We start from the raw sequence: 57,671 nt of genomic DNA, 5'->3' as shown, positions 1-57,671 counted from the left end.
TCATAAATGACAATTCCATTACTAAGCCAATTCGTACATTCATCCTCCCAATACCAACCTACTGTACCAATTAAATTCCCATCAACTTCTATAACCAATATATTTCTCGGTTGAACAGTCCTTACTTTTATTAAATCATTCTTATGGTCTTCCACAAACTGTTTAAGTGTCTTTTTTGGTCTAGTGTAATAAGGACCGTTCCACTTTAAATGTTCTCTATCTTCGGCTTCATAATTATAATAATATATCATTTGAACATCTTTTTCTGCTAAATCCCTTAGAATAACTTTTTGACCTATTATGTTAATCATATTAGCTTGCATAGTTTCCTCATTCCTAGTAATCATTCTACATGACGTTAATTTTTCTTCTCACGTTCAATAATTAAATCCTGTTTACCACGAATTTTATAACGCTCTGGCGTATGAATATTTTTACCAAAAGTAAACTGGTTTGACCAAAAGAACAATGGATTCGTATCATATAATACTTCTTCAAACTCTATACCCGAAATTTGGCTAATCATACTTAGTGGTACTTGATAATTTTCGATGGTTTTAAACAACTTACCATATTCATTAAACCAAAAATCATCTTGTTTAACCACAAAAGCTAAGGAACGTATTTCCTTTTTTTTATTAACATAAAACATAACCTTCCAAAAACCAGCAGGTATTTGAATACCACAACCTAACTTTTTATCTTCCCCACAATACTCCCTATCATGATCTGTAAAAATGGGACCTGTAAAAATCGAAAGTTTTTTCAAGTAATTATCATCATTCTCTAAGATCCAATTTTCAATTTGATTCCACACCCCTTGATTAATTTCACCGTGTTGTAAAACGATATTTCCCCAGCAAAAAGAATCAAAATTCGCTTGTTTTGCTTCTTCTAGACTTCCCCAGCAAACGTCTTTTCTTCGAACCATATGTCCTCGATCCCAGGGGTTACTTCTATAAAACTCGTTTCCAATCTGATTCTCCACACCCATCCGATTGCAAAAATGCCAATCATCTTTTCGCCTAACGTTTTTCATCGTATTTTTGTCTATATTATTAGCACCATAAATTAGAAATCTGCGCCTTTTATTCATCACTAAAGAAAAGTGTGTATAGTGAAACAGTTCACCACAATTTAATGCATCTAATTTTGTTTGATCAATTAACCTTGGTACTGGGATACTGTAATCATTTCCTAAGAAGTTGGGATCGAAACCTTTTTTATTCATACGTTGTCCCTCCTTATTTTAGTATACTGTGTTTTTAAATATTATGACATATTATATGGAAGTTGTTGTTATTTAGTATAGAAAGAATTTATAATGGAAAAGGAATTGATTACTTTTATCGAATATATATATATTAGGTTTAAATTAAAATAGAATGGGTGGATGGTATGGAAGTGAAAAACAATATTAAATTTGAAAAAATGGAATACGTAAGACCAGATGTAGAAAATATTGAACAACAATTTCACGTTTTATTAGAAGACTTTAATTCAGCTGAAAATGCTGAGCAACAAGTTCAATCCATGAAAAAGATAAATGAAATCCGCAATTCATTTGATTCTATGAGTCAACTAGTTTACATAAGACATACTGTGAATACTAACGATGAATTTTATAAAAAAGAACAAGACTTCATGGATGAAAAAACACCGATTATGCAAAACATTACTAGTAAATTCTACAATGCACTTGTTCATTCAAAATTTCGAGAAAAGTTAGAGGAAAAATGGGGAAAACAACTCTTTGATTTAGCAGAACTAAGTTTAAAAACTTTTTCACCTGACATCATAGAGGACTTACAAAAAGAAAATAAATTATCTAGTGAATACGTAAAGTTAATTGCATCTGCAAAAATTAATTTTGAAGGGGAAGAACTTAACTTAACACAATTAAATGCGTATACCCAGTCCCCAGACCGTATATTACGAAAAAAAGCCGAAAATACAAGAACTGACTTTTTTGTTGAAAATGAAGAACAGATTGATAACATTTATGACCAGTTAGTGAAAGTCCGCACCAAAATTGCAAAAACTTTAGGTTATGATACTTTTACACAGTTAGGTTATAACAGAATGTCGAGAACAGATTATGATGCTAAAATGGTCTCCAACTTTAGAAAACAAGTTAGGGAAACTATAGTACCTATAGCAAATGAACTTCGTCAAAGACAACAAGAACGTATAGAAGCACCTACTCTATACAACTATGATGAGAATTTCAACTTTAAATCTGGGAATGCTGCTCCTAAAGGAGATGCAGAATGGATTATAAATCATGGTAAAACAATGTATAAAGAACTATCCCATGAAACAAATGAATTCTTTCAGTTCATGTCCAACAATGAGTTAATGGACTTAGTAAGTAAAAAAGGGAAAGCAGGTGGCGGATACTGTACTTATATTAGTGAGTTTAAATCTCCTTTTATTTTTTCAAACTTTAATGGTACTTCAGATGACATTGATGTATTAACACATGAAGCAGGTCATGCCTTTCAAGTTTATACAAGCCGTTCTTTGGATATACCAGAATATAACTGGCCTACGGCTGAAGCTTGTGAAATTCATTCTATGAGCATGGAGTTTTTAACATGGCCATGGATGGAATTGTTTTTTGAAGAAAACACAGAAAAATACAAATTCGCTCATTTAAGTGGAGCTATCTTGTTTATACCTTACGGTGTAGCTGTTGATGAATTCCAACATTTTGTATACGATTATCCAGAAGCCACACCACAGCAAAGAAAAGAAAAGTGGAGAGAACTTGAAAAACTATATTTACCACACCGTAAATATGATGATAATCATTATTTAGAAAACGGTGGTTTTTGGCAAAAACAATCTCATATATTCAATATTCCTTTTTATTACATTGATTATACTTTGGCACAAATTTGCGCCTTACAATTTTGGAAAAGAGCACAAGAAACCCCTTCTGAAGCCTGGAAAGATTATTTGCACTTGTGTAAATTGGGTGGCTGTAAATCTTTTATTAAACTTGTGAAAGAAGCAAATTTAATTTCACCATTTGAAGACGGTTGTGTTCAGTCTGTAGTGGGTGATATTGAAACATGGTTAAATCAAGTGGATGATAAAAAACTTTAATATACACAAAAAGTAATGAGCACTAGTGTGAGTTCATAAAAAAGACGATTTGCCCTCTTAACATAAGGGAAATCGTCTTTTTATCTGAAATAAATGAATATGGATTAGAGGTTATCTAGTACTAAAACTAATACCTGTATCATCCATATTACTTACTTTTGTAGCACCTGATATATTCATTTGTCCAGTTGCAAGACTTATACCTAAACTACCAATCCCTACCTCTGTATGTGCGTAATGACCAAAGACATTTCCAGTTGTAAAATTGTTGTTAGCTAAAGTCGTATTGAAATACATATATCCCCTATTATTACGTACTTGGTATATTGAGTCGGTAGCAAATAAATCGTATTCAAAAGCGATTCCGGCAGTTGACTTTTGTGTTGCGGAATTACTAGTAACATTTTTAGTATCTTGGTAATTCCCAAATACAGAATAACGATCATAAGTATATTTAAAAAATTCAGAATTTTGATTATAAGTAAAAGCATCTGAATAAGAGATTCCAACTACGTCTCTCAAAGCGAAATATGGGGTTGTTAGCCATTCGAAATCATGTTTAAAACGGTATTGTCCAGTATAATCTCCGCTTGAGTCTACATACTTGGTAACATATGTTGTAACTGACATCCAGGATGTTTGCTCTGAATCAGATATAGTATCATTTAAAGTTGAAAATTCTATATTTTGCAATTCCTTTTCTTCTTTCCATTTTTTTATGTTATCTTTTGCAATTTTTTCACTAACTTCTTTAACCTTATTATTTTTTGCATCTACTTCAAACCATTTTTTTTGTTTTCCTATTACTTCACCATATAATCCCTCTTGCAATTTATACTCTTCAATGTTCATTTGATCTATATCTTCTAATGTAAAGCCTAGTCCTTGTAAACGTTTAATTTCTTTGCCTGATAGTTTCGATACATCTTTTACTAATAAATTATCATCAAATGCATTCAAGTTAGTAGATGCATTTGAAACAGCTCCTTGACCAATTAATAATGAGATTACTAACATAATAGATAATATTTTTTTCATTTTACATTCTCCTCTAATAATTATTTTATTATATCTGAATTCATGAGGTAACTTTCATAAAATTAAAGATACAAAGAGGTTTTAGTATAAAAGTGAAAAAATCATTCTAAAGATGGACCTCATATTGAACCTGTTCTCGATTAGTATGTAATTCCATGGTGTGCCGATCAATATCTTAATTTTTTAAATTGATTAAAATTTTCTTTCATTCATTAGTTTGAAAAGCTTTTCATATTTATTTTGCTAGAAAAATTCGTTAATAACAGTTAGTGATCAATAATTAGATTTGTTTTGATAGGGAATAGCTAGTTTCATCTTTTCTATATAATATCTTTTTCTCCAATTCTCCTTTCCTTTTTTAATTACTATTTCTTTATCTTTAATAAACACACCCCTTTCTTGCAGATTCATGATTAATTCTTTTTAACCACCAAAAATTAGATAGTTATCTCTAACAATTATAATTATATAATAATATGAAAAAATATACAATAATAGATTAATATGTTTATATGCTAATAATTAGATTTAAATCCCAAAATATAGTTTCATATGCCCACCGAACTTATCATAAAATGGGGGAGTTCTTCAAATTATATCTATACCAAAAGCCCTTTTTTTAGAAAAAGGGCTTTCGTACAAACCAAACTATTTCTCCAATGCATAAATTAAATAAAAGTGAAAGTGAAATGGAATTAAATTCTGTATAACTGTAATTTTGAAATTCACATAATGTGATTAATACCTATAGGCAATATATTTTTTGAATCTCCTATTTAATGAAGAGGTGAAAAGGTGGACAGATGTAAATGTTTTTTAGGTTTATGCTTAGGTGCTTTCATTGCATTAGCAGGGATTGCGATTGACTTAGGGATCGCTGCCAGTGGTCTTGTCATAGCAGTTTCAAGAAACCCGAGTCTTACTGATCAACTCTTACAATTCACTATCTTTATAGCAGTCATACCTAGTATCATTATTTTTCTAATTTCCTGAGACCAGCCTACGCCTCTGTTGCACTAAATTCATACATTCTATCCATTCCTTAAAAACATAAAATCCATCTAATGATGGATTTCTGCAAATTAACCTTCTGTTTTATTCCACTCTTCCATTAAACTATCAAATTTTTCCATAACTTTTTTATGTTCTTCGTTAAATTCTTCTAAACTTATTACACCTTGGTCAGCTAATATTTTTGTTAACGCAATGATTTTTGCATCTGTATTTATACTTTGTTCTATCAAACCCTTTATTGATAGTTTGTCCATCATTTTATCCATTAAATAACATCCTTTCTGAACCAAATACTATTACAGCTATAATAACATGAAAAGTTTATCATTATAAATTTTTAAATATCTTACTAGATAAATCTTGCCAAAATGGTGGCGTTAGATTCGTTACTAACACCCCTCCCATATCAAAAATCAATTGTGGTTTTGTATTCATCTCTATATGCCCCTATTCCAGTTTCTGTTAATTAGTTTAAGTTTTTTCAATGACATCTTTCAAAGTCTTTAACTGTCCACTATCTGCTTTTCTAATGGCGATGTTTATCAAAGGCGCAATGATTTTAACCATACCTGATGCCTCGCATTTTGCTACAAGTGAAACTTTTGTTGTGTTATCTGATTGTTTTGTTAAAGAGTATGTGTAATCTGCTCGAAACTTGCCTTGAATAGAGGTAAATGTAAAGCTCTTAAAAGGATTAAATTGTGTAATCGTTGATGTTCGCTCCTTATCTCTTGCTTTGAAAGTAAAGTTTGTCCCATTTTTGACTTGTCCTGCTGTATTTTTTTTCATATAAGGTATATTTGGCATCCATTTAGGAGCATTTTCCTCCATAGCAATTATAAACTGCCACACGTTCTCTATATTTTCTTTCACTACTGTACTTTCAGAAAAAACTTCGCTCACTTTTTTGACCTCCTAGAATCATTTTTCATTTACGATATTATCTTATATCTTCCCCTGAAAAATATATTGTAAATTCTTTACCTGTTCAGAGGCACAAATTTGACATCCTCCCCTTTTTGTAATTGCTCTCCATAAATTTCCTTTCTTGAAGAGATATATTCAGTAGGAGACATTCCAGTAAAAGCAAGAAAATCTTTATTAAAATGAGCCTGATCATAATAATGGTTTGTTAAAGCAATTTCTAACCATGAAACATCCTTAGATGGATCAATTGTGTTTAATACTTGATGAAAACGCAGTACACGCATAAGTTTATTTGGAGTTAATCCGATGTTTTCGTTGAATTTTTGAATTAAATGTTTTTGACTTACTCCGATTTCTTTACTTATGGATTGAATAGTTGTATCTATCTGCATTTTATTTATTTTATACAGGGCAGGAACTATGATTTTAAAACGATCTTCATTATCTTTTAATTTCTTCAATAATAGCTCTTCTAAAATGATAAACTGTTTATTTATATCTTCCTCTTCGTACACTCTCTCCCTAGCTTCCTTTACAAAGGAACTCCAGATAAGTGACATGTCAATGATCTTCGATTCTAACTCCTTCATAGAGAAATTAAAAAATGCACTCCCACCTCCAGGTTTGAATCGAATTCCGATCATGTTACTATCCCCTAGAGATTCTACTAACAAATGCTGTGTATGTAAACCAACAATCCAAGCTTCTTTATTGATTTGAAAGTTCATAGGCTTTGAGGGCTCAACCATTGCTTTATGAAAACCTCCAAAGTTTATAATTAACTCCATATGTTCAGTTGGAAGTATTTTTTCTTTTCCTGTGGCAGTTTGTCCTTTTACTCGCCATAAACAATCAATATAGAGAGATATAGGATATTTTGGAGTATATGAAATGAACATTAGTTTTCCTTCTTTATTTATTAGTATGGTTAAATAGAATTTTATCATATATAAGTTTTTATCTTTATTGTAGTCATATTACAAATTAAAAAATACGGCTACCAGGTCAATTTTCTATATTTATTTCAAATATTAGATGAAAATAAGAAAAAAGACACCGCCTTAATAGCAGTGCCCTTGAATTTTTCTCTATTATCCTAATCTAAATATAATACCATGTCCGCCTTTTGGATATTCCCATTTGATGTTTTCATGTGGACAACCAATACGGCAGCTTCCACATTCATGACAGCCTTCATATCCTACATGCATCCGAATGTCTTCCCACTTGTACACTTCTGCTGGGCAAAAAATTGTACAAAGTTTATCTGGACATTTTTCTATACAAACATCATGACTCAAGACGTGTAAATGTGATTCTGTATCTGCCTTAAATCGGATCAGGTATTGTTTTTCCTCAATCGTTTGAGCATTTTTGTTCTCTTCCATATTTATTTCATCACCTTCCATGCACGATACATGTCTTTAACAACTGTAAATGTGCCTTTATCTTTGGTAAATGTTTTTAGAGCTTCCTTCTGTTTGTCTCTTTTAGAAGTGCCGTCAACGGTTAAAAAGCTGCTGGCAGCACGATTGATCATCGGAATGTAATCTTTAAAATATTGTGGTTGTTCCTCAAAGGTATGATTCGCATCTTTATACTTTTTCAAATCCTTACCTATAAAGCTGTCAAGGATAGCAGTTTTATAACTGGATAAAGTATCTTCTGAAAAGTCCCCTTTTTCTTTTGCTGCAATGATCGTTTCTGCTGCAAGAGTTCCAGAAGCCATAGCCATATTAGAACCTTCACGATGAATACCATTCACCATCTGTGCTGCATCTCCAACTAGTAACACACCATTGCCGTACAACTTAGGAATGGAATAATATCCACCTTCAGGAATTAAATGAGCTAAATATTCCGCAGACTCTGCTCCTTTAATAAGTGGACTCACCATCGGATGGTTTTTTACGTATTCTATCAATTCATATGGTTTCATTTTGGCTTTAATCATACTTGAAAGTGTTGTTCCTACTCCTAAATTCAAGCTGTCTTTATTTGTATATATAAAGGCAGTTCCTAGATTTCCTTTTGTTGCATCACCAAATAATTCTATCGTAACCCCCTGATTATCCTTAACATTAAAACGATCATTAATGACCTCTTTCGGAAGGTTCAAAACTTCCATGACCGTGAGTGCAACTTCATCTGGTTTTAGTTCGTTGTGATAACCTAATTTTTTCGCTAAAAGTGAGTTTACACCATCTGCAAGCACAACCACATCTGCATAAACGTCCCCATCTGGACGATCCGTTCTTACCCCCACTACTTTTCCATCTTCCACAATACATTCCAACACTACGGTTTCATTAATAAGTAGAGATCCCACTTCGACTGCTTTATTCGCGAACCACTGATCAAACTTAGCTCTTAGAATTGTATAATTATTACAAGGCTCTTGTTCCCAATCGTTATTTTTCACACTTGTGGTGACCATTGAATTTCCATCCAACAGCCAAGCTCTTTGTTCCACAATGGCTCTTTCTACTGGTGCATCCTTCCAAAACTCGGGAATGACGGCTTCCATTTGTTTACGATAAAGCACGCCCCCCATCACATTTTTAGAACCAGGGTATTCACCACGTTCAATCTGTAAAACTTTTAATCCTGCTTGTGCACATTTATAAGCACAGGAAGTACCGGAAGGTCCAGCTCCTACAACAATCACATCAAATTTTTCAGGCATGTTTCAACTCACCATCCTCTTGTTTTAAAGCTGTTTTGAATTCTTCGATTAATATCGGTAAAATCTCAAGTGCATCTCCAACTACAGAATAAGTAGAAGCATCAAATATAGGAGCATTTGGATCTTTATTGATCGCTATAATAAGTTCTGAATTTTTCATCCCAACAACATGCTGCACGGCTCCAGATATCCCGATGGCAAAATAGATTTTTGGTGTAACTGTAATTCCCGTCTGTCCAATTTGATGATCGTGTCCAACCCAACCCGCTTCAACTACATCCCGGCTCGCGCCAACACTACCTCCTAAAACTTCTGCTAATTCATGAATTAACGTAAAACCTTTTTCATCCCCAAGTCCTTTTCCGCCTGCAACGATGATGTCCGCTTCGTCAAGTTTCAACTTTTTCTTTGTATCTTTCACGATTTCCAATACTTTTGTGCGTAAACTATCTTCATTAACATCCAAAGATTCCTCGATGATCTCCCCTTTGCGTCCCATCTCAGGTTGCAGTGCTTTCATTACCTTTGGTCTGACGGTCGCCATTTGTGGTCTGTGTTTTTTACATAAAATCGTAGCCATAATATTTCCACCAAACGCAGGACGACTCGCTTCTAGTAATCTCGTTTCCACTTCTACATCTAACATCGTTGTATCTGCTGTTAATCCCGTACACAAATCCGTCGCAACGGCACTTGCTAAATCTTTACCGTTTGGTGTAGCTCCAAACAGGAAAATTTCAGGCTGATATTTTTCCGCAAAGTCATTGACACCCTTCATAAAAGATTCTGTACGATAGTTCTTTAAGATAGGATCATCCATCACATAAACTTGATCTGCTCCATATTCAAATACGGTTGGGCATAGATGTTTGACTTTATCTCCTAAAAGAACACCGGATAGAGGAACATCCAGTTTATCTGCAAGCTTGCGGCCTGCCCCTAATAACTCCAATGAAACGTTTACAATCCGTCCTTCCTTTTGTTCCATGTATACCCATACACCTCTGTTGTTTTCCATCAGGCTCTCCCCCTCTTTTTCTCAAAAAGCTCAGGTTTTTCAAGCAGTAAGGATACTATTTGTTCCGATTGCTGTTCAGCGTTTCCTTCTATTTTCTTCCCACCTTCAAGTTTTGGAGGGGCAAACATTTTCGATACAATTGTTGGTGATCCTTTTAAACCTAGCTGTTTTTTATCTACATCGTTTAAATCATCCACTTTCCATATCGTTGGTTCGTAACGCGCTGCTTTAATCATATTTGGTAGTGGTGAATAAGATACTGGATTAATATCTTTTTCCACTGTTAATAAACAAGGTAAACTGGATTCGATCATCTCATATCCATCTTCTAATTTACGTTTTACTACCACTTTTCTTTTCTTTTGATCCACTTCTTTAATTTCAATTACATTCGTAATCGGGGGAATATCTAATCTTCTAGCAATCCCTGGTCCCACTTGACCCGTATCCCCGTCGATTGTTTGTTTTCCACATATAATGATATCTACTGGTTTTTCTTCTAGCATTTTTTCAAACGCTTTATAAAGTGCATAACTTGTTGCTAATGTATCTGCTCCAGCAAAAAAACGATCTGAGATCAGATACCCATCGTCTGCACCGATTTCAACACATTTTCTAATCATCTTTACAGCATTAGGAGGTCCCATAGATAATACGGATACGGTACCACCAACTTTTTCTTTTAATCGAACACCTGCTTCAACGGCATGAGAGTCAAAAGGATTAAGTATAGCTGGTATTCCCCTTCTGTCTAACGTATTTGTTTTTGGATTAACTTTAATGATTCGAGTGTCAGGTACTTGTTTTACGCAAACCACGATGTGCATGTCTAAAATCTTCCCCCTTGTAAAATGAAATATATATCAATCACAAATATGTGATTGTATTCACATAGTTAAACCTAAGATGACCTCCACCTTTACTGGTTATCACTAGAATCGGTTAGATGGGTTATGTGGAATGAGATTTATTTAATTCATTAATAATAAATTGTAAGTGCTTACACAAAGTGCAGATTCATTCATATATGGTTAAGTAAGTTAAATAAATAATGAGTTAGGTTGAATTTTCAAGTGTAGTTAGATTAAAATCCCTGTAATTGTAGGTCATTTTATAATATTTATGTGGAATCCATTGTGAGTAAGATTGTTTTCATTAAAGTTCATAACTAGATTTATCATCTGTGTATCATGAGGTAAGATTAAATTACGTTGATTGTGAAAGTACTTTTTTTCACATATTATTATATCACAACATTTACACATTTTGATTAAAAATTTAGATTTTTCAAAACATTTGAGAATAACGCCTAACATAAGAGGTTTTACCGAATTCGAAATATGAAAAAAAGTGTATCTCATCAGCTACTGAAATACACTTTATGCATAAAGTCTATAAATACAGAATGATTGCCAAACAATAGAATTTAAAGTTTAACCGGACATTTTCCCACCGCTTGTTCTTCCCCTACTAATACTTTAGCTAATGCCTCAATCATCATCGGTCTGTTTTCATAACACGCTAAAAATGTTTTAACTTCAGGATAAGCTTGTATATCATAAGGAGTTCTAATGGCTACAGTTATAAGTCTAGTTTTCATCTTTTCACAGCGTTCTACCAACATTTTAACCAATTCCATTTGTTTAGGAGAGGACTTAGCATTATATGTTACCACTACGATTTGTTTAAAGATTGAACTTCTTTCTAACAGCTGATGGATTTCTTCTTTGCAAGGGTCTGAATGAATTTTATACTCGACTAAACTGAGAATACTATTTTTTAATATCTCTCCTAAACTTGCCTCCTGTTTTCCCACATCATCCACTGGACTCGTAAGTCTTTCTTCAGGCCAAATCACTAACGTTTTCAGACTAGTATCCAAGGGTAGTTGATGAGTGTCATCTTTAACAAGAGTAACACACTTCTGAGTCATTTCTTGTGCTATTTTTTGATGTGAATCTATCCCTATCTTCGATTTAACCGATTCAAAATTCTTTTCAATTTGTCCAATATACCGTTTCTCTTTTAATTTTAAAATTCTTTCTACTGATTCATTAATTCTTTCTTCAGAAATTCTTCCTTCTTGAACTGCTTTTAAAACGGCATCATATGCCATGACTTGCCTTTCAAATAAGTGACTAACTAAAATAACATCTGCACCAGCATCAATCGCTAATACAGCACCTTTGTCAATCCCAAACTCTTCTGAAATAGCATTCATCTCTAAGCAGTCCGTAACAACAACACCATCAAAGTTCAGTTCTTCCCTTAATAAACCTGTGATGATTTTATTGGAAAGCGTTGAAGGTTTACGGTCTGGTTCTACAGAAGGGAACATAATATGAGCCGTCATGACAGCATCAACCCCATGTTCAATTGCTTGTTTAAAAGGAACTAATTCAATTTCTTTCAATCGATTTAAACTATGTGTAATTTCAGGTAAAGACAAATGTGAATCAACTTGTGTGTCTCCATGTCCAGGAAAATGTTTAATAACAGCAGAAACATTTGCAGCTTGATATCCGTCAACCATCGCAGTACCCATATTTCCAACAAATTTTGCTTCATCACCAAAGGATCGAACACCTATGACTGGATTATCAGGGTTGTTATTAATATCAAGACAAGGAGCCAAATTCATATTGATCCCCAATACACGTAATTCTGACCCTGAAATATATGCGGCTTGATAGGCTATATCTGGGTTACCTGTCGCTCCTAATGCCATATTCCCTGGAAAGAAAGTAACACCCTGGTCGATACGGTTCACCATTCCGCCTTCTTGATCTAAACTAATGAACAAAGGAACATTACTATTTTTTTTAGCTAATTGTTGTAATGAACCAGATAATCGATGAACTTGATCAACAGAAGATATATTCCTACGAAAATAAATTATTCCACCAATATGGTATTTAGTTATTAATGTTTCAATTTCCTTTGTTGGCTGCAAACCGTCAAAACCACAAATAAACATCTGACCGATTTTTTGTTCCAAACTCATGTTTTGAACTTCCATTCATTCCCCTCCTATACCATCCTTGTAAAAAATAAACTAAGAAAGAAGGATTCGATTATTCCTAAAATTTATCCTCACTCAGTGATTTTGTTAAACATGGTTCTATATTCTGAAGGAGATATTCCCTCATTTTTTTGAAATACTTTTGTAAAATATCTTCGTTCAGAATATCCAATCATTTTACCGATCTTAGTGATGCTATTGTCCGTCATTATTAATAAAGATTTTGCTAAATCCAATCTTTGTTTGGTAACATACTCCACGAAAGTCATTTGAAAATGTTGTTTAAATAAAAGGCTAAAATAACTCGGACTGATTTTTAGATAATCCGATAATTCATCAATGCTTAAATCCGACGATATATGATGTTGAATATAATCACCTGCTGAAATCATCATTACATCACTACTTTTCTTGCTACAAATTTTATCCAAACAAAAGGTATTCAGCTCATTCATGGCTTTTAACAGATCATTTACAGAGCTACTATGCTGAAGCATCACCCAATATTTTTGTTCTTCTTGTGAAGTGATAATTTCTAACTCATTCATTTCTCTTATTAAATGTAAAAACATAAAATGTAAAACTTGTTGAGCCGTTTGATATGAATTTTCTGTTATGACTTTGATCTCTTTAACTATTTGTTTTAAACTAACGTCCACTTTGCCTCGATCTGATTGTTTCAAACCTGTTATCAATTCTTTTAAAGTATTCCACAACGAAAAATCTGAAACAGAATCAAATTGGTTCTCTTTATCTGAATAGTGTTTATTTGATTTTAAAACTAAAACCGATTGCAATTTTTTGTACGTTTCTGACAGTGATCGCATGGAGACCGTTTTGTCCCATACAACCATATTGATTTTTAATTTCAAATATTTATTCACCATATTTTGCAGATCCTCAGTTAATTCAAGCATTTCTTCTCTCTGAAAAAGTTTTTCAGAGTCCCTCTCTAATATGACACACCATTCTCCATCACGAGTTTGTAATACTATCGGTTTCTCAACAAATTCAATCAAAGTTTCATGTAATACATTCTTAACTGCAAAGTTCCATAGTTTCTTTTCATTCTGACTCCATTCCATTGATTTTTTAAAATAATCCTCGATATCTATTAGAAAAAAATTAAACTGTTTTGATTGTAAAACGTTTATTTCCTCATTAAAACTTAATGAATGCGAAGAATAATTCATGATCACATCATAAAATACTTTTTCATAAGCTAAATCTGTAATATTATCAAACTTTTGTTGGGTCATATTTTGCTGTTTTCGATGTTTTATATTTTTTGTTATCCTATAAATCGTATCTTCCAGTTTGATATAATCTATAGGTTTCAATATATATTCTCTCACTCGATATTGAATAGCCTTTTGAGCATACTGAAATTCTTGAAATCCTGTTAATAGAATGACTTCACAGTCTTTATTTTGTTCCCGGAGATGTTTAATAAAGGTTAGTCCATCCATAACTGGCATTTTAATATCACATAAAATAAGATCCAATTTTCCATGTTTATTTTCAATATCTATTGCCTCTTGTCCATTTACTGCTGTTTTTACAGTATTGTACCCCATTTCTTTCCAAGGAAGAACAACTTGTAGATTTTTCACAATATGAATTTCATCATCTATAATCAGCGCTTTTAGTTTCATTCCATCACATCCTTATCCAGGTATAACACACTTGATGATTGTTCCATTATCGTCACTACAAATGTAAATTCCGTACTGATTTCCATAGTGAATACGAATACGCTCAGCAACATTTTTAATACCTAAACCATGAGTTGCTTTCGAATGCTGATCTAGTTTTATTTCCTCCCCATATTTGAACTCCTGTAGTATTTGATTCGGTATACCTCTTCCATCATCCTCAATATAAATAGCAATATGATTCTTCTCTAGTTTTCCAATTATACGTATCGTTCCTTTTTGTTCTGCTCGATCAAAACCATGCTGGATACTATTTTCTACAAATGGTTGCAGTGTTAATTTCAAAATATTAGCATTTAAAATCTCTTCAGGCATATCGAATTCATATTCAAAAAGATCAATAAATCGAAATTTTTGAATTTCTAAATAACTTCTCACATGTTCAATTTCCTGTTTCATTTGAATCTCTTCATTTTCTTGGAAGCTGATACGTAAAATATTACCCAATCTCTGTACAATTTTACTTACTTTCTGACCTTCATTCTGAACAGCTAATACATTGATAGATTCTAAAGTATTAAACAAAAAATGAGGTCTTATTTGTGCTTGCATCAGCATCAATTCTGCTCTATTTTTTCTGTTTTGCTCATATTTAACTTCTTCTATTAATAACCGAACTTTTTGGATTAAATGATTAAATCCTCTGGCTAAAACCGTTCTTTCGTCATTCCCTTTCTCTTCAACGATCACATTCAATTGCCCTTTTTCTACTTTACGCATTGCTTTTACAAACCGAATGAACGATTGAACAATCCCTCGAACAAATAACAGATTAAATAACAAAGCGCTAATAATACAAAGAGAAGTGATGACCGCAATCCATATCAGAATAGTATTTGTTTCTTCAGTTAATAACGCCCATGAAGTGACAGATACAAGGTACCAATTTCCTCCAACCATATCTTCGATCCTAATCTTATAACTTGAAATGATACTTTCTTCTCCATTAAAATCACTTTTACTGCTGACAAATTTCTGATTGAAAGATAGATCTTTCGGAAGAAAATTAAAAATATTTTCACCCTTATATAAATTTTTCTGATCGAAAAAAATGGTCCCCTGATCATTCACAATCAAAAAGTGCTGCCCAGGAATTTGCCCATTTTGTTCATATGATTTAAATATGTTTATTAATTCACGTAGCTCAAGCTGCATGACGATAAAACCTAGATCTTCAAGTGTATAAAAATCTTTCACAACTCGTACATGCCTAAATAATTTTTCAGAAACTGTAGAATCAGGAATCTCAAATGGTGTTACCCAAATCGGTCTTCCTGTATATTCAAACATTTTTTCATAAACTTCAGATTCAACAATTTTTTCAAAGGATACCGACTGCAAATTTTCATTTTTAGCTGATGAAACAATTTCCTCTTCTAAATTATATAAAGTAACTTCTTGTATATAGGGATGCGTTAGTAAACTCTGTAATATCGTTTTTTCGGCTTTTATTTTACTAAGTTCATTTATAATTGGATTTTTAAACAATGATTGTATATCGTTACTTACTATCCAAGAATCAGAAAAATTATTAATATCTTGTACAATATATTGAATGTTTTGCGAAACCGCATGTAAATTTAATTTCGTTTGTTCACTATATTTCTCTTCTATAAATTGCAATGCAATAAAATAACCCGTTAAACCTACTAGGAATAATGGAATAATGATGAACCCAAAAAAAGCAATTAATACTTTATGACTTAATTTCAAATTCATCCTATCCTTTCACGCTACCAGCAGTTACCCCTTCAATAATTTTTTCCTGCAAAATACTGTATATGATAAGTACGGGTAAAACACTAAACACAATGCCTGCAGATAACTGAGCGTAATTTGTATTAAAAGCATCCCTAAATCCGACCATACCAACGGGTAACGTTCTTAAATGCTCACTCGATAAATAAAAGTTAGCCATTACAAATTCATTCCAATTCCCAAGGAAATTTAAAATAAATACCGTAACTAGCGGGGGAATGGAAATCGGTAATATGATTCTAGTAAACAACCCAAACGCACCTAGCCCATCCATCATTGCTGCTTCTTCTAATTCACTTGGGATTGTACGCATAAAAGCACAAATAATATAAATAGAAACAGGTAACGCAAACGTTGCATATGGGAGTATTAAAGCCCAATGTGTATTGTATAAATTAAAATCCGTGATTAACTTATAAAGGGGTACCAATAAAGAACCTGTTGGAATAACAAGACCTAATAAAATAAATGTATATATAAATCTACTTGCTTTCATAAATTTCATTCTAGTAAGAGCATAAGATGTTGCAGCTCCAAACAATAAAGTAACAACGGATGAAACGGTAGAGATATAAAAGCTATTAAAAAAATATGTGCCAATCTTAGCATTTTTCCATGCCAATATATAGTTATCAAAATTAAAAGTTGAGGGGAGACCCCAAGGATTTGTTACGATTTCAATATTATTCTCTTTAAAGGAAGAAAACAATACAAAAACAAAAGGGGTTAATATAATAAGTATATACGATAGTAATACAATATGAGAGAAGATTTTTTTCATTTAATATTCAATCCTCTCATTATTTTTTGTGATCCATTGAAATAATCCTGTGATTACAAGAGTGAAAATAAATATTAACACCGAGATTGCATTCCCATAACCATATTGATACTCACGGAACGCTTCTTTAATCATATAAGTAGCCATCACATCTGTTGTACCAAATGGACCCCCTTCTGTCATTACCCATACAATATCTAACGCTTTCATTGCTCCAGCAATAGACAATAACATTACAACAATAATAATAGGGCGAATTAACGGAATGATGATTTTAGTTGATTTTTGCCAGTTTGTTGCTCCATCAATCTCCGCTTGTTCTAACAAATCTTTTGGTATTCCTAAAATAGCAGCTAACATTAAAACGACATAAAAACCAGTCCATTGCCAGGCGTTTGTAATTAAAATAGAAATCATAGCTGTGCTTTTATCCGATAACCAATAAATTTTTTCAATTCCAAAAATAGCTAAAAATTGATTTAATAAACCTGAATCCGGCTCATAAATAAAACCCCATAATATACCAATAACAGCTGTAGATAATATAGAAGGGACAAAAACTGCCGTTTTATAAAAGCCTTTCAATCTTTTTACATTACTAATTAATAAAGCAAGAACCAAAATGATTGGTAGTTGTACTACAACCGAAAATAAAATAAAGTACACATTATTTAAAACAGATAACCAAAAATCTGAATCACCAAATGCTTCTTTAAAGTTCTCTATTCCATTAAACACGGGTGGATTTAGTCCATCCCAATCTGTAAAACCATAATAAAAGGCTTGAAAAACCGGCACACCCATAAAAATAAAATAAAACAGTATGGTTGGTAATAAAAACAAAATATAAACTAGAGGGTTTTTAAATGTTTTGTTCATAAGCATCCGCTCCAATTTTTTTAATATTAAGAAAAAATAAAATCATCTTTCTATGAACTTTCGTTAAAAAGAAAGCCACCTCCTAAATCAAAATTATGAAGGTGGCATTTAATATTTCAATAATGACTTACTTCTCTTATCCCTCTTGATTTACTTTCTCTTGCACTTCCTGCACTTCTTCTAACATTTCTTTAACGTCTACATCATTACCAAGGATTCTTTGTATTCCTTCACCTAATACTGTATTTACTTCTGCTTGAACCACCCCATCAATCGTAGGGAATGCTCCTCCAGCTAAATTCATTACATCAATAATTTCTGACATTAATGGATCTACTCCAGATAAATCTTCAATTTTCATAGATGGAAGTAATTTATCTTCAATAAGACCACGTTTTTGCATCTCATCGTTATACAGACTTTGAATAAACTGTTTGACTGCTGCTAATTTTCCTTCATCGTCAGCAATCGTTGATGAAAATCCATATCCGTTAGAGAATCCAGCATTCACAGCCGATTGATCTCCAACTCCATTTGGAACACCTGGCATTGCAAAGTAACCTACATCACCCAACATATCACCAGCTTGCTCAGGATCTGTAAATACAGAACTAGTCCAGCTACCATCAAACATCATTGCTGCTTCCCCCGTGATCAACTGATTACGCTGCTCCCCATAATCCAAACCTAATGAACCTTGTTTTAAGTATTCTTTTTCTACGAAACCTTCTAAGTATTCAAATGCCGCAACCACCTCTGGATCGGTCCATTTAGTCGTTCCTTCAACTAATCCTTGAATAGAATCAGGTCCAGCTGAATGTCCAACAAGTGTATTCATCGTCATCATCGGTACCCATGCACCTTTTGCAGCCATAGCAAATGGAACATAACCGGCTTCCTTTGCTTTCACTGCGATATCTTCAAGTTCAGCCCAAGTAGTAGGAGGCTCTACACCTAGCTCTTCAAATATAGGTTTACTATAAAAATAACCTTCAGTGAACCCCCCAATTGGAAGACCGTAAATCTCACCATCAATAGTAAATTCACCTAATTCTATAAATTGATCCGTCAATCCAAGTTCATCTAAAATTTCGCTCAATGGAAGTAATCTCTCCGCTTTTGCATATCTTATTGTATCCGCACCGCCAAACAAATCAAAAATATCTGGTTGATTTCCCGCTGCCATTTCTGCTGGTAACTTATCGAAACGATTCACTTCACCATCAACTGCTTCAAACTCATATGTTGCATTTTTCATCTTACTTTCTGCATCCGCTACAGCATCTTCCAAAAGGTTGAGACGATTTTCTTTTCCTTCACCAATTTGAGTATGACGTAAAGTAATTGTAACAGGCTCCATTTCATCTGTTTCTTTAACTACTTCTGTTCCATCCTCGTTTCCTTCTTCTGTTCCATTTTCCGTTCCACATGCTGCTAAAACAATAGAGCTCAGGAATAACACCATCATAAGTGATAGTAAAATTTTTTTCATACATTGACCCTCCCCAAAAGATTGTTAATAGTATTTGTTTCTTGTATTCATTATAGGTACAAACATAAATAAGAGAGAGGTCTAAATAAAGATAAAAGGGGGTAAAATTCTCTAATATTAAATCAATTTTTTTTGATTTATCATTGACAAAAATAGGATACAAAGATAATATGATTTATATCAAAATATTTTGATTAATTAATTAGCTTTAACTAAATCGTAATTTATTCTAATGGATTGGAGGGATTAAAATGAGTAATGATTTTGAAAAAGTTGTAAATGAACCTGTTTCTGATGAATGTTGTGGTGGACCTGCAACTACAAATGTTGATGCTTGTTGTGTTGCTGACGAAGAAGCAAAATCTGCTGGAAAAGACGGATGCGGCTGTTGAATAAATCAATTTTTTTTGATTATATAATTAAATTTTTTTAAAATATAAATGGAGGTTATGATAATGAACAACAATTTACCTGTTGCAATTATTGGTGGTGGTCCTGTCGGCTTAGCCGCCGCTGCACATTTAGTACAACAAAATGAATCGTTCATTTTGTTTGAATTAGGAAATAAAGTGGGTACCAACTTTTTAGATTATCATCACGTTCGTTTATTTTCACCTTGGAAGTACAACATAGATAAAGCAGCAAAAGATTTATTATTAAAAAACAAACTCCCCCTTCCTTCAGAAAATGAATTACCTTTAGGTGGTGAAATTGTCTCACAGTATTTAGAACCATTATCCAACTTACCTGAGTTTAAACCTCATATTCATTTAAATAGTAAGGTGATTTCTATTGGTCGAAAAGGTTTAGATAAAATGAAATCATTCGGTCGTGACGAAATTCCATTTGTGATTCATGTTCAAAAAGATAATGAGTTTAAAATGTATGAAGCTAAGGCAGTGATTGATGCTACAGGAACATGGCAAAACCCAAATCCAATCGGTTCTGGAGGCATTCATGCAAATGGAGAGCAAAAGGTACAAAATCAAATCTATTATGGCATCCCTGATGTGTTGGGTAAGGATCGAAAGCGATACGAAGGGAAAACAACCCTAGTTGTAGGAGGGGGTCATTCGGCAATTAATGCGCTTTTAGAACTTGCTGACCTTCAAAAACAAAACGAAAATACAAAACTAGTTTGGGCACTTAGAAAGAAAACAGTTAGTGAGGCTTATGGAGGAAAAGAAAATGATGCACTACCTGCACGTGGTGAACTAGGAACAAAAATTCATGAGTTAGTACAAAATGGCAAAGTCATTGTTCATACGCCAATGTTTATTCACTCCGTTCAAAAGGACGCAAATCATAAACTAAGTGTTTTAGGTGTAAAAAATGACCTAAATCATACGATTAATGAGATTGATGAAATTATTTCAAATACAGGTTCAAGGCCAAACTTTAATATGCTAAGGGAAATTAGACATGTTAGTGATCCATCCATAGAGTCTGTACCTGAATTAGCTGAACTGATCGACCCTAATATTCATAGCTGCGGAACTGTGAGACCTCATGGGGAAAAAGAGTTAAGACAACCTGAAGAACACTTTTATATTATAGGAGCTAAAAGTTATGGTAGAGCCCCTACTTTCTTATTAGCAACTGGATATGAACAAGCTCGATCTGTTGTGGCTTATATAACAGGAAATTTTGAAAGTGCAAAACAAGTTCAATTAGAATTACCTGAAACAGGAGTATGCAGTATCTCAAATGTAGTTAAACAAGAATCTGCTGTGGGGTGTTGTGGATAAATAAATTCACCAATAAACCGATCCACTTAACCTAGTCAATATTTTAAGTATGATGATGATAATTAAGAAGAGACAGAGGCAAATGAAAAGTACATCCCCATTTGTACTTTGTCTCATGTCTGGTTGAACATTTTTCCTATGATAAATCTTTGTAAATGCATATAATAGCAACCCACCGCCTGTAGTTGAAATGATCCAACTTATAAAACTTACATCATTAACAATCAATTGAAATGAACTAAATAAAACATAAATTATATATAAAGCTAAAATAAGAACATAAACAACACGAAAATTCATATAAATCCCCCCATAGAATAGTGTGATTTTTTATTAAGACAACACTATACTAGTCTTCATAAAAATATATTTATATTTTTATGAAATATGAGGACAAAATGTGAAACAATTAGAATTAATTTACAAAGACCTCTCTTACTTTCTTAGATCTTAAGAAATAGATAATCCAAAATCCACTTATCAAAACACTAAGTAAAAATTCTATTAAATTTAGTAATTCAAATCTAGAATTCAACCATTCATATAATACATATAAGATTAAAATTGATTCATAAAGTATAATGATTGTAGGTGTATACCTCTTTAATCTAATAATGGATATGACTATAACCACTACTAGAAAAATAAAGATTAGATCAACAATAAATTCCAAGACATTAACATTTTGCAAAATTTGAAATTGAAAAAATAAATATCTAACAGAAGTATATAAAATAAAACTTGTAAATAATAAGTACACAAATATAAAACCTTTAATTTTAGGATAAGCTTTCACAGCTACTACTACCCCTAAAAAGATCATAATCATCGTAATTGTAAGAGGAAAACTTTGATCCATTTCATTCATTTGTATCTTCTCCAAACTATATTGTTCTTTTCATAATAAACTAGAATAATTGTTGCAAATATATGAATTCATCCATATTTCACTTCTTTAAGTGCTTTTTTCCTACTAAGGAAAGCTTATGAGTAATTCAAATCTAGTTGAGTATATCATAATAACAAAAAGTTGTATCATAAACAAAAAAGCTGTTCACCTAAGAAAAAGGCAAACAGCTTTTTATTCGTAAATCTAATCTATAGTTAAATCTGATGTAACTACTTCTTTTTCTATTTTCACATCGTCTACTCCCGCTTCAACAAGGCTTCCACTACTTGCATCTGCTGCTTCAAATTGGAGTTGAATTGTTTGACCTGCATAGGAAGACAAATCAACGGATTGGAAAGACCAGTTTGCATCTTGATCAACCCCTGCCCCTAGGTCTTCAAATATTGTATCCACAGATCCACCTTGTATTACACTTAATCTGAAATAATCTGCACTGGAGGCATTTGAATAATGGCTAAAATAGTAAGAGAACGATACGGATAAATTTCCATCTGTAGGTAATGTGATGACAGGTGAAACAATAGTAGTATCACCACTATCGATATCATTCGCACCTACAGAACTTCCTGCACTTCCTCCAGTTACAAGATCATAACTTCCACTTGTTGTTGTTCCTTGCTGTTTTGTTCCGCTATAACTTGTGGTTTCAGGATTTGCTCTTTCCCACATACCTGTTGTGGCTGTATCTGTTCCATTTGGATCTGAAGTCCAACCTTTATCCGTTTCAAAATCATCTTCAAATACGATTTCTGTCTCTCCTCCACCGTCTCCTCCACAATATTGTGCAGCTTTACCAATAACATCATATGGACAATCCGCTTTATCAGTTAAGTATAGTATAGGATCACGGTTTCGTTCAGTTTCTCTTTGAATAATTTCATCTGGAGGATAAAATCCTGGATTGGAAGATGTAGGATACATTTCATACGTAAATGACATGATTTTGTGTTCTCCATAGGTCCAATCTGTCATATCACCATCCGTAATATATAAATCACTAGATTGTTGAGGAGTATAGCCATTCATATTCGCCATCTGATTGGCTAACGTTACCATAACATCATGATCGTCCTGTGTCATATCACTCGGTACATCCGTATAAGTGTAACCATATGGATATAAAATTAATTCTCCATACGTATGGAAACTTACTGCTGTTGTAATTTGCATTTTACCATCAATCATTCTACTATCAACAAAGTTTCTCAATGCATTTGTTTCTGGAGCTGAAAAAGGACTACTTCCACGGTATGTATCACTACTAGTACTACCGCTTGATCCTCCACAACATCCCCAATTGTATCCATAATTTCGATTCAAATCTGTACCTACATAACTAGAACCACTATTAACTTGGCGATTTTTGCGCCAAAAGTCATAGCTTCCATTTCTTACATCATATTCTCCACCATCTGGATTTAAGTTAAATACAAGGAAAATCTCTCTATTATCTACTAAGTTAGTAATCTCTGAATTCGTACCATACTCGTCAGTGAATAGATTCATTAAATACAATGTCATTTCAACGGTTAAGTGTTCACGGGCATGATGAAGACCAGTATATAAAACTTCTGCTTCATCTTCATCTGCAGATGGATTATCACTAATTTTGACAGCCCATATATCCCTGCCTTCATATGATTGACCAATACTAAATTTCTCAAGAATATTTGGGTGATCTATTGTAGCTTGATCAATTTCATCTACCATCTCTTGATAATTGTGATAGCCACTATCTGAATTAGGGAAATCCAAAGCTTGCAATTGATCATTAGTCATTTGTTCAGTTACTGAGAAATTTAATTTCTTTAAATCTTTAACTTCTGTAGGGTGTGCGATAACAATGACATAATTTTCACCAATTTCTTCAATCACAACACCAGTTCTAGCAATTTCAGTTCGTTGTTCTTTTGTAGATACATTATCAATTCTGAACATAAGTGGGCCTTCTGTTTCCTTCTTTTGCACCTCTGAATTTGCTTCAACAATTGAAGATACTGGTGTAATAAGCGGTGTTGCAACTAAACAAAACATTAAAATCACTGAAAAACATAAACGATAACCTTTAATTGACTTCATTGTAATCCTCCTTCTATTAAATTCTCAACTATCATTTTCATCATAACATCATATTCATCATAAAAAATGATTATGAAAATATATGGAAGAGAAGCTAGATTTTTAGGAAATTCGTCTAAACTTTTACATAAAGTGAAAAAACCCCCACTTACCAAACTAGTGTTTGGTAAGTGGGGGTTATCTTTTCACTATCCCTATGGTCTAACTGTAACTGTTACTTGACCAGGTTTTACCTCTAATTCACTTACTACTAAATCTATAATAGAGACGGCTTCACTTTTTTCTATCTTACTTGTTTGTATTTCTACTTTCCATTGATTATCCTTCTCAGTCACCATTGCTTCCGGATAAGTTTGCATTAATTGCTCTTCTATATAATCAACCTTTGTCCCTTTGTCCTCCATGGTTTGGATATCATCATAAGCTTTTGTATAGGTTTCAGTATTTTCAGAGGTAGCAACTACCGCCAATAAGGTTTCCATTTCTTTTCCCATCTCTTCCAACCTTTGCATTTTAGCAGCAGTATAGTAATCTTCTCCTAATCCTTCTGTCTGAATTTGTTGTAGAACCTCTTCATCTGTTTTTACAACGGTTTCCTCGTTAATCCACTCTTCTGACGCTACTTCGTCTAACCATTCTAGTGAATCAACGTCAACATTTTCTGTAACATTTGTTGAATCCATCCCAATTTCAGATTCACCCTCATTGATGTCATTAATTACGGACTCATTTAACGTATCCACTTCATTTACATCTTCTGAAAATAAATAATAACCTGATAACACCACCATAATACTTAACATAGAAACAAGCCATATTGTTTGTCTTCTTGATCTCATTGTTAGACCTCCTAATTTTATTTAAAATTTATTCATATCTCTTCTATATAAAACCCCGTATTTTAGCTTCTTCACTTTTTGGGGTGTTTTTAATTTTTTTTGGCTATGGGGTCCCCGGAAAGTATTAGGATAACGCTCCATTCGCACTTCTTCACTTTTTGGGGTTCTTTTACCCTGACTGTTTTCTAGGATTAATTTGGATACGGTGACCCGGTACTTCCAATCCCTTTCGAACGGAATCAAATATCATTTCCTTCACCGTTAAATTCTCAGCACCATTTGCTACTATAATCACTCCTCGAATCTCTGGTTTGATTTTCTTTACATAGATAGGTGTTTGATTACCTTCAATCTCAAAGAGTACAATTTCACCACTTCTAGATACATCCGAAATATGTCTTGTAGCGCCATTTGTATCTTTTTCAGTCGTAACTTGTTGTGAATCTTTTCTATTTTCAAACACGATATTTTCTTCTGTTGATTCAATAGTGATCATCACATCCACATTTCCAACACCAACGATTTTTTCGAGAATTTCTTTTAATCGCATTTCATACTGTTCTTCATACTCATCAAATGGTAATTTTGATTTTTCTTCTCCCAAAACGGGTAAACTAGCACTCTCAGGAGAGGCACGATCACTTTGAGAACTATCTATACTATCTACGTTAATAAATGAGTTCATTATCATTAACATCACACCAATTAAACCAATGATGAGCAGCCATCTAAAGGTTTGTATTCGTTTCTTCCCCCCTTTTTCACCTCCTACCCATTTTTCGATGATTCCTAGCAATTTTCCCAAAGTTAAATCCACCTCCTTTAAATTTCATCCATTGTTGGTTCATATTTTACATTTATTTGATCTGAAGAAATGTCCCACTTACTAATTAAAAAGGTTGTAATTTCATTTTCGGTTTGTTTCATTTCTTCAGTTATTTCCTTTTGCTCTTCATCTGCATCGACTTCAATTGCATCATCTGCTTCTAAATGAATATCAATCACTACAGGTTCTACTTGTTCTATGGGTTGTACTTCTGTTACTTCCATTGTTTGATCTGGTTTCATTTGTGATTGTAAAACGATAACCATTTCATCCACCTTCGGTTCATTACTCTCTTCAAACGAAACCTTCACAGATACACTTTGAACAGCTACCGACATTTGCTCTTCTAATTGCTTGTAGATCATATCCTCCATTTTTGTTTGAATTAACTTTGCGGTTTCATGTTCATTTTGATCCTTTAATTTCTCCCCATCTTGTAAAATTTCTGACATTGATCCATAGTCGTTTGTACTTACCTCGTCAAGTTGAAACTGGTTGTTCAATTGATCAAAATCCCATTCCACCTTCAATAATGAAACGATAGGAGAAAGAATCGTCATGAGAATGAAAAGGCTAATCACCACTTTTACATATCGCTGCATTTTATTACTCGGTAAAATCAAATCTACAAAACTTGCAAGAAGTATAACGAGTATAATTTCTCTTAACCAACTACTCAACCATTGCAGCAATCTACTTCCCTTCCTTCGTTACCTCATCATGACTGAAACATTTCCAGCAGTTATAATGATCGTAATAGCTAAGAAAAACATCAAACCTACAGCTGCAAGAGCAGCAAATACATAAATCATACTTTTACCGATGGTGAAAAGACATTTGACAATTGGGCTATCTCCCAACGGCTGCATGATCGCTGCGGATAAGTTATATATTAAAGCCAATGTTAAAATCTTAATGGCTGGAAACACACATAAAAAAATGAGTATGACAACCCCAAATAAACCAATTGCATTTTTCACAAGTAACGAAGCTCCAATGACTGTATCAGACGCATCTGAAAACATTCTTCCAATGACAGGAACAAAATTACTTGTGACATATTTAGCTGTGCGAATCGTTACCCCGTCACTTACTGCACTCGTTGCTCCTTGCACGGAAATTACACCTAAAAAGACTGTTACTAATGCTCCAAAAATCCCAATACTGATATTTCGTAGTAAATCTGCTAATTGACTCACACTGTATTTATCTGATATTGAGCTCACAATATGCAGTACCGCGGAAAAGAACAATAAAGGAAATACGACGGTATAAATCAATGTGCCTGTTGTTTGAATCATAAAAATGATCAATGGGTGCATAATTGAAGCTGTTGCAAAGCTCCCCATCGAAACTAACAACGTTAATAATAGTGGAATCATGGCAATCATAAAGTGAATCATATTTTCTATCGCCATTTTTGCATAACCAATTGCCACACTAAAGCTATTGATAACAATAATAATAAGTACAATATATGAAATTGCATAAGCTACTTTACTTACCGAATTTCTTTCAAAAGCGCTTTGCAATGTTTCTAGAATCATGCTAAACACCGCTAAGATGACAATCGTAACTAACAACTTCCCATTGTATAAAATTTCATGTAAAAAATACTTAATTAACCCCATAAATACTTGTGAAAGACTAAAACCTTCTCCACCTGGTAGAATCATATCCATTAAACTCGGATTATTTCCCGGAAAATAACCTCCATACTCTTTAAGCAGATTTTCCCAATATTGTTCTACTTGATCTGTATTTAAGTTTTCAGTTGTTTCTTTAATAATGATATCTGTTGGAGAATCAGCATATATAACAGCTCCTCCTATTAAAATGAAACTTATAACCAAAAGACTGAATCCGATAATGCGGGCCATTTTTTCATCTCCCAAATCAAGCAGGTAATAACTTTATAACCGTTTCGATAATGACGGTAATAATGGGGATCGCCATATATAAAATGAGAATTTTTCCTGCTAGCTCAATCTTTGAAGCAATAGATTCATGACCAGCATCTCTCACAATTTGTGATCCAAATTCTGCTATGTAAGCTATCCCAATGATCTTCAAAATGGTTTTTAAAAATACCATATCTATATTTGATTGATCAGCTAACTTTTCCAGTAATTGAATGATAGAAGAGATCTTTCCTATTAAAAAAAGAAAAATAATAACACCTGTAAATACCGTTAATAGAAAAGCAAACAGTGGTTTTTGCTCTTTGATGACAAGCGTGAGAATGGTTGCTATAATCCCAAGTCCTACAATTTGTATGATTTCCAAAGCATTCACCTACTGAAAAAGAAAAATCGTTTTAATTTCTTGAAATAAATCATCTAGGAGTCTAATGACCATGAACAAAACGATTATAAAACCAATCAATGTCGTCCAATGTGCTATATCTTCTTTACCCATCTGTTTTAGAACCGTATGAATCATAGAAATAATGATTCCGATACCTGCAATTTGAAAGATCATATTAATATCTACATTCATCTAATTCACATCCTAAAGCATGATAATGACGACTAATACTCCAATTAACATCCCTAAGCTGCGCCACATTTTTGCATATCTATTCTGCTCTTCCTTCGCCATTTCTTCTTCGCTTTGAAGTTGACTGATTGCTAGACGTAAATGTTTAATTTGATCCTCCCTATCTGAAATGCCTAGTGTTGAACCTACTTGCAAAATCATTTCTTTCTCTGCATTTTTATAGGATGTTTTTTTCCAGTAATTTTGAAAACTTTCCTGCCAAGCGATCATTACCGTAGTGCCTATGTTGTCAGTTAATTGTTTCTTAATTTCATAAAATATAAATCCTATAGGACCTGAAATGACCTTTGAAATTTTCTCTAATGCATCTGGCAGCGGAGTATAACCATAATGGATTTCAGTTTCTAAACGCTGAAGTGCATGAATCATCTGACGAATTTGCCTAGGACGATTTATATATTGATTCGCTTGATAAAAGCCAATCATCGTACCTGAAAAGATAATAAACATTGCCCCAATGAGATTTAACATACTAACCTCTCACTTTTTCTATTGTTTTGTGGTTCAGCTGATTCCCATGATGATCTAAGATAGCCTCTACTGTTCCTATTCCACGTCTTCTGCTTAACACTACATATCTTGAGAATATACCTTGTGCACAAAGATGCTTTAAAACAGGTCTGTTTTTTATATCTTCCAAGTTTAATGCATGAGATGTTGTTATGACTCGTATGCCCGCGTGAACTGCCTCATGAACGGCCTTCACATCTTCCTCTCTTCCAATCTCATCAACAATAAGAACTTCTGGCGACATCGATCTAATTAACATCATCATGCCCTCTGCTTTAGGACAGCTGTCTAAAACATCCGTTCTTGGACCCACATCAAAATAAGGAACTCCTTTGTAACAAGCTGCAATTTCTGAACGTTCATCTACAATCCCTACCTTTAAACCCTTCCCTGGAACTTGATTACCCCAGCTCCCGTAACTGATCATTCGGGATAAATCCCTTAAAAGAGTTGTTTTTCCTAATTGAGGAGGTGATATGATTAAGGTATGGTGAACGGTTTTCCTTTGAACATCCATAATAAACGGGAGTACTTGCTTGCCTGCTCCAATCACTTCTCTAGCAATTCGGATATTAAAGCTGCTGACATCACGAATTTGTTTCACAAAACCTTGTTCCAAAACCGTACGTCCAGACAATCCTATCCGATGTCCCCCTTTTACAGTGATGTATCCTCTTTTTAACTCTTCTTCAATCGTATACATGGAATGATTCGTTACGACATCTAAAAGTCTTAAAATATCCTGATGTGTGGGCAAATAAGCCTGCTTCGATGTGTTCAACATTCTCCCTTGACTCGATATAAAGTTATACGAACCAGAATATCCTATTTCTAATGGTCGATTCTCTCTAATGCGAATCTCTTCTATATTTTGAAAAATTGAATTAGGTAATCGATTTATGATATTCCGTAAGGTGTCAGGCAGCATATTAATAATGGATTGTATCATCGTCACTTCGCCCTCCAAGTTGTCCATAACTTTACAACATATGTATGCTGGGACACGCTAATTATGACAAGTTATCTTTACTTTTTAACAATGCCAATAAAAATGCAACTTACGCCAATGAAGATCCAGCATAACTTACTTACCGATAACCTATCAGCAATGCCAAGAAGTCCAATCGAGGTTGTTGTAATCAAAATAATAGGTCCCACCAATGCAAGACCTGTATTTACCATCAATGCTTTTTCTACTTGATTTAGTCGGAACATAATGAATGCTGCAACAATCTCTATGCTTCCAGATAATAACCGTAATACAACCATACTGAATACAAACTTATTCAATGCCTTGCTCCCCCTATCATCCAACCCCATCAATAATATGGTAGTGATTTGGCCTTATGAGTGACTTTTGCGGGCTGTGCAAGTGGAACGAATAAGGTCAAACACTACCATATTAAAGCTTGTACTACATTTATATGCTTGTCTTTTAATTTTAGATCAATAAAGTTCGAACACTGAAAATTCAAAGTGGGCACATCACTATTGATTTTTGCATATATTGCTCACAGGTCACATACATTTATATACGGTGAGGAGAATTGACATGCGTATCGTCTCAGAAATTGATTGGGAAAAGAAACTAATGGATCCCATAGGTGAACGAACACATAAACCAAGAAATACCGGAATCACCATGGTGATTGATAAAGGAATGGGTTTATTTGCTTTTGAAGATTTTTTAAATACCGCTTCTGAATATATAGATATTATTAAACTTGGATTTGGAACCTCTCCTTTGTACCCCAAACAAGTTTTAGAAAACAAAATTGGACTAGCAAAAAAACATAATATTACCATCACTCCTGGGGGAACATTTTTAGAAGTTGCCATTAGTCAAAATTGTGTTAACTCATATTTTAAAATGATAAAATCTTTAGGATTTAATGGAATTGAAGTTTCAGATGGAACCATAGAATTAAGTCGACAATTTAGAGATGATTTGATAAAGTTCGGACTTGAAGAAGGGTTAAATGTATTTACGGAATTTGGCAAAAAAAAGAAAGGAATGAAACTTAACTTTAATGAACTTATTCAAACAGTCCATCAAGATTTAGAAAAAGGAGCGAGTTTAGTCACGATAGAAGGAAGAGAATCCGGTGTAGAAGTAGGGATTTTTGACGAGCATGGAGAATGCAATAAGGATGATGTTTTTCAAATCATGAACAGTGTCTCTTATCCAGAAAAAATGATGTGGGAAGCTCCTTTAAAATCTCAACAGATCCTTTTTATTAACAACTTAGGCCCAAAGGTCAACTTAGGAAATATTTCACCTGGGGAAGTTTTTGCTCTTGAGTCTATCCGTAGAGGTTTACGATCAGACACTTTTCATCTAGCACATAAATAGAGATCGTTGAACTCTACATTGCAGAACAATTTGGAGGTGATAAATAATGCACATTGAGGTTGTTCCAAATGTAAACGAAGCAAGATCAGATAACTTTATAAATAAAACAGTGATTGTGATTGATGTTCTAAGAGCTACTAGCTCTATTGTTACAGCACTTGAATGTGGAAGTGATGGAATCATTCCAGTAGAAACGGTAAACGAAGCTAAAAGTTTTGAGACTAAAAATGATTTACTTAGTGGTGAGCGGTATTGCAAAAAGATCTCTGGATTTGATTTGGGTAATTCCCCCCTGGAGTTTTTAAATCATGAAATACAAGGAAAACGAATTATAATGACCACATCAAACGGTACTCGTGCGATTCAAAAATCACATAAAGCAGCTCATGTCATTGCAGGAACGATATTAAATGCATCTAATTGTGCAAAGAAAGCCTTTCATTTAAAAAGAGATATCGTTATGTTATGTGCAGGAACTCAAGATCAATTTTCATTAGAGGATGGTCTGTGTGCAGGTCTGATCATTAATGAACTCAGCCAACTACAAGAAGAAGAAATATATCTAAATGACTTCAGTAAGGCGATGTATTTAGGCTTTTTACAAGCTAAAAATGAATTACAGCAAACCATTTTACAGTGTAGTAATGGGAAAAAATTATGTAAGATGGGATTCACAGAAGATGTAATTTTTTGCACAAAACAAAATGAATATTCAGTTGTTCCAATTTTACGTGACAACATTATGGTGGCTATGTGATGTGTTCTAAAGGAAACAAGCTGTTCATACACTAATATAAATTTAAGACCAGTGAATAGGGGTTATTATAGTTATGAACGGTGATGTTCTTTTAGTGATTCTCATTTTAATTGGTTTAATTGGTAGGTCCCATATCATCACGATCGCTGCCTGCTTGTTGTTAATTATTAAATTGATTAGTTTAGAAAGATATCTTCCAACCATAGAAAGAAGAGGGTTGGAATTTGGTTTGTTATTTTTAACGATGGCTGTTTTAGTTCCTTTTGCAAACAATAAAATTACATATAAAGATATTTTAGCCGTATTTACCTCATGGCCTGGAATCATTGCTCTAATTGGCGGAGCCATCGCCACTCATATGAATGGTAAGGGTTTGGAACTATTGAAACTAGACCCACAAATGATTGTGGGTCTAGTTATCGGTTCTATTTTTGGAATCATATTTTTAAAAGGAATACCGGTAGGACCATTGATGGCTGCTGGTATTACCGCTTTATTGATTAAATTGACTAACTATTTATTTGACATCTTCAACTAAATTTTTTTAATGATTGGATGCCGGGGCCCCCGAAAAGTAATAGGATTACGCTACATAGCTTCACTTCACTTTTTGGGGTGTTAAATCTATCTTCGTTCTTTAGGTCCACCCACAAATGCTTTTTGATTTGCATCTAAGCCATATGCAGTATGTAGTGCTAAAATCACTTCTGTTAATTTATCGCGATCAATTACACAAGAGGTTTTTATCTCAGAAGTACTAACAAGTTTAATGCTTACTTCTTGTTGAGAGATCACTCTGAACATTTTAGCAGCAACCCCTGGATTACTCACCATCCCAGCTCCAACAATGGATACTTTCACTAGGTCAGTTTCAGAAGTTACTTCTTTAAACGTAACTGTAGATCTCAATTCTTCCATTACGATCATTGCTTTTTCCACGTCTGTATTTGCAATACTGAATGAAAAATCAGCCGCACCATTTCGAACTCCACTCTGTACAATAATATCTACATCAATATCCGCATCTGCTAGAGCGCCAAATACAGTCGCTAATATACCAGGAATATCTTCAACTTCCAACACACTGATTCTAGCAACATTCTTGTCATATGCAATACCACGAACGACCATACTTTTTTCCACAGCGTTACCCTCCTTAACCAATGTTCCTTCATTATGACTAAAACTTGAGCGTACAACTAAAGGCACATTATAATTTTTAGCGTATTCAACAGCTCTTGGATGTAGAACTGCTGCTCCGAGTTGCGCTAATTCTAACATTTCTTCATAAGAAATTTCATCAAGCTTTTGAGCAACTCTTACAATACGAGGATCAGTAGAATAAACTCCATCTACGTCTGTATAAATCTCACAATGGTCTGCATTTATTGCAGCTGCTAAAGCGACTGCCGTTGTATCTGAACCGCCTCTTCCAAGTGTTGAAATTTCACTCTCTTCAGATAATCCTTGGAATCCAGCAACGATAACAATCTTTTCTTCCTCTACCGCTTTATGGATCCTGTTCGGTTTTATATTCACTATTTTGGCATTTCCATGATTACAATCTGTTGTCATTCCACTTTGCCAACCTGTTAATGAAATTGCTGAATAACCCATATGTTGAATGGACATAGACAACAATGACATAGAGATTTGTTCACCTGTGGATAACAACATATCCATTTCACGTGCAGGTGGATGATCAGTCAATTGATAGCATAAATCTACTAGTTCATCTGTAGTGTCACCCATTGCAGATACGACAACAACACACTGATGACCTTTTTGTTTTTTCTCTATAATCCGCTCGGCAACCTTTTTAATACGTTCTGCACTACCTACAGAACTTCCTCCAAACTTCATAACTATTAAAGACAAATCTGGCACTCCTTTCCCATGGTTGTCTTAACATAATCCCAAGTTTATGATTTACGCACGAGATACGTATTTACCATCTGTTGTATTTATCACTAAAACATCATCTTCATTTACAAATAATGGAACCTGTACATCTAATCCTGTTTCTAATTTCGCATTTTTCGTAGCACCGGTTGCTGTATTCCCTTTAATTCCCGGTTCAGTTTCAACAACTTTTAGATCTACTGTATTTGGTAAATTAATTCCTATAATTTCCCCTTGATAACTAACGATTTTAACATTTGCATTTTCTAATAGGAAATTCAATTCCCACTCTAATTGATCTGCGTTTAAGTTGAATTGATCATACGTTTCTAAATCCATAAATGTATACTCATCACCACTTGCATACAGATATTGCATTGCTTTTGTTTCAACATGTGCACGTTTTACGTTTTCACCACCACGGAATGTTTTCTCAGCAATGTTACCGTTACGAAGATTTCTTAGTTTGGAACGAACAAATGCTGCCCCTTTACCTGGTTTAACATGCTGGAATTCTAATACAGAATAAATATTCCCTTCCACTTCAATTGTTAATCCTGTTTTAAAATCATTTACTGATACCATAATATATTTCCCTCCTGAAAATTTCTATCGTTAGTTAATAATGATAAACTCTTTAGTAGCGTGTGTTAAGTTATGAATACCTGTCTCCGTGATTACAACATCATCTTCAATTCGAACCCCACCAAAATCTGGTAAATAAATTCCAGGTTCTACTGTGAGTACCATATTCGGTTTAATGACATCATCAGACATAGGACTTAATCTAGGAGATTCATGAACCTCTAACCCCAATGCATGACCTAATCCATGACCAAAATGATCTGCATACCCGAACTTAGCGATGACATCACGAGCAAAAGCATCTCCTTGTTTACCTGTCACACCAGCTTTCAGATTATTTAGTGCGTTCATCTGTGCTTCCAAAACGATATTATAAATTTCCTTATGTTTATCTGTTGGGGTTCCTACAAATAACGTTCTCGTAATATCAGAACAATATCCATTAAATATTGCACCAAAGTCTAGTTTTACAAATTCATTATTTTGTACAATTCGGTCACTAGCTATCCCATGAGGAAGAGCTGATCTTTCTCCTGAAGCAACAATGATTTCAAAGGAAGACGACCCGGCACCTTGTTTTCTCATAAAAATTTCAAGCTCAAGTGCGATTTCTTTCTCCGATAATCCAGGTTTAATAAAGTTAATAATATGTGAGAATGCATTATCTGCAATGTCTGCTGCTTGCTGCATAATTTTTAATTCAGATTCGTCCTTTTCTGCTCTTAATATCTCCACAACAGAATCGGTTGGAACTAACTTAGTATCTCCAAATGCATTGGAAAATTTTGTATAAAATCCAAAATTCACATCATTTTGTTCAAAACCTAATTTCTGAATTCCAAATTCATCTAATTTTGATTTTACTATGTTTAATGGAGCTGAACCTTCTAGCTCTACAAATTCAAAATGTTTTGCTTGTATTGGTGCCTGTGTTTTGTATCTAAAGTCTGAAAATAAAATCGCTTGTTTTGCAGTAATTAAAACATAGCCAGCAGACCCAGTGAAACCAGTCATATATTTTCGATTATACTCGTTTGTAATAAAAATACCATCTAGTTCTAACTCACTTAATTTTTCTCTCAGCCTTTGGGTTCTTAGTTTTTCCAATTCAAACTCACCTTTTCTCAATTAATTTATTATGCAAAGCTCTTAAACCTAATTCATAACTATAAGCTCCAAAACCTGAAATCTGTCCAATAACTACTGCAGCGGTTACTGACTGGTGCCTGAAGGATTCTCTTTGATGTATGTTGGATAAATGTACTTCAACGGTGGGTATATTTACAGCACTGATTGCATCCCTAATTGCATAGCTATAATGTGTAAAGGCAGCAGGGTTAATCAGTATTCCGTTCATGTTTCCAAAGGCCTTATGTATTTGATCTATGATTTCACCTTCGTGATTAGACTGAAAAAAAGTCAGCTCCACAAGTAAGGTTTCTGCTAAAGTATTCAGATTCTCCTCAATATTTGCTAATGATTGTGATCCGTATACTCCAGGCTCTCGAATACCAAGCATATTTATATTGGGCCCATTTAATATTAATATTTTTTTCAAACTCATATTCACCTTCTTTACAAATGAATTCGAGTATATCAACTAAACTTCTACTAAAAAAATCATGTTCATCCGCCTCATTTTAACATACATTTCTAAGTTATGAGAACTTTTTTTAGAACATTAACCTAAAAGTGAGTTTTCAAAAAGTTCAGTTTTCAGCACCGAGAAGGTGGCTTGAACCTGCATAAGCTGGAGCGGAGTGTAGGGTATTTCTACATGAGCACCTGACTTCAAAGGTGAATGTCAGATTCGACGTCGAGATGACCTCTTAGAGATACTTCGTGATCACTACTTAAAACCAGTCACTTCCCTGTGACTAACGTAGTACCAGCACGTCCTGTGCTGGCAAAAGGGGACATTTTGAACAACCTTTAAAACCAATCCCGTTACTTTTCTTTCTTTTTATTAAATGGTTCTCTATTCTGTTCATTTGTATATTCGATTGCAACGGTATAACCGATAAAGATGCCCCACAATAAAAAGAAACAAACCCCTGTAATGATCGAATTCAAGTCCAATTTATGTATCCACTTCATCATTCCTGTTAATGGACCAATCCACAAATATATATTTGCCCACCAAAACAGTCCATATATCAGACCTAACCATGCCCCTTTTACTTTACTGAATAAAAAAGTGTACAAAAATACACTGACAATAGAAAACAAAATAAAAAACAACCACCCAATAAAAAAACCAGTCCATGTATCGATAAAATCATGTTTGAAAAATGGTTCAGCTAAAAAAGAAGAAGTGATTTTAGTGAAGTTTAAATAATAGAAAGCTTGGTGTATTGCCCCCCATATCAATCCAGCAAAAAAACCTAAATTTAAAGCAAATAAAAAACGATTTGTTCGTTTGTTGTTTCTTTTCTCTGCACTCATGTAACGATTCCTTTCATTATTACGTCCTCAGTACAATTATTCCCATCATTAATTATCATTATTTAGTTTTTTAACAGAAGAGTGGTAGAAAAAAATTTCATAATTCGCTACAATAGGATTATTATCTATTTTAATGTTATAACGTGTTCAAAAAGTTCAGTTTTTCATAAAAGGATTTTTTGAACAGCCTCTTATTTTATTTTAAAAAGGAAGGGTGGCTTCTTTGTCACAAGAAAATCGTGGTATATATGGAGGACAGGCAGTTATAGAAGGCGTAATGTTTGCTGGAAAAACCGTAAATGTAACAGCTGTTCGCAGACAAAGCAACAATGAAATTGATTTCTTCTCTGTACCTAAACAGGATAAAAAATGGGTTCAAACTTTAAAAAAGATTCCTTTATTACGCGGAATGGTAGGCATCGTAGAAGCAAGTGCCAAAGGGGCACATCATCTCAATTTTTCAGCCGAAGTATTTGCTGAAGAAGAAGGCGAAGAGGTAGAGAAAGAAAAGAAAAAAGGAATTTCTGGCTCACTTGCCATGGTTCTAGGTGTTGCTGTAGTTGGTGTACTATCCTTTCTTTTTGGTAAATTTGTTTTCACATTATTGCCAGTATTTATAGAAGCAGGTTTATTTGGATGGTATGCTCCAGATAACCAAGTCCTTCATACTTTTATAGAGGGAATTATTAAAATGATGCTTCTTGTCGGTTATATTTACGTGATTTCATTCACACCGATTATTAAAAGATTGTTCCAATATCATGGTGCTGAACATAAAGTCATCAGTGCTTATGAAAATAATGAGGAATTAACTGTAAAAAACGTACAGAAATATAGTACTTTACACTATCGCTGCGGCAGCAGTTTTATGGTTTTCACTGTCATACTAGGTGTTATTATCTATTCTATTTTTTCCTTATTTGTACCTTATGACTCTTATTGGCCATATAATGATTTATGGGGGCGCATCATTCAAAGAATTGTATTATTACCTGTCGTGATTGGTGTATCCTACGAGGTTTTACGTTTTACAAATTCATTACGTGAAATTCCTGTATTACGTTACCTAGGTTATCCAGGACTTATGCTGCAAAAGTTAACAACAAAGCAGCCCACAGATGATCAAGTAGAAGTGTCCATAGCGTCATTTAAACATATGTTAGAAATTGATCAAAAAAACAATAATACTGAAAGTAGAATGATTGTGTAATTTGTATAGAAGCGGAGGCGTTTTTATGAATTCGCGTCAAAGAATTATTTTTTATGTGATTTTGGGTCTCATTGTTATTGGGATTGTAAGTTCAGCATTTACAAACCCTGGAAGTTTTATTATTCCACTTTTAGTCTTTGGACTCGTATTTTACCTATATAAATTCCCTCCAAAACGATATCGTAATCGAAAGTACGAAAATGTAGTTAAGCTTCAAAAAGAACAGAAACGGAAAAAAAGAAAAAAACACAAATTTAAAGTTATTGATGGAAATAAAAACAAAAATGATAAAGATGACGAGGAAGAAACGTATCCTTATCATTGATTAAAATAAAAAAGAATGACCAAATCACCGTTTGGTCATTCTTTTTTATTTTTGAAATAATTTATCCTCTATCACTCTAGTAATTTTGTATGGACCATAGTTTTTATTTGAAGGCACAACTATTTTTATTCCACTATCAGGATAATATGAGGAGTGAAATGATACACCTGGATCATATCCCATAACGTGATATTTGAAAATTCTATTGTTTCTTTTACTTATCCATATACCGTATCCGTAATACTCATCATCCTTTTCATAAATATGCGGAGTTAACAACAGATTTGTACTCTCTTCACTCAATAGCTTATAACTAAACAATCCTTCCCATAATTTCATCATATCAGGAGCAGTTATAAATGCTCCACCATCCGCACCGCCTTTAATTGGAACGGAATAAGTATTCGTTCTCCAAGTGCCCTCTTCCTCATTATCTATATAACCAAGTGCTGTATTTTTAGGCAATTGATCAAGTGAAAAGTAACCTGAATCATTCATATCACATATCTGGAAGATATTTGATTCAATGTATTCAGAGAATTTTAATCCTGTTTGTTGTTCAATAATTAAACCTAGTACGATAAATCCAGCGTTATTATAATGAAATCTTTCACCAGGTGCAAACATCATATTTTCATTTTGAAACATAGGAAGAAATTCTTTTAAATTTTTTATTAGATACATAGGTTTATCTTTCCATAGATCTTCATAATCATTCATAACTTCCTCATTGAAATAATCAGGAATACCTGAACTGTGAGTTAAAAGTTGGTGAATGGTTATTGATTTATCAAAATGAGGAAAGTTAATATCTAAACAATCATTAAGTCTATTATGAATAGACAATATCCCTTTATCAACTAACTGGCTTATAGCAATAGCAGTGAATAACTTACATCCAGATGCTATTCCAAATCGTGTATTTATTGTGTTTAAAATTTCTTCAGACCGATTAGAGTAACTATGTACTTTTTCAAAGATAACATTTTTTTCATCTTTAACTAATATTACTCCAGAAAATTCTACCTCTTTAACGGTGTTTGAAACAAAAGATCTAACGTCCATTTTTTTTATTTTCATAATTACCCTACCTTCCTTTATCAACACTAGATCATTATTCGTTTTTTATAAATAGAGAAAATAACTATATTCAAACTTACCATAAAATAACTCTAGCCGTTTGTCGAACATTAATACATACAAATTAAAAGATGAAAAAAATGGATCAAACCATCATCTAAAACTGAACTGCATTTTAATGATTTGTAAAATAAAAAAGGACTGTTTTCAGCCCTTAATCACCTTCATTTTTAAGATTATAAATACTTTAAATATTGTTCGTAGTGTTTGAGATATTCTGAATAAGACCATTTACTTAAATACTTATCTGCTGCTTGATAACCTGATTCAAATAAACGATTACATGCTTCTTGTGATATTTTAAAATCAGTTGTTCTCACACCTAATGTTGGTATTTTAATTGTATTAAACCGTTTATGATCTTCAATAAATTTTTCATCATGAGCATCCATCATCGTGGAAAACAGGGCTTGAAACATACTGATTGGTCCTATTATTTTTCTAGGTACATTACTATGCTTTCCTACTAATCTAAAACCTAAAGTAGGAATTTTGATTTGAATCCCCCTCTCTCTAGCCTCTTTATCAAATAACCACAATGGATAATTGCTTAATATTCCACCATCTACAATATAAAATGTTTGTTTGTCACGAAGTTTTTTCAATTTGATTGGATCAAAATAAAAAGGAATCGCTGTGCTCATTCGAATGGCTTTTGAAATTCTTAAACGATTCGGATCTAATCCATATTGTTTAATATCATCTGGTAACACTAATATCCTGCCTCTAGTAATATCAGAAGCAATGATACGTAGTTGATTTGGTTTTAGATCTCCAAAAGTACTAATTCCTTTTAGTCTTAATTTATGATCAATCCATTCCTCTAGGGGATCTCCAGAGTATAGTCCTTTTTTAAAAAACACACGAGCTGCGGGGACAATATATAAGATACGATGCACCCAAGTTTTTTTCACTACAGAAGCAAATGGAGTAGACATCACCAACTCCTTTAATTCCTTTGACGAATAACCTGCTGCGATTAATGATGCCACAATAGCACCTGATGAAGTTCCTGCAACTTGATTAAAAGTTATATTATGATCTTCAACTGATTTCACTGCTCCAGCTAAACCGATGGCTTTCACACCACCGCCTTCAAAAACTGCATTTACCTTCATTCATATACAACTCCTTAAGTAAAGGAATATTCATATCTATGTTGTATGCTCTGAAGGGTTTGTTAAGAACGTGAACTTTAAAATCAACACTCTAGAATACATGTTACAAATATTTGATGTACTGAACACTCTCTTTCTACTATGCCTATTTTCCTTTTAATAGGTGCTAGTCTAGTACAACCACTCTAAAAAATACATATGATATAAAAAGAAAGAAGGTGATTACATGACTAGTTCATATACAGGAGTAATTATTACATTAGGACTATTATCATTTGGTCTTTCCTTTATATTCGTAACTTCATTCATTTTGATAACATTCGGTTTCTTTATTTCAGAGATTGTATTTATCATCTTATTCACCTTCATATTTATAGGCGGTTTTTTGGTACTTATTCTACTGGTCATTTTAAAACTAGTAAATGCAAGTGAATGCTCATCTCATTATAAACATTGCTGTCACTGTGAAGATAAAAAGCATAATAAATGTATAAGAAAATCCTCTCCTTTTAAACCCTACTATAAAAAATATTTTTAGAATGCATATAAAAAAGCTAACTCATTCCACTACGTATTTAAGTGCAGAGATAGCTTTTTTTATATTTAATCCTCTTCCGTATTCATTTCTTCACGGATCTTATTTAATTTTTCAACTTGCTGAGGATTACGATCAAAGTATTCTAAAAGTGCTTCAATACATGTGATCGAATCCCAACTTAAATGATGTTCAATCCCTTCAACATCATCATATATGTTTTCTTCTTGAACTCCAATCGTGCTTAGGAATTTTTCAAGTAAATGATGACGAGCAACCAATCGTTTTCCTATTTTCTTACCTTTTGGGGTTAATATTAATCCCCTATATTTCTCATAAATAAGATATTGATCTTTATCTAATTTCTGTATCATTTTAGTTACTGATGATGGATGAACCTCTAGCCCCTCTGCAATATCTGATACTCTTGCATAACCCTTTTCATCTATTAATATGTAAATTCGTTCGAGATAATCCTCCATACTGGGTGTGGCCAAACCGATTCCCCCTCACTATTTTCCTCTTTAGTATCATACACGCTTTGTCATCTTCAAGCAAGTTAGTTCACCTCTATTTAGTTTATGCAACTAAACTTGAATAGTCAGTGAACAAAAAGTGAGTATTTTTTTAATGAAGGTTTCACTAAGTAGTACGATTCACTTTTTGGTTTTAGCTAAAATTGTAACCAGCTAGGCGTAATACTATTTAACCAGATCGTAATTTTAGTCATTTGACCCGTAAATAGTAAAATTCCGATGATAATCATCATAGCTCCACCAATTTTCATGATTGAATTTGTGTGTTTTAATACCCATTTCGTAGATCCTATAAAAAAGGCCATTATGAAAAATGGGATCGCAAATCCAAGAGTGTATGCGGTAATTAATTCAAACCATATCCCAGGCTCAGTAGCCGCTAACGCAACAATGGAACCTAAGATCGGACCTACACAAGGAGACCATCCTGCAGCAAAACCAATCCCTATCAAAAACGTGCCTAAGTAACCTGCTGGTTTGGATGCCCACTTAAACTTAACTTCTTTCATTAGTAACTGTGGTTTAAAAATCCCAAGTAAAAATAATCCCATTACAATAATGAGTAAACCAGCGATCTGACTAAGAAGTTCATCATAGCCACTAAAAATTTCAGCAAGTAACCCTGCAGATAATCCTAATGTATAATAAACCACAGAAAAACCCAATATAAAAAATAAAGTATGAATCATTGTTTTTAATCGTATTTCTTTATTTTGTTTTGTTTTTAAATTACTTACCGATATACCAGTAATATAAGAAATATATGATGGGTATAATGGAAGACAGCATGGGGATATAAAAGAAGCTAATCCCGCCCAAAATGCTACCCAAATGTTAAGCTCCATAAAGTTCTCCTTCAATGAAAAGATTTGAATCTCCTTTTATTGTAGAGCTTTCTCCAAGCTTGTCAAATTACTTTCCATAATTGTAAAATAATCGTCACTATTTTTTGCCTGCTCCTCAGTTAATCCTTCTAATGGATTCAGAACAAGTGTTTCAATATTTAAATCTTTGGCTAATGTTTCTGCTAATTTGGGAGAAACTAATTCTTCGAATAATATATACTGAATATCATTTTCTCTTATATATACTGAAATGTTTTTATAGTCTTGAATCGTAGGTTCCGCATCCGTTGATAACCCCATAATAGATTTTTGTGTCAATTCGTATTCATTTGCTAAATACCCGAAAGCCTGATGAGAAACAACAAATTCATTCCTTGAGACATTTCCCAAAACATCTTGATACTTCATATGGAGATCATCCAGCTGTGTAGAAAGTTCTATAAATCTTTCCTCATATTCATCTTTATGATCAGGATCTATTTTTATTAATCCTTGTTTAATATTTTCAGCTAACGTTTTTGCTTGAACTGGACTCAACCAGATATGTGGATCATTCGTATCTTCTGATTCAATTATATGCGCCCCTAAACTAGCTTCCACAAACTCGGTACTTGAATCCGTCTCAAAACTAGAAAAAAAGCTCTCGATCCAACTTTCAAATCCAAGTCCATTATAAATAAACATATCTGCTTCAGTGATTTTTATCATATCTCTTGTTTTTGGTGTCCAATCATGCGGTTCTACACCTGTTGGAACTAAATTCTGAACATTCACATATTCCCCACCTATTTTCTCTGCAAAATCATATAATGGGTAAAAGGTAGTCACGATATTAATTTTATCTTCTAATTCTGAAGATTTTTCTAAAACAGTTTCTGAAGTATTTGAAGTGCAGCCTATTAATGAAATAGACAGAACAATTAAGATACTAAATAATATAATGAATTTCTTAAACAAAAAAATCCCTCCTATAAAATAAGAAGTAAATCGTAATTATTACTATTTACATTCAAGATTATACATGGAGAGCTTTTGATATGTCAATCTTTTTATTTAAGTTCTTGTTCTTAATCTATACCAATGCGTACCTAAAAATCCGATACTCGAAATAAAACCTAACAGAGCTGCTGCGTAATAGAGTGTTTCCCCACTATATTGATTATAAATCCATCCTCCCAGCATACCGCTGCTCATCCCAGCTGCTCCTGCCCAAATCACAGTGAACAAGGCTAAACCAGTTGAACGATATTCATCTGGTATTAATCCCGATAAATAACGTATTGCAGTAATTAAGAATATCCCAAATGAAACACTATGGAGAGCTTGCACTGCAATAATCATATATGGATTGTCTAAAAAAGCAGTTAAAACATACCTTAATGCATAAGCCAACCCTGCTAAAGCAAGTAATGGCAGCTCTTTATAACGATGTCCGTATTTACTTAATAATAAAAATACAGGAATTTCACTTAGCGCTGCAATCGTAGGTGACCAGCCAATCCACTTTTCGTCTGCTCCTAACTCAATCAAATAAAGGGAAATAAAATGATCATTAGTACGATGTGATATAGAAATAACAAAAACTAATAATAAGAACCATAATAATTCTTTTGACTGAAGCACTTTAAATATTCCCGAAAATTCCATCTTTTTGACAGAACCTTTACGATCCTTCAATCCAAAGACAAGAAAAAAAGTGACTGATGTAGTTATTATTAATAAAAAGATCGTTTTATCCATCCCTGATCTGGACAATATCCATCCCATGACCAACGCCGAAAGAGAAAAGCCTAAAGATCCCCACACTCTAATTCCTGCGTAACTCGATTTAGTCCCTTTTATGGTTAACAGTGTAAGGCTATCCGTTAATGAGATAACTGGATTTTGAAAGAAAAAGAAAAATAGAATGACAATTAAAGTAATCGTGAATTGATCAACCTGCCATAGCCAAAATAACATCACCAATTGTCCAAACAAAATAATAGCGAGTACCTTTTTAACGGTTTGGAACCGATCACTGATGACCCCCCATAAAATATTGGACACGATTCCTGCCATAGGACCAATACCTAGTAAGGTCCCAATTTGGATCTTTGAATATCCTACAGCTTCAAAATATAAAGGAAGGTAGGGAATAATGATCCCCATACTCATATAAAATAAAAAAGTAAATGATTTTAACATATTAATATCTTTAGAAGTACTCATAATCACCCTTCTTCAAACCGTATTATGAAATACATATCATTATAACACGAATGGGATTAGAATTAAGAAAAAAGAAGAGAACAATAGGAAATAAACAAGCCTGTACCAGTATTCCAAAAAAACACCCAAACTATTTCAAAATAGCTTAGGTGTATAAAGATGTTATGTTGTTTATCTATTGTGGTCTCCTACTTAACGAGAGCTCCATTTGGCATACCTTCAGCCACTGTCGCTAATGTTAGTTGATCTCCTTCTGAAGCAGCTAATATCATCCCTTGAGAAAGTTCCCCTCTAAGTTTAACAGGTTTTAAATTGGTTACACAGATCACTTTTTTCCCAACTAATTCATCGCTTGTGTAATGTTTTGCAATTCCAGAAACAACCTGGCGCTTTTCATAACCTAAATCTAGTTGAAGCTTTAACAATTTATCTGCCTTTTTAACAGGTTCACAAGAAAGTACTTGAGCTACTCTAAGCTCAACCTTAGTAAAGTCATCAATGGAGATTTCCTCCGCTTCTTCACTTTTTTCTTGTTTTTGATCTTTTTTATTTTCTTTAACCGGCTCTGTAGCCTTCGTTCCGCCACTCATTGAACTTGCTATATATTCTACTTCCTTTTCAACTTCTAGTCTTGGAAAGATGGGATGATTTTTTTGAACGATAGTTCCCGTAGGTATTTGTCCAAATGTATAAATACTATCCCATTTTGTTAATTCTTCACTTTGAATTCCTAGCTGATTTAAAATTAATTTTGGAGATTGTGTCATAAATGGTTGAAGTAAGATCGCACTAATTCTTAATGATTCTGCCAAATGTACCATCACAGAAGATAGTTCTTTACGTTTCGATTCTTCCTTCACTAGCATCCAAGGCTGAGTTAAATCAATATATTTATTCGTAAAACTGATCATTTTCCAAATTGCTGCTAAAGCCACTGAAAATTCCATCTTCTCCATCGCTTGCTCAACTTCTTGAATGGACTCCTTCACCGTGTTTTCTAACTGCTCATCAAATTTAGTAACATAACCTTGATACGTTGGGATTACTCCTACAAAATATTTATCAATCATGACAATGGTACGATTTAATAAATTACCTAAATCATTGGCCAAATCAAAATTAATTCGATCTACAAAGTTCTCAGGTGTAAAAGTTCCATCAGATCCAAATGGTACCTCTCTCAATAAGTAATAACGTAACGCATCTAAACCATAACGATCAATCAATGTTACTGGATCAACTACATTTCCTTTAGATTTTGACATTTTTCCATCTTTCATCAATAACCATCCGTGAGCAAATACTTTTTTAGGCAAAGGTAAGTCCAAAGCCATCAACATAATCGGCCAATAGATGGTGTGGAAACGCACAATCTCTTTACCTACTAAATGTACATTTGCTGGCCAAAACTTCTCGTATTTGTCTGGATTTTCTGAGCCATAACCTAATGCCGTGATATAATTGCTCAGTGCATCAATCCAAACATAAACCACGTGTTTTGGATTATTCGGTACTTTAACCCCCCAGTCAAAGGTCGTACGTGAAACGGCTAAGTCCTCAAGACCAGGTTTAATAAAGTTGTTGATCATTTCATTTTTTCTTGATTCTGGTTGTATAAAATCTGGATTTTCCTCATAGAATTTCAGAAGTTGATCCGCATATTTACTCATTCTGAAAAAGTAACTTTCTTCCTTAATCTTTTCTACTTCACGACCACAGTCTGGACATTTTCCATCGACTAATTGACGTTCTAGGAAGAATGATTCACAAGGTGTACAATACCAACCTTCATATTGATCTAGATAAATATCATCTTGTTCCACGAACTTAGCGAATATTTTCTGCACAATCGTTTTATGACGGTCTTCAGTTGTACGAATAAAATCGTCGTTGGATATATCAAGCTTTTTCCAAAGTTCTTTAATCCCAGATACGATTTCATCTGTAAATTGAATCGGTGTAATACCTTTTTCCTTCGCTTTTTTTTCTATTTTTTGACCGTGTTCATCCGTACCCGTTAAATACATGACATCATATCCACGCAATCTTTTATAACGAGCCATTGCATCTCCTGCAACCGTCGTATACGAATGCCCTATATGTAACTTAGCACTTGGATAATAGATTGGTGTTGTGATGTAAAAACTCTTTTTTTGTTCACTCATTTGATTTCCTCCTAAAATAAATATCTAATGCAAATTTCCAACACAGCACTGAAGGAATGATATAATCGCCTACACATTTGTTTCCATAGTGTGCGTTCCATGAGGTGCAGTACACGATATGTTACACGTTCCAGTGTACTTTCCCCGACCCGATGCAACAAAAAAAGCCCTATCCTTTTGGGACGAGAGCTCTCTCACGTGTTACCACCCAACTTCCCCTTTACTTTTGCAAGCAAAAGGCTCAGTAAGTCAAAGACTTCCTTTTAACGTAGGAATCCGTTACCGCCTCATCCATTCACGTGATGAAAACACTCGACGATAAATCCTCCAGGACCATTTTCCAACATTGCAGCTATACCGGTTTTCAGCATTCCCGGCTCTCTGTATTAGTGCAAATACTGTACTTATCCGTTCATAGGAAATGATTTTAATTTATTAAAATATACATAATGATTCATACAAATGTCAAGTTTGTTATTTTTCAGGCACATGATCAACACCACCAGGGTGAAAGGGATGACATTTACTAATTCTTTTTACACTTAATGTTGTCCCCTTTACTACTCCATGTTTTTCAACTGCTTCTAATGCATATTGAGAGCACGTGGGATAGAAACGGCACGTTGGGGGCTTTAATGGTGAAATAAATTTCCTGTAAAAATGAATAGGAGCCATCCACAGCTTTTTCAACATCATCATCGTACCTCCATCTTTAGAATGTTTCTCTACTTTTGCGACTCTTTAATGTTATAGAATAGTACCCATTATTTAATTTTGACAATCTCTGCAAAACCCATACAATTCAAATTTATGATTGACGACTTGAAATTGATCAGGCAATTCAGGTACATATTGAACTGGACAATAATGTATAGAGTAAGTTTTCTCACACTCAAGACATATTAAATGATGATGGTGAGATTCATCTGCACAACGTATTTTAAATTTAACCCCATCCTCAAATACAAACTGTTCGATCACACCTACTTCTTTCATGAGTCGTAAATTACGATAAACAGTATCAAAACTTAGCCCAGAATATTGATTAGACATGTATTTATAAACATCTTTTGCCGTTAAATAACTACTATTATCAATAAAAAGTTCAATTAGTGATTTACGCTGTTCGGTAATCCTAAAACCTTGTTTAGACATCAAGGTTAATACTTCATCTACATCAGTCATTATAAAATTCCTCCATTTAATCTCTAATGGTTCTCTAATCATCATACAAAAATATATGCTCTGGTTCAATGTAAGAATTGACTTGTATAGGATTTATTGATGCATCGTAACTGGCTCTTGGTTGAGCTTTTGAAGGAATTGCCAAAACAGGAGTTTTGGTGCTGATTTTTATCACAGGACGTGACAATTTTAACAGGGATGTAAACCATATTTTTTGTTTCACAGAAGGACTTACGGAGTGTTGATACTGGATAAACGTCCATTTATTGATAATCAGGGTATTCGTCTATACAGGACTAGTTTCTAGTTCATATTGTATATTATCTTCTAAAAGGAGGAGGTGCAGACAAATGAGTGCATATGGCGGTGGTGGATACGCATATGGAAGAGGTGCAACTGGTACTGCAACTGTAGTTTTAGTTTTATTCATTCTTTTAGTTATTATTTTAGCAGCTGCTTTCGCAATATAATTCAGATAAACGGATATTTAAATTTACAGTAAGGTGAATTTTTCTAGAAGATTGCCAGACTCATCTAAGTAATATTTTTAAAAAATCTCCTAATTTTATGTACTTGAATTAACTCACTTTATAAAATACAGAAGATAATTTCTTGTATATTCTGTTTAAAAGGAGGTGAAGTAAATGAGCGCATGTGGTGGTGGATACGGAGCTGGAATTGCCAGATCTGCTGGTATTGTATTAGTTTTATTCATTCTTTTAGTAATCATTTTAGCAGCTGCTTTCGCAATATAATGACAACTATCTTTTAAATACTACTTTAGTGGGGAGATTATTCTTTCCCCACTAAGAGTACCAAATTCGCTTGTTCATTGCGTCATATAAGACAAGCACACATTTAAAGAAGTTAAATGATCAGGGATGATATTCATATATTTTTTATAATAAGCTGTGTCTACTATATAGTCTAGCATCACACTACTATTTGGAGGAAATTTTTTATTTGAGTATTTTATTCCTTGACAAGCTCTTAAAATCGGGATAAATGTCTATTTTTTAATAATAGGGACATATAACTATGCATAAATAAATCGTCATGAATACAATATATTATCCTAAAGTAAAGGAGGGTATGAAATGAGCTGCTATGGTGGAAAAGGTGGATACGCATATGGAAGAGGTGCAACAGGTACTGCAGTTGTAGTTTTAGTTCTATTCATTCTTTTAGTTATTATTTTAGCTGCTGGAATATTCATTTAAGTAAATAAAAAAAAGCCCCTATTGGAGGCTTTGGAAGTAGTTGAATAATTTAATAGTCCCGTATTATTCGGGACTATTTTTAAAAAACTCTATCTAAATAAACAAAGGTCCATTATATTTACCATATTTAGATTTGAAAGTCGTACCATTTATTTTCTGAAGTATCTCTCTTTTTTTCAAAAACCATTTTTAATAACCCATCTTTATATTTAATCGATACAGGCTTTCTTTTAACAGCAGAAGGTATCGGTATATATCTAGTGAAGTCTTCATTTCTTCTTTCACTATAAAATTGCTCATAATTGCTTATTTTAATCTGCTGATTTAAAAAGCCTTTTAAATACATACTTTTCCCAGTCGATCGAACTGAAAAATCAGTTTTCTTTTGTTTTTGAATACCTGGCACTTCTAAGATGATGATAACTTTTTTTCCTTTGTCAAACACCTCTGTTTTAGGTCCATCTAAAAATAATTTATTAATTTTACCAACCATATCTTCACTTACTTTTAATGCCTTGTGAAAAGATTCTTGAAGATGATCAAGATCTTTCATGTAATCACGTGAAAACCATGACATGTTACACCCTCCTTTACTACCTTTTACTTATACAATACGAATGTAAGGGCAATAAGGTGTAGGCACATGTCTATATTTTCATTTATTCTTTCTTTTTTTATTCTTGTTCTTTTTACTACTGTCTCCCTCACCAGTTCGATCTGACAGCTCAAGCTTCTCAATATAATCTTCTGTTTTTACCTGATGGATTCTTTTTGAGTTGGTCTCCGCTTCTGATGTGTCTTCAGATCTATCTCCTTCACCTTCTTCAATTTTTGCTTCGTTGGATTCGTTTGTTTTGTTACTCGTTCCTGTGTTTGCTTCAGTATTTACTTCAGTACTTTCTTTTCTGTTCACTTCTTCGTTTGCTTCAGTTCTCACGTTTGTAATTTCTTCTTCGTTTGTTTCTATGACTCCTTTTGCTTTAATTTCAGTGACTGGATTTGTATTTCCTTCTGTATCCTCATTAATAATTGTCCTTTGAGATTGGCTTGTAATCGGGAAGACTTGAGGATTATCATTAAATTTAGTTGAGACTGCTTTTGCTTTTACAGTCACATTGTTAGCAAATCCTTCAGATGGCTCTTCACTATTGGATGATTTTTTTGAAGAAACATTTGAACTATTGTCGATTTCTTTAGCAGACCCTCCTAAAAATTTAACTGCAACAGCGCCTAAAACACCACCTATTAATACACCTAATAAAAAATCCTTACTGTTAATGTTATTTTCTGACATTCAAACCCTCTCCTTAAAACTGCAAAGTCAAATTTCATTATTCTTTCAAAAAATAGCTTTAGTTCATGTTTTAAATTTTTTCCATATGTCTAAAGTAGTTGATGCCCAATTCACTACTTCTGATATTCCTTCGTCTTGCTTCACATTAGTACTGGTACTATTTTTATTAGAAGTTGAATTTCTTGAAATAGAGTCTGATATTTGTTGTAATGATGAAACTGTATGGTTTAATGATTTAAATAGTTGATTAGTGTTATCAATCAATGATTTTGAGGAATTGATATTCGTTTTAATTTCGGTTGCGATTTTTTTAGTGTTTTGGATTATATCTTGTGCATCAGACCTCGTTTGTTCAAGCTGATTATGCACATTCGATAAAATTATATTTATTTGTTTTGCAAAGCGATTGATTGTAATAAACGCAATAGTTATTAGCAAAACCAACATGCATAAAGCCACAGCAATAACAATCAAACATATTTCTATGATCAATGATTTCACCTCAATTAGTTCTCATTCAATTTTAGACGATTGCCCAGTTCATATTCTACATTATAGGAAAGCACACTCTGTTTTGACACAAAAAAAGTGAAGTGTTCACATTTGAACACTTCACCTAGCTATAATATTGATAGTTTTATCTTCTAATTTTCAATTGAATGTATGCTTCAGTTTTCATTATTTTTAACAACATAGGTACATTTATTTCCACCTTTTACAATACATTCAGTGCGCTTTACATCAGTTTCTAATAATTTTTTAAATAAAGATAACTCACATTCACAAGCTTGTTGATATTGGTCAGCCACTTGGGCTATTGGACAATTATACTCCATTAAAATATAGTTTCCCTCATCATCAACATCACACTCTGCCATATATCCTGTTTCTTTTTGAATTTCAACTAATTTTTCAACTTTCGTTTCTAAATCTTTTCCATGCATTCTATTATCATATTTTAAAAATAGTTTATTCTCTCTTCCTTCAAAAAGCTTATCCAATGCATCATTTCCAAACTCACTTACTAGCTCATCCAAAATGTCTAAAGTAAATTTATGATAGTTTTTAGGGAATAAATCATCCGCTTTTTTAGTTAGAGAATAAACGTGTGTAGGTCTACCCATTGCTTTTCGAATTAAGTCTGATGTAATCAATTCATCACGATCTAACGTATTTAAATGTCTACGGACAGCCATTTCTGTAATGTTTAGTTGCTTAGCCATTTCACTGACACTTAAAGAACTTTTAAGTTTTAGCATATTAAGTATCATTTTTCGAGTGGGAGCTTCTTGATTCATTCTACATCACCCTTTACTTATCCTCATTTTAACGTATTTAATAGAATAAGTAAATTACTAAACAACTATGTATCAAAAGTTTGGATAGCCAATTTATTATGTATTCAGTTCATGTTTTAAATAGTTTAATATACTAATTGAAAATTCTGAAAGAACATTTGGTAATTCAAACAGTAAAGGATGAACGTCATTTCGATCTAAATGAAAGTACTCCTGAACTAATTTTTTTCTCATTTTCACTAAATTTAATAATGGCTCTAAGAGATGAGACGGAAACACTTTTTCACCATGTAATATCTCTATAATGTCCTCATAACTGCTTGCGTCTCTCATCAAAAAACCGTCTATTAAATAACTTCCAATATCCGTTACTGATTCTAACGCCAAATGTAAAATTCTTTCTTGTGCTAAAAATTGGATAACACTTTCCGATTCGAGTTTATTTTCTAAAGACTCAGGTATTGTTCCTACGAGCCAATCCATAAACTCAAGCCTTTGATTGATTTGATCTTGATTGACGTAATACATACGATCTATCCCCCTTTATTATTTTTTATTACGTTTTTTACTTTTTAATTTTGCCCATCCAATGATAAATGCAAAGGTTAATATTATAACTAATAAAATAGTTAATGCTTCCATGACATCTTTTAATTCCAACTTCATCATCCCTTTTAATAATTAATACTCCACTTTTTGGGGTGCTTTAGGCATATATTTTACAAATATAAAACTGATGATTGCAAGAACAAAAACAATCGTATAAACTGTATGCAATGAAAATGTTAATCCATCCTGTAAAGCCTGTACTACTTCACTAGATAATTCTTTACGTTTTTCTGAATCTAAAATATGATTAGTTAAGTCAAGGGTAAGTTCTATTTCATCTGATAATTGGACCTTCTCCAAATATTGAATCATCCTGGTATTGATAATCCCACCAAATAATGAAGCACCTATCGTGGTACCCATCATTCTCATAAACATATTAGAAGCTGTCACTACCCCCCTGTTCCGCCATTCCACACTGCTTTGAATTGAAACTGTGAAAATTGTGTTCGTTAATCCCATTCCGATCCCAATAAGAAAAGCACCAATACCGCCAAATATTACTCCATTTTGTTGATTTAAAAACAGGAATACACTTGATCCTAGGATTAAAAAAACAGTTCCAAGCCTAGCAATATTGCGAAATCCGAATTTCATCATCGTTTTACTAGCGATGGTTGAAGCTATCGGCCATCCGATAGACATCAAAGCTAATACAAAACCAGCTTCTTTAGGTGACCTCTCCATGACACCTTGCACAAAGGTAGGTAAAAAGTTAGAAATACCCATTAAAAGAATGCCCGTTATTAACGAAACCACATTCGCAACTAAAATCAATTTATATTTCCAGATCCACATGGGCATGAGCGGATCTTCTGCTCTTTTTTCCTGAAGCATAAACAAAACAAAAGCAAAAACAGCCAGAAACAGTATTAAAAATACAGGGCCAGATAACCAAGGCCATGTAACTCCACCTCGTAATAGTACGGCCATTAATGCACTAATAAACACAACTAAAAGAATCGTACCGACATAATCAATTTTGTGCTTTTTCTTCTCAAAATCCTCTTTAAGAAAAATTAGAATACCACACAAGGCTATTATTCCGATAGGAACATTAATCCAGAACACCCATGACCAATCAACATACTCCACCAAAAAACCACCTAAGGTTGGCCCAATGATCGCAGAAAATCCCCAAACACTAGCCAAATAACCTTGAATTTTCCCACGTTCTTCCATGGAGTATATGTCCCCAATAATCGTCATCGCAATAGGTTGTACAGCACCTGCACCTAAACCTTGTATAAATCGAAAAACAATTAAGAATAACATACTTGAGGCGAACCCACATAAAATAGAGCCAAGTAAAAAACAAATGACACCAAATGTAAACACAGGTTTTCTTCCATATAAATCAGCAAGCTTTCCATAAATGGGAACAGTCACAGCCTGCATAAATAAATATACTGAAAATACCCAACTGTATAAAGTAAAACCACCCAATTCAGCTGCTATACTGGGTAAAGCTGTTGTAACAATGGTCGCCTCGATGGCTGACATAAACATAGCAAGCATTATAGAGATGAGAATAAGAGGTCTTAAAGATTGTTTTTGTTTTATTTCAGTTATCATATATTAGAATTCATAATCTACAACAACTACAGATTCTTTTACTTGCGCTATGTATGTAATGATCTCCTTATGTACAGGATGTACTTGATATAGATCAAGATCCTCTAATGAATCTACTTCTACAATTAAGGATAAATCATAGGAACGATCTGAACGAATAACATCTACACCAACCTCTAGGTGGCGTACAACTGGAATTTTCCCTTCCATGCTCAAAAGTACATCCTTCGTTTTCGTAATATTTTGTTGATTTCCGTCTTTTAATTTGAAAAATACGATATGTTTTATCATGAATAAAACTCCTTAATTCTTCTTATGATGGTGTTCATTATTATAACAAAAATAAAAGCACCATTCACCTTCTTTTCAAAAGTGGATGGTGCTCTTAATCTACTCATGCCTCTGTTTAGTTAAATAATACTTCAATTTCCGATCCTGTTTTAGCTTCTTCAATCCATAATTGGTATTGCTCACTAGTTTTTACTTTCTTTAACTCATCTTTGATTTCTTCTTGTTTTTCCTCAAAAGTAGGTGTGTTAGCTTCTTTTTTATCCGTTACTTTAATAATATGAAATCCAAATTCACTTTGTACGATTTCACTAACTTCACCAATGGATAAATTAAAAACTGCTTCGTCAAATTCAGGCACCATCGTACCTCGTCCAAAGAAACCTAAATCTCCTCCATTTGCACCGCTTCCTGAATCAGTTGAATGTTCTATAGCTAGCTCTGCAAAATCTGCGCCATCATTAATTTGTTGCATAATAGCTTCTGCTTCTTCTTTCGTTTCCACTAATATATGAGATGCTTTCACTTGCTCTTCTTCTGTATAGAAAGATAAATTTTCTTCATAATAAGTTGCAATTTCTTCATCTGTCACTTCAATTTTTGATTCAAATAATTTTTCAATCTGAAGTTGGAATGGGACAAGATCTTCTACAATTTTTTGATAGTCTTCCATTGACATTCCGTATTGAAGTAAATAAGCTTCAACTTCTTCTTCAGAACCAAATGAAGCTTTAAATTGTTCAATTTCTTTGGCTACGCCGTTCGCTAATTCTTCGTCAGTCACATTTAATCCTTCATTTGCTAATTCTTGGGAAACTAAACTTTGATCAATAAGTTGTTGAACCAAAGCGTTTGTTGTTTCTTTCCCTAGTTGTTGAACCATTAAATCAAATAGCTTGTCCTTACCAATTTTTTCACCATTTACTGTAGCAACATAATCAGAGTCTGACGCTGATTCAGATTGTTCATTGTTCTCTTGTTCAGATTTATTATCTTCATCAGCATTTGCTGTATTCAATACAGTTACTATAGATAAAGCAATTAACCCCGCAATAATAACAGATATGATGATCCATAATTTTGAACTGCTATTTTTAGTTTCATTCATTCTATGATTTCCCCCTGTTTTATACCACATATTTTCTTACACAAGTTACTATATCAGATATAGATAAACTTCACATTAAAATAAAATAAATAAAATAATGTTCGAATGTACTAACGACCATTTTTGTACTTGTTGTAAACAATATGATCTCACTGGACATACAATGAAATAAATAGAAAGAAGGGAGATGAAGAATTTGATTAATAATTGTAAGAAACAAAATATAGATGTGCAAACAATCCCAGCTAATTCAGGTTCGTTTGAATCGATTGTACCTGCGATCGTTTGTCCTGATCAAATCTTTAACTTAGATGTGAATGCTATCTTAAATGCACTAGATCCAAATGGAGATGCACTTGTAACAGTTGACAGCATAGATTTTCAGTTAATTACGGATACAAATACGATTATTTTAGATTTAGAGCCCGGTCCAGATGTACCGCCAGGATCAACAGTTATCAATATATCCCCTGATCAAAAAGTAGCCACCATTATCTTTGATGAAGCTATAGCAGAAAACGAAATCCTTTCTTTTTTACCTATTGTTTCAGTGATCATGCAAGCAGATGACCCTGATCCACCTTGTAGAGAAGTCATTATTGAAACTCAAGTTCGAGGATTTGTTAGCAGACCTGGTTTTGAAGATGATTATAGAGTAGATCTCTCAGTCAACACGACCATTTTTAAAAAAACGCATTTTTGCTGTAAGAAGAAATTCTTTAAAAAATGAATTTATTTCCTTTGAGACTCCTCAATCGAGGAGCTTTCTTTATTGTTTAAAAAGATTCATCATCAACATCACTTAACCAAGACTCAATGTCATGCACCACAGATTGTACTGTTCCATCCTCAAATGGTGAACTTAATTTAGCCTCCTTAACGAGTTTTAAAAACGGTTGACTGCCACCTAGCTTACAAAGATGAGTATAATTATCCCAAGCTTGTTCCCTATCTTCGTGCATCTTTTTCCAAAATTGAAATGCGCAGATCAAAGCCAACGTGTAATCAATATAATAAAATGGATTCTCGAAAATATGACCTTGTTGATGCCAAAATCCACCTTGTTCTAGATAAACATTTTCATCATAATCACGATGAGGTAAATATTTCTTTTCAATTTCTCTCCACATTTGTTTACGCTCTTTTGGCGTAAACTCTGGGTTTTCATAAATGAAATGCTGAAACTCATCTACAGCTACAACATAAGGTATGTATAACATTCTTGTGCTTAAATGAGAAAATTTATACTTATCTGTATCTTCTTTGAAAAATAACTCCATCCAAGGCCAAGTAAAAAACTCCATACTCATAGAGTGAATTTCACATGCTTCATAAGTTGGCCACACATATTCAGGATTTTCAAAGTGGCGACTGTTATACACTTGAAATGCATGACCTGCTTCGTGAGTTAATATATCAATGTCATCAGAAGTACCATTAAAATTTGCAAAAATATACGAGGATTTATAATTAGGGACATATGTACAGTAACCACCCGCCATTTTTCCATCTTTTGCCATCAAGTCCATGAGATCTTGATCTTTCATAAAACAGTAAAATTCATCTGTTTCTTTAGATAATTGTTCATACATCGTTTGACCATTATCCACAATCCAATTGGGATTTCCTTTTGGCGTAGCATTTCCTGATTTATATTCAAATCTTTCATCATAAAATTTTAAATGTTGAAGTCCTAGTCTAAGTTGTTGACGTTTTCTCAATTGTGTAGCGATAGGGACAATATATTGATGTACCTGATCTCTAAAAGCAGCAACCTGATGAGCATCATAATCTGTTCGTTTTAAACGAGCATAACCTAACTCAACAAAATTTTTGAACCCTAGTTTCTCAGCAATTTTTGTTCTTATCTTCACTAGATCATCATAAAGTTGATCTAACTCTTCTTCGTTTTCTAAGAAAAACTTGTATTTTGCTTCATTTGCCCTTTTTCTTATTACTCGATCAGAAGATTCAGTGAAAGGAATGAGTTGAGCTAAAGTATATGTTTTTCCATCAAATAAGATTTCAGCAGAAGCAATGAGCTCAGAATATCTTGAA

The 57,671-nt window shown here is 33.4% G+C and carries 65 protein-coding genes (2 of these 65 cut by a window edge); 13 read left to right on the top strand and 52 right to left on the bottom strand.

All coding sequences use genetic code 11. From position 1 onward, the window contains the following. Both EPK97_RS05405 and EPK97_RS05400 read right to left on the bottom strand, forming a co-directional pair. Positions 1–323, bottom strand: the 5' portion of a protein-coding gene (locus EPK97_RS05405; RefSeq protein WP_240903704.1) for a GNAT family N-acetyltransferase. 256 nt of this gene lie to the left of the window's left edge; 323 of the gene's 579 nt are visible here — the first part of the coding sequence; it begins with the start codon at positions 321–323; the stop codon falls past the left edge of the window. A gap of 35 nt (positions 324–358) precedes the next feature. Then, the gene (locus EPK97_RS05400; protein ID WP_162035590.1) at positions 359–1,231 is read right to left on the bottom strand and encodes a DNA/RNA non-specific endonuclease; all 873 of its coding nucleotides are present in this window, start codon (positions 1,229–1,231) and stop codon (positions 359–361) included. A 185-nt stretch (positions 1,232–1,416) separates the two neighbouring features. Here EPK97_RS05400 and EPK97_RS05395 point away from each other — a divergent pair, with 185 nt between their 5' ends. Beyond that, on the top strand, positions 1,417–3,111 hold the full coding sequence (locus EPK97_RS05395; protein ID WP_162035929.1) for a M3 family oligoendopeptidase: 1,695 nt from the start codon (positions 1,417–1,419) through the stop codon (positions 3,109–3,111). A gap of 111 nt (positions 3,112–3,222) precedes the next feature. On the opposite strand, the gene EPK97_RS05390 is transcribed toward EPK97_RS05395, so the two are convergent. Next, on the bottom strand, positions 3,223–4,149 hold the full coding sequence (locus EPK97_RS05390) for a hypothetical protein (RefSeq protein WP_162035589.1): 927 nt from the start codon (positions 4,147–4,149) through the stop codon (positions 3,223–3,225). Between the two features lie 795 nt (positions 4,150–4,944). Here EPK97_RS05390 and EPK97_RS05385 point away from each other — a divergent pair. Continuing rightward, positions 4,945–5,142, top strand: a complete 198-nt coding sequence (locus EPK97_RS05385) for a hypothetical protein (protein ID WP_162035588.1) — start codon at positions 4,945–4,947, stop codon at positions 5,140–5,142. An 89-nt stretch (positions 5,143–5,231) separates the two neighbouring features. Here EPK97_RS05385 and EPK97_RS05380 read toward each other — a convergent pair whose 3' ends face one another. From EPK97_RS05380 to EPK97_RS05320, 13 genes are all read right to left on the bottom strand, one after another. After that, positions 5,232–5,429 carry a hypothetical protein gene (locus tag EPK97_RS05380; protein ID WP_162035587.1) on the bottom strand — a complete coding sequence of 66 codons (198 nt, stop codon included), beginning with the start codon at positions 5,427–5,429 and terminating at the stop codon, positions 5,232–5,234. A gap of 205 nt (positions 5,430–5,634) precedes the next feature. Further along, positions 5,635–6,066 carry an SRPBCC family protein gene (locus EPK97_RS05375; RefSeq protein ID WP_162035586.1) on the bottom strand — a complete coding sequence of 144 codons (432 nt, stop codon included), beginning with the start codon at positions 6,064–6,066 and terminating at the stop codon, positions 5,635–5,637. Positions 6,067–6,143: 77 nt separating this feature from the next. After that, a complete protein-coding gene (locus EPK97_RS05370) occupies positions 6,144–6,989 on the bottom strand; it encodes a helix-turn-helix domain-containing protein (RefSeq protein WP_162035585.1) in 846 nt (281 codons plus the stop codon). A gap of 192 nt (positions 6,990–7,181) precedes the next feature. After that, a complete protein-coding gene (locus EPK97_RS05365) occupies positions 7,182–7,478 on the bottom strand; it encodes a ferredoxin family protein (protein ID WP_413789488.1) in 297 nt (98 codons plus the stop codon). 2 nt (positions 7,479–7,480) lie between these two features. Further along, positions 7,481–8,776 (bottom strand): FAD-dependent oxidoreductase, encoded by a 1,296-nt coding sequence (locus EPK97_RS05360; RefSeq protein WP_162035583.1) that lies wholly within the window; start codon positions 8,774–8,776, stop codon positions 7,481–7,483. After that, a complete protein-coding gene (locus EPK97_RS05355; protein WP_205690231.1) occupies positions 8,769–9,794 on the bottom strand; it encodes an electron transfer flavoprotein subunit alpha/FixB family protein in 1,026 nt (341 codons plus the stop codon). The genes EPK97_RS05360 and EPK97_RS05355 overlap by 8 nt, the downstream gene beginning before the upstream one ends. Continuing rightward, positions 9,794–10,621 (bottom strand): electron transfer flavoprotein subunit beta/FixA family protein, encoded by an 828-nt coding sequence (locus EPK97_RS05350; RefSeq protein WP_162035582.1) that lies wholly within the window; start codon positions 10,619–10,621, stop codon positions 9,794–9,796. Before EPK97_RS05350 ends, EPK97_RS05355 begins: the two co-directional genes overlap by 1 nt. Before the next feature lie 599 nt (positions 10,622–11,220). Continuing rightward, a complete protein-coding gene (nagZ, locus tag EPK97_RS05345) occupies positions 11,221–12,813 on the bottom strand; it encodes a beta-N-acetylhexosaminidase (RefSeq protein WP_162035581.1) in 1,593 nt (530 codons plus the stop codon). Between the two features lie 74 nt (positions 12,814–12,887). Continuing rightward, a complete protein-coding gene (locus EPK97_RS05340; RefSeq protein WP_162035580.1) occupies positions 12,888–14,471 on the bottom strand; it encodes a response regulator transcription factor in 1,584 nt (527 codons plus the stop codon). Positions 14,472–14,483: 12 nt separating this feature from the next. Beyond that, positions 14,484–16,250, bottom strand: a complete 1,767-nt coding sequence (locus EPK97_RS05335; protein ID WP_162035579.1) for a sensor histidine kinase — start codon at positions 16,248–16,250, stop codon at positions 14,484–14,486. 1 nt (position 16,251) lies between these two features. Continuing rightward, positions 16,252–17,070: a carbohydrate ABC transporter permease gene (locus tag EPK97_RS05330; RefSeq protein WP_162035578.1), complete on the bottom strand. Its 819-nt coding sequence runs from the start codon at positions 17,068–17,070 to the stop codon at positions 16,252–16,254. Then, on the bottom strand, positions 17,071–17,949 hold the full coding sequence (locus tag EPK97_RS05325; RefSeq protein ID WP_162035577.1) for a carbohydrate ABC transporter permease: 879 nt from the start codon (positions 17,947–17,949) through the stop codon (positions 17,071–17,073). It lies immediately after the preceding gene. Between the two features lie 136 nt (positions 17,950–18,085). Then, positions 18,086–19,441 carry an ABC transporter substrate-binding protein gene (locus EPK97_RS05320; protein ID WP_162035576.1) on the bottom strand — a complete coding sequence of 452 codons (1,356 nt, stop codon included), beginning with the start codon at positions 19,439–19,441 and terminating at the stop codon, positions 18,086–18,088. Between the two features lie 251 nt (positions 19,442–19,692). On the opposite strand from EPK97_RS05320, the gene EPK97_RS05315 reads away from it, so the two are divergent. Both EPK97_RS05315 and EPK97_RS05310 read left to right on the top strand, forming a co-directional pair. Next, positions 19,693–19,833, top strand: a complete 141-nt coding sequence (locus EPK97_RS05315; protein ID WP_162035456.1) for a hypothetical protein — start codon at positions 19,693–19,695, stop codon at positions 19,831–19,833. 63 nt (positions 19,834–19,896) lie between these two features. After that, positions 19,897–21,189: an NAD(P)-binding domain-containing protein gene (locus tag EPK97_RS05310; RefSeq protein ID WP_162035575.1), complete on the top strand. Its 1,293-nt coding sequence runs from the start codon at positions 19,897–19,899 to the stop codon at positions 21,187–21,189. Positions 21,190–21,195: 6 nt separating this feature from the next. On the opposite strand, the gene EPK97_RS05305 is transcribed toward EPK97_RS05310, so the two are convergent. From EPK97_RS05305 to EPK97_RS05250, 12 genes are all read right to left on the bottom strand, one after another. Continuing rightward, positions 21,196–21,489, bottom strand: a complete 294-nt coding sequence (locus tag EPK97_RS05305) for a hypothetical protein (protein WP_162035574.1) — start codon at positions 21,487–21,489, stop codon at positions 21,196–21,198. A 115-nt stretch (positions 21,490–21,604) separates the two neighbouring features. Continuing rightward, positions 21,605–22,057, bottom strand: coding sequence for a DUF2569 family protein (locus EPK97_RS05300; RefSeq protein ID WP_162035573.1), 453 nt, complete (start codon positions 22,055–22,057; stop codon positions 21,605–21,607). Between the two features lie 225 nt (positions 22,058–22,282). Further along, entirely contained in the window at positions 22,283–24,178 is a 1,896-nt protein-coding gene (locus EPK97_RS05295; protein WP_205690230.1) for a M14 family metallopeptidase, read from the bottom strand. A 194-nt stretch (positions 24,179–24,372) separates the two neighbouring features. Further along, positions 24,373–25,017, bottom strand: a complete 645-nt coding sequence (locus EPK97_RS05290; RefSeq protein ID WP_162035572.1) for a SpoIIIAH-like family protein — start codon at positions 25,015–25,017, stop codon at positions 24,373–24,375. A gap of 169 nt (positions 25,018–25,186) precedes the next feature. Further along, entirely contained in the window at positions 25,187–25,822 is a 636-nt protein-coding gene (gene spoIIIAG / locus EPK97_RS05285) for a stage III sporulation protein AG (protein WP_170295462.1), read from the bottom strand. A gap of 17 nt (positions 25,823–25,839) precedes the next feature. After that, positions 25,840–26,535, bottom strand: coding sequence for a stage III sporulation protein AF (spoIIIAF, locus tag EPK97_RS05280; RefSeq protein ID WP_162035571.1), 696 nt, complete (start codon positions 26,533–26,535; stop codon positions 25,840–25,842). 18 nt (positions 26,536–26,553) lie between these two features. Further along, positions 26,554–27,723, bottom strand: a complete 1,170-nt coding sequence (gene spoIIIAE / locus EPK97_RS05275; protein WP_162035570.1) for a stage III sporulation protein AE — start codon at positions 27,721–27,723, stop codon at positions 26,554–26,556. Between the two features lie 16 nt (positions 27,724–27,739). Beyond that, positions 27,740–28,129 (bottom strand): stage III sporulation protein AD, encoded by a 390-nt coding sequence (gene spoIIIAD, locus EPK97_RS05270; protein WP_162035569.1) that lies wholly within the window; start codon positions 28,127–28,129, stop codon positions 27,740–27,742. A gap of 9 nt (positions 28,130–28,138) precedes the next feature. Next, on the bottom strand, positions 28,139–28,342 hold the full coding sequence (gene spoIIIAC, locus EPK97_RS05265) for a stage III sporulation protein AC (protein ID WP_160643633.1): 204 nt from the start codon (positions 28,340–28,342) through the stop codon (positions 28,139–28,141). A 12-nt stretch (positions 28,343–28,354) separates the two neighbouring features. Next, positions 28,355–28,873: a stage III sporulation protein SpoIIIAB gene (spoIIIAB, locus tag EPK97_RS05260; RefSeq protein ID WP_162035568.1), complete on the bottom strand. Its 519-nt coding sequence runs from the start codon at positions 28,871–28,873 to the stop codon at positions 28,355–28,357. Position 28,874: 1 nt separating this feature from the next. Further along, complete coding sequence (gene spoIIIAA, locus EPK97_RS05255) at positions 28,875–29,861, bottom strand: stage III sporulation protein AA (protein ID WP_162035567.1); 987 nt, start codon at positions 29,859–29,861, stop codon at positions 28,875–28,877. Between the two features lie 77 nt (positions 29,862–29,938). Then, positions 29,939–30,232 (bottom strand): YqhV family protein, encoded by a 294-nt coding sequence (locus tag EPK97_RS05250; protein ID WP_162035925.1) that lies wholly within the window; start codon positions 30,230–30,232, stop codon positions 29,939–29,941. 232 nt (positions 30,233–30,464) lie between these two features. Here EPK97_RS05250 and comA point away from each other — a divergent pair, with 232 nt between their 5' ends. From comA to EPK97_RS05235, 3 genes are all read left to right on the top strand, one after another. Then, positions 30,465–31,265 carry a phosphosulfolactate synthase gene (gene comA / locus EPK97_RS05245; RefSeq protein ID WP_162035566.1) on the top strand — a complete coding sequence of 267 codons (801 nt, stop codon included), beginning with the start codon at positions 30,465–30,467 and terminating at the stop codon, positions 31,263–31,265. A 46-nt stretch (positions 31,266–31,311) separates the two neighbouring features. Further along, entirely contained in the window at positions 31,312–32,022 is a 711-nt protein-coding gene (gene comB, locus EPK97_RS05240) for a 2-phosphosulfolactate phosphatase (protein ID WP_162035565.1), read from the top strand. A 73-nt stretch (positions 32,023–32,095) separates the two neighbouring features. Next, complete coding sequence (locus tag EPK97_RS05235) at positions 32,096–32,560, top strand: DUF441 domain-containing protein (RefSeq protein WP_162035564.1); 465 nt, start codon at positions 32,096–32,098, stop codon at positions 32,558–32,560. Positions 32,561–32,646: 86 nt separating this feature from the next. Here EPK97_RS05235 and EPK97_RS05230 read toward each other — a convergent pair whose 3' ends face one another. The 5 genes from EPK97_RS05230 to EPK97_RS05210 all read right to left on the bottom strand — a co-directional run bounded on the left by EPK97_RS05230 (position 32,647) and on the right by EPK97_RS05210 (position 36,954). Beyond that, positions 32,647–33,900 carry an aspartate kinase gene (locus tag EPK97_RS05230; RefSeq protein ID WP_162035563.1) on the bottom strand — a complete coding sequence of 418 codons (1,254 nt, stop codon included), beginning with the start codon at positions 33,898–33,900 and terminating at the stop codon, positions 32,647–32,649. Between the two features lie 51 nt (positions 33,901–33,951). After that, complete coding sequence (gene efp, locus EPK97_RS05225) at positions 33,952–34,509, bottom strand: elongation factor P (RefSeq protein WP_162035562.1); 558 nt, start codon at positions 34,507–34,509, stop codon at positions 33,952–33,954. A gap of 30 nt (positions 34,510–34,539) precedes the next feature. Next, positions 34,540–35,616: a M24 family metallopeptidase gene (locus EPK97_RS05220; RefSeq protein ID WP_162035561.1), complete on the bottom strand. Its 1,077-nt coding sequence runs from the start codon at positions 35,614–35,616 to the stop codon at positions 34,540–34,542. Positions 35,617–35,623: 7 nt separating this feature from the next. After that, the gene (gene aroQ / locus EPK97_RS05215; RefSeq protein WP_162035560.1) at positions 35,624–36,067 is read right to left on the bottom strand and encodes a type II 3-dehydroquinate dehydratase; all 444 of its coding nucleotides are present in this window, start codon (positions 36,065–36,067) and stop codon (positions 35,624–35,626) included. Positions 36,068–36,456: 389 nt separating this feature from the next. Then, positions 36,457–36,954, bottom strand: coding sequence for a YqhR family membrane protein (locus tag EPK97_RS05210; RefSeq protein ID WP_162035559.1), 498 nt, complete (start codon positions 36,952–36,954; stop codon positions 36,457–36,459). A gap of 223 nt (positions 36,955–37,177) precedes the next feature. Between EPK97_RS05210 and EPK97_RS05205 the strand changes: the two genes are divergently transcribed. Then, positions 37,178–38,164 (top strand): DUF1385 domain-containing protein, encoded by a 987-nt coding sequence (locus EPK97_RS05205; protein WP_162035558.1) that lies wholly within the window; start codon positions 37,178–37,180, stop codon positions 38,162–38,164. A 25-nt stretch (positions 38,165–38,189) separates the two neighbouring features. Next, on the top strand, positions 38,190–38,489 hold the full coding sequence (locus EPK97_RS05200) for a hypothetical protein (protein WP_162035557.1): 300 nt from the start codon (positions 38,190–38,192) through the stop codon (positions 38,487–38,489). Between the two features lie 45 nt (positions 38,490–38,534). Here EPK97_RS05200 and EPK97_RS05195 read toward each other — a convergent pair whose 3' ends face one another. The 10 genes from EPK97_RS05195 to EPK97_RS05155 form a co-directional block, all read right to left on the bottom strand. Further along, entirely contained in the window at positions 38,535–39,554 is a 1,020-nt protein-coding gene (locus EPK97_RS05195; RefSeq protein ID WP_162035924.1) for a serine hydrolase domain-containing protein, read from the bottom strand. A gap of 251 nt (positions 39,555–39,805) precedes the next feature. Further along, entirely contained in the window at positions 39,806–40,747 is a 942-nt protein-coding gene (locus EPK97_RS05190; protein ID WP_162035556.1) for a patatin-like phospholipase family protein, read from the bottom strand. A gap of 222 nt (positions 40,748–40,969) precedes the next feature. After that, the gene (locus EPK97_RS22115) at positions 40,970–41,101 is read right to left on the bottom strand and encodes a hypothetical protein (RefSeq protein ID WP_276609470.1); all 132 of its coding nucleotides are present in this window, start codon (positions 41,099–41,101) and stop codon (positions 40,970–40,972) included. Between the two features lie 249 nt (positions 41,102–41,350). Then, complete coding sequence (gene mntR / locus EPK97_RS05185) at positions 41,351–41,779, bottom strand: transcriptional regulator MntR (protein ID WP_162035555.1); 429 nt, start codon at positions 41,777–41,779, stop codon at positions 41,351–41,353. 176 nt (positions 41,780–41,955) lie between these two features. Beyond that, positions 41,956–42,663 carry a cytochrome c biogenesis CcdA family protein gene (locus EPK97_RS05180; RefSeq protein ID WP_162035554.1) on the bottom strand — a complete coding sequence of 236 codons (708 nt, stop codon included), beginning with the start codon at positions 42,661–42,663 and terminating at the stop codon, positions 41,956–41,958. 36 nt (positions 42,664–42,699) lie between these two features. Next, positions 42,700–43,620: a metal ABC transporter solute-binding protein, Zn/Mn family gene (locus EPK97_RS05175; RefSeq protein ID WP_170295461.1), complete on the bottom strand. Its 921-nt coding sequence runs from the start codon at positions 43,618–43,620 to the stop codon at positions 42,700–42,702. 96 nt (positions 43,621–43,716) lie between these two features. Then, positions 43,717–44,871, bottom strand: a complete 1,155-nt coding sequence (locus EPK97_RS05170; RefSeq protein WP_162035553.1) for an MFS transporter — start codon at positions 44,869–44,871, stop codon at positions 43,717–43,719. A gap of 188 nt (positions 44,872–45,059) precedes the next feature. Continuing rightward, entirely contained in the window at positions 45,060–47,036 is a 1,977-nt protein-coding gene (gene metG, locus EPK97_RS05165) for a methionine--tRNA ligase (protein WP_162035552.1), read from the bottom strand. 474 nt (positions 47,037–47,510) lie between these two features. Further along, complete coding sequence (gene yidD, locus EPK97_RS05160; RefSeq protein WP_420826775.1) at positions 47,511–47,732, bottom strand: membrane protein insertion efficiency factor YidD; 222 nt, start codon at positions 47,730–47,732, stop codon at positions 47,511–47,513. A gap of 72 nt (positions 47,733–47,804) precedes the next feature. Beyond that, entirely contained in the window at positions 47,805–48,221 is a 417-nt protein-coding gene (locus EPK97_RS05155; protein ID WP_162035550.1) for a Fur family transcriptional regulator, read from the bottom strand. Positions 48,222–48,571: 350 nt separating this feature from the next. On the opposite strand from EPK97_RS05155, the gene EPK97_RS05150 reads away from it, so the two are divergent. The 3 genes from EPK97_RS05150 (at position 48,572) to EPK97_RS05145 (ending at position 49,441) form a co-directional block, all read left to right on the top strand. Then, on the top strand, positions 48,572–48,691 hold the full coding sequence (locus EPK97_RS05150; protein ID WP_162035549.1) for a sporulation protein YjcZ: 120 nt from the start codon (positions 48,572–48,574) through the stop codon (positions 48,689–48,691). A gap of 174 nt (positions 48,692–48,865) precedes the next feature. Further along, positions 48,866–48,976, top strand: coding sequence for a sporulation protein YjcZ (locus tag EPK97_RS21485; RefSeq protein ID WP_205690229.1), 111 nt, complete (start codon positions 48,866–48,868; stop codon positions 48,974–48,976). A 342-nt stretch (positions 48,977–49,318) separates the two neighbouring features. Next, entirely contained in the window at positions 49,319–49,441 is a 123-nt protein-coding gene (locus tag EPK97_RS05145; RefSeq protein ID WP_162035548.1) for a sporulation protein YjcZ, read from the top strand. A gap of 127 nt (positions 49,442–49,568) precedes the next feature. On the opposite strand, the gene EPK97_RS05140 is transcribed toward EPK97_RS05145, so the two are convergent. The 8 genes from EPK97_RS05140 to EPK97_RS05105 form a co-directional block, all read right to left on the bottom strand. Next, positions 49,569–50,018, bottom strand: coding sequence for an Hsp20/alpha crystallin family protein (locus EPK97_RS05140; protein WP_162035547.1), 450 nt, complete (start codon positions 50,016–50,018; stop codon positions 49,569–49,571). 78 nt (positions 50,019–50,096) lie between these two features. Beyond that, positions 50,097–50,735: a hypothetical protein gene (locus EPK97_RS05135; protein ID WP_162035546.1), complete on the bottom strand. Its 639-nt coding sequence runs from the start codon at positions 50,733–50,735 to the stop codon at positions 50,097–50,099. 63 nt (positions 50,736–50,798) lie between these two features. After that, positions 50,799–51,227 (bottom strand): hypothetical protein, encoded by a 429-nt coding sequence (locus EPK97_RS05130; protein WP_162035545.1) that lies wholly within the window; start codon positions 51,225–51,227, stop codon positions 50,799–50,801. Between the two features lie 176 nt (positions 51,228–51,403). Continuing rightward, positions 51,404–52,033, bottom strand: a complete 630-nt coding sequence (locus tag EPK97_RS05125) for a helix-turn-helix transcriptional regulator (RefSeq protein WP_162035544.1) — start codon at positions 52,031–52,033, stop codon at positions 51,404–51,406. A 96-nt stretch (positions 52,034–52,129) separates the two neighbouring features. Continuing rightward, a complete protein-coding gene (locus EPK97_RS05120) occupies positions 52,130–52,561 on the bottom strand; it encodes a DUF86 domain-containing protein (protein WP_162035543.1) in 432 nt (143 codons plus the stop codon). 153 nt (positions 52,562–52,714) lie between these two features. Further along, positions 52,715–54,217: an MDR family MFS transporter gene (locus EPK97_RS05115; protein ID WP_162035542.1), complete on the bottom strand. Its 1,503-nt coding sequence runs from the start codon at positions 54,215–54,217 to the stop codon at positions 52,715–52,717. A 3-nt stretch (positions 54,218–54,220) separates the two neighbouring features. Then, a complete protein-coding gene (locus EPK97_RS05110) occupies positions 54,221–54,508 on the bottom strand; it encodes a Dabb family protein (protein WP_162035541.1) in 288 nt (95 codons plus the stop codon). A 115-nt stretch (positions 54,509–54,623) separates the two neighbouring features. Further along, positions 54,624–55,613, bottom strand: a complete 990-nt coding sequence (locus EPK97_RS05105) for a peptidylprolyl isomerase (protein ID WP_162035540.1) — start codon at positions 55,611–55,613, stop codon at positions 54,624–54,626. A 196-nt stretch (positions 55,614–55,809) separates the two neighbouring features. On the opposite strand from EPK97_RS05105, the gene EPK97_RS05100 reads away from it, so the two are divergent. Further along, the gene (locus EPK97_RS05100; RefSeq protein WP_162035539.1) at positions 55,810–56,343 is read left to right on the top strand and encodes a hypothetical protein; all 534 of its coding nucleotides are present in this window, start codon (positions 55,810–55,812) and stop codon (positions 56,341–56,343) included. Between the two features lie 46 nt (positions 56,344–56,389). Here EPK97_RS05100 and EPK97_RS05095 read toward each other — a convergent pair whose 3' ends face one another. Next, a protein-coding gene (locus EPK97_RS05095) for a M3 family oligoendopeptidase (protein ID WP_162035922.1) crosses the window boundary here: on the bottom strand, positions 56,390–57,671 show its 3' portion. It continues 413 nt past the right edge of the window; only the last 1,282 of its 1,695 coding nucleotides appear in the window; its start codon lies off the right edge, out of view; it ends in the stop codon at positions 56,390–56,392.

Origin of the sequence: Chengkuizengella sediminis (genome assembly GCF_010078385.1) — a bacterium.
GTDB classification, from domain to species: Bacteria; Bacillota; Bacilli; order Paenibacillales; family KCTC-33759; genus Chengkuizengella; species Chengkuizengella sediminis.
The sequence above is the reverse complement of the archived record's forward strand: the minus strand, read 5'-3'. Positions and strand labels throughout refer to the sequence as shown.

What these genes read in the sequence shown, in the direction of transcription:
- EPK97_RS05400 (WP_162035590.1), bottom strand. Translation starts at nt 1,231, where the DNA reads ATGAATAAAAAAGGTTTCGATCCCAACTTCTTAGGAAATGATTACAGT.
- EPK97_RS05390 (WP_162035589.1), bottom strand. Translation starts at nt 4,149, where the DNA reads ATGAAAAAAATATTATCTATTATGTTAGTAATCTCATTATTAATTGGT.
- EPK97_RS05380 (WP_162035587.1), bottom strand. Translation starts at nt 5,429, where the DNA reads ATGGATAAAATGATGGACAAACTATCAATAAAGGGTTTGATAGAACAA.
- EPK97_RS05370 (WP_162035585.1), bottom strand. Translation starts at nt 6,989, where the DNA reads ATGTTCATTTCATATACTCCAAAATATCCTATATCTCTCTATATTGAT.
- EPK97_RS05365 (WP_413789488.1), bottom strand. Translation starts at nt 7,478, where the DNA reads ATGGAAGAGAACAAAAATGCTCAAACGATTGAGGAAAAACAATACCTG.
- EPK97_RS05360 (WP_162035583.1), bottom strand. Translation starts at nt 8,776, where the DNA reads ATGCCTGAAAAATTTGATGTGATTGTTGTAGGAGCTGGACCTTCCGGT.
- EPK97_RS05355 (WP_205690231.1), bottom strand. Translation starts at nt 9,794, where the DNA reads ATGGAAAACAACAGAGGTGTATGGGTATACATGGAACAAAAGGAAGGA.
- EPK97_RS05350 (WP_162035582.1), bottom strand. Translation starts at nt 10,621, where the DNA reads ATGCACATCGTGGTTTGCGTAAAACAAGTACCTGACACTCGAATCATT.
- nagZ (WP_162035581.1), bottom strand. Translation starts at nt 12,813, where the DNA reads ATGGAAGTTCAAAACATGAGTTTGGAACAAAAAATCGGTCAGATGTTT.
- EPK97_RS05340 (WP_162035580.1), bottom strand. Translation starts at nt 14,471, where the DNA reads ATGAAACTAAAAGCGCTGATTATAGATGATGAAATTCATATTGTGAAA.
- EPK97_RS05335 (WP_162035579.1), bottom strand. Translation starts at nt 16,250, where the DNA reads ATGAATTTGAAATTAAGTCATAAAGTATTAATTGCTTTTTTTGGGTTC.
- EPK97_RS05330 (WP_162035578.1), bottom strand. Translation starts at nt 17,070, where the DNA reads ATGAAAAAAATCTTCTCTCATATTGTATTACTATCGTATATACTTATT.
- EPK97_RS05325 (WP_162035577.1), bottom strand. Translation starts at nt 17,949, where the DNA reads ATGAACAAAACATTTAAAAACCCTCTAGTTTATATTTTGTTTTTATTA.
- EPK97_RS05320 (WP_162035576.1), bottom strand. Translation starts at nt 19,441, where the DNA reads ATGAAAAAAATTTTACTATCACTTATGATGGTGTTATTCCTGAGCTCT.
- EPK97_RS05315 (WP_162035456.1), top strand. Translation starts at nt 19,693, where the DNA reads ATGAGTAATGATTTTGAAAAAGTTGTAAATGAACCTGTTTCTGATGAA.
- EPK97_RS05310 (WP_162035575.1), top strand. Translation starts at nt 19,897, where the DNA reads ATGAACAACAATTTACCTGTTGCAATTATTGGTGGTGGTCCTGTCGGC.
- EPK97_RS05305 (WP_162035574.1), bottom strand. Translation starts at nt 21,489, where the DNA reads ATGAATTTTCGTGTTGTTTATGTTCTTATTTTAGCTTTATATATAATT.
- EPK97_RS05300 (WP_162035573.1), bottom strand. Translation starts at nt 22,057, where the DNA reads ATGAATGAAATGGATCAAAGTTTTCCTCTTACAATTACGATGATTATG.
- EPK97_RS05295 (WP_205690230.1), bottom strand. Translation starts at nt 24,178, where the DNA reads ATGAAGTCAATTAAAGGTTATCGTTTATGTTTTTCAGTGATTTTAATG.
- EPK97_RS05290 (WP_162035572.1), bottom strand. Translation starts at nt 25,017, where the DNA reads ATGAGATCAAGAAGACAAACAATATGGCTTGTTTCTATGTTAAGTATT.
- spoIIIAE (WP_162035570.1), bottom strand. Translation starts at nt 27,723, where the DNA reads ATGGCCCGCATTATCGGATTCAGTCTTTTGGTTATAAGTTTCATTTTA.
- spoIIIAC (WP_160643633.1), bottom strand. Translation starts at nt 28,342, where the DNA reads ATGAATGTAGATATTAATATGATCTTTCAAATTGCAGGTATCGGAATC.
- spoIIIAB (WP_162035568.1), bottom strand. Translation starts at nt 28,873, where the DNA reads ATGTTAAATCTCATTGGGGCAATGTTTATTATCTTTTCAGGTACGATG.
- spoIIIAA (WP_162035567.1), bottom strand. Translation starts at nt 29,861, where the DNA reads ATGATACAATCCATTATTAATATGCTGCCTGACACCTTACGGAATATC.
- EPK97_RS05250 (WP_162035925.1), bottom strand. Translation starts at nt 30,232, where the DNA reads ATGGGGTTGGATGATAGGGGGAGCAAGGCATTGAATAAGTTTGTATTC.
- comA (WP_162035566.1), top strand. Translation starts at nt 30,465, where the DNA reads ATGCGTATCGTCTCAGAAATTGATTGGGAAAAGAAACTAATGGATCCC.
- comB (WP_162035565.1), top strand. Translation starts at nt 31,312, where the DNA reads ATGCACATTGAGGTTGTTCCAAATGTAAACGAAGCAAGATCAGATAAC.
- EPK97_RS05235 (WP_162035564.1), top strand. Translation starts at nt 32,096, where the DNA reads ATGAACGGTGATGTTCTTTTAGTGATTCTCATTTTAATTGGTTTAATT.
- efp (WP_162035562.1), bottom strand. Translation starts at nt 34,509, where the DNA reads ATGGTATCAGTAAATGATTTTAAAACAGGATTAACAATTGAAGTGGAA.
- EPK97_RS05210 (WP_162035559.1), bottom strand. Translation starts at nt 36,954, where the DNA reads ATGAGTGCAGAGAAAAGAAACAACAAACGAACAAATCGTTTTTTATTT.
- EPK97_RS05200 (WP_162035557.1), top strand. Translation starts at nt 38,190, where the DNA reads ATGAATTCGCGTCAAAGAATTATTTTTTATGTGATTTTGGGTCTCATT.
- EPK97_RS05195 (WP_162035924.1), bottom strand. Translation starts at nt 39,554, where the DNA reads ATGGACGTTAGATCTTTTGTTTCAAACACCGTTAAAGAGGTAGAATTT.
- EPK97_RS05190 (WP_162035556.1), bottom strand. Translation starts at nt 40,747, where the DNA reads ATGAAGGTAAATGCAGTTTTTGAAGGCGGTGGTGTGAAAGCCATCGGT.
- EPK97_RS22115 (WP_276609470.1), bottom strand. Translation starts at nt 41,101, where the DNA reads ATGATAAATACAATCTCTGAAATAAAGAAACCGAATGTTATCAAAATG.
- EPK97_RS05180 (WP_162035554.1), bottom strand. Translation starts at nt 42,663, where the DNA reads ATGGAGCTTAACATTTGGGTAGCATTTTGGGCGGGATTAGCTTCTTTT.
- EPK97_RS05170 (WP_162035553.1), bottom strand. Translation starts at nt 44,871, where the DNA reads ATGAGTACTTCTAAAGATATTAATATGTTAAAATCATTTACTTTTTTA.
- metG (WP_162035552.1), bottom strand. Translation starts at nt 47,036, where the DNA reads ATGAGTGAACAAAAAAAGAGTTTTTACATCACAACACCAATCTATTAT.
- yidD (WP_420826775.1), bottom strand. Translation starts at nt 47,732, where the DNA reads ATGATGTTGAAAAAGCTGTGGATGGCTCCTATTCATTTTTACAGGAAA.
- EPK97_RS05155 (WP_162035550.1), bottom strand. Translation starts at nt 48,221, where the DNA reads ATGACTGATGTAGATGAAGTATTAACCTTGATGTCTAAACAAGGTTTT.
- EPK97_RS05150 (WP_162035549.1), top strand. Translation starts at nt 48,572, where the DNA reads ATGAGTGCATATGGCGGTGGTGGATACGCATATGGAAGAGGTGCAACT.
- EPK97_RS21485 (WP_205690229.1), top strand. Translation starts at nt 48,866, where the DNA reads ATGAGCGCATGTGGTGGTGGATACGGAGCTGGAATTGCCAGATCTGCT.
- EPK97_RS05145 (WP_162035548.1), top strand. Translation starts at nt 49,319, where the DNA reads ATGAGCTGCTATGGTGGAAAAGGTGGATACGCATATGGAAGAGGTGCA.
- EPK97_RS05140 (WP_162035547.1), bottom strand. Translation starts at nt 50,018, where the DNA reads ATGTCATGGTTTTCACGTGATTACATGAAAGATCTTGATCATCTTCAA.
- EPK97_RS05135 (WP_162035546.1), bottom strand. Translation starts at nt 50,735, where the DNA reads ATGTCAGAAAATAACATTAACAGTAAGGATTTTTTATTAGGTGTATTA.
- EPK97_RS05125 (WP_162035544.1), bottom strand. Translation starts at nt 52,033, where the DNA reads ATGAATCAAGAAGCTCCCACTCGAAAAATGATACTTAATATGCTAAAA.
- EPK97_RS05120 (WP_162035543.1), bottom strand. Translation starts at nt 52,561, where the DNA reads ATGTATTACGTCAATCAAGATCAAATCAATCAAAGGCTTGAGTTTATG.
- EPK97_RS05115 (WP_162035542.1), bottom strand. Translation starts at nt 54,217, where the DNA reads ATGATAACTGAAATAAAACAAAAACAATCTTTAAGACCTCTTATTCTC.
- EPK97_RS05110 (WP_162035541.1), bottom strand. Translation starts at nt 54,508, where the DNA reads ATGATAAAACATATCGTATTTTTCAAATTAAAAGACGGAAATCAACAA.
- EPK97_RS05105 (WP_162035540.1), bottom strand. Translation starts at nt 55,613, where the DNA reads ATGAATGAAACTAAAAATAGCAGTTCAAAATTATGGATCATCATATCT.